The 57671-nt window shown below is 45.5% G+C and carries 60 protein-coding genes and 3 pseudogenes (1 of these 63 running past the window's edge); 26 read left to right on the forward strand and 37 right to left on the reverse strand.

The genetic code is table 11. The features are described from left to right. Positions 1-34: 34 nt before the first annotated feature. Positions 35-406, reverse strand: coding sequence for a MerR family transcriptional regulator (locus QD47_RS06160; RefSeq protein ID WP_044645294.1), 372 nt, complete (start codon positions 404-406; stop codon positions 35-37). A gap of 202 nt (positions 407-608) precedes the next feature. Further along, positions 609-1928, reverse strand: coding sequence for a helix-turn-helix domain-containing protein (locus tag QD47_RS06165; protein WP_044645295.1), 1320 nt, complete (start codon positions 1926-1928; stop codon positions 609-611). Between the two features lie 255 nt (positions 1929-2183). Between QD47_RS06165 and QD47_RS06170 the strand changes: the two genes are divergently transcribed. Next, on the forward strand, positions 2184-2648 hold the full coding sequence (locus QD47_RS06170) for an AbrB/MazE/SpoVT family DNA-binding domain-containing protein (RefSeq protein ID WP_044645296.1): 465 nt from the start codon (positions 2184-2186) through the stop codon (positions 2646-2648). Between the two features lie 357 nt (positions 2649-3005). Here QD47_RS06170 and QD47_RS33880 read toward each other — a convergent pair. The 9 genes and pseudogenes from QD47_RS33880 to QD47_RS06200 all read right to left on the reverse strand — a co-directional run. Then, positions 3006-3098: pseudogene (locus QD47_RS33880) on the reverse strand (aldehyde dehydrogenase family protein); the annotation flags it as partial. Then, positions 3098-3211: pseudogene (locus QD47_RS33885) on the reverse strand (aldehyde dehydrogenase family protein); the annotation flags it as partial. The pseudogenes QD47_RS33880 and QD47_RS33885, both read right to left, overlap by 1 nt. Before the next feature lie 48 nt (positions 3212-3259). Then, positions 3260-3688, reverse strand: a complete 429-nt coding sequence (locus QD47_RS06175) for a universal stress protein (RefSeq protein ID WP_044645297.1) — start codon at positions 3686-3688, stop codon at positions 3260-3262. 27 nt (positions 3689-3715) lie between these two features. Beyond that, positions 3716-4927 (reverse strand): MFS transporter, encoded by a 1212-nt coding sequence (locus QD47_RS06180; RefSeq protein ID WP_044645298.1) that lies wholly within the window; start codon positions 4925-4927, stop codon positions 3716-3718. Between the two features lie 41 nt (positions 4928-4968). Further along, positions 4969-5424 carry a MerR family transcriptional regulator gene (locus QD47_RS06185; protein WP_044645299.1) on the reverse strand — a complete coding sequence of 152 codons (456 nt, stop codon included), beginning with the start codon at positions 5422-5424 and terminating at the stop codon, positions 4969-4971. A gap of 354 nt (positions 5425-5778) precedes the next feature. Further along, positions 5779-5880 (reverse strand): hypothetical protein, encoded by a 102-nt coding sequence (locus QD47_RS32960; protein WP_014599460.1) that lies wholly within the window; start codon positions 5878-5880, stop codon positions 5779-5781. 97 nt (positions 5881-5977) lie between these two features. Next, positions 5978-6577 (reverse strand): TetR/AcrR family transcriptional regulator, encoded by a 600-nt coding sequence (locus QD47_RS06190; protein ID WP_044645300.1) that lies wholly within the window; start codon positions 6575-6577, stop codon positions 5978-5980. A 275-nt stretch (positions 6578-6852) separates the two neighbouring features. Further along, a complete protein-coding gene (locus QD47_RS06195) occupies positions 6853-7458 on the reverse strand; it encodes a pentapeptide repeat-containing protein (protein ID WP_044645301.1) in 606 nt (201 codons plus the stop codon). Then, a complete protein-coding gene (locus QD47_RS06200) occupies positions 7458-8108 on the reverse strand; it encodes a pentapeptide repeat-containing protein (RefSeq protein ID WP_044645302.1) in 651 nt (216 codons plus the stop codon). The genes QD47_RS06195 and QD47_RS06200 overlap by 1 nt, the downstream gene beginning before the upstream one ends. A gap of 270 nt (positions 8109-8378) precedes the next feature. Here QD47_RS06200 and QD47_RS06205 point away from each other — a divergent pair, with 270 nt between their 5' ends. Then, on the forward strand, positions 8379-11678 hold the full coding sequence (locus QD47_RS06205) for a DUF5695 domain-containing protein (protein ID WP_044645303.1): 3300 nt from the start codon (positions 8379-8381) through the stop codon (positions 11676-11678). Between the two features lie 194 nt (positions 11679-11872). Beyond that, positions 11873-13432: an Ig domain-containing protein gene (locus QD47_RS06210; RefSeq protein WP_044645304.1), complete on the forward strand. Its 1560-nt coding sequence runs from the start codon at positions 11873-11875 to the stop codon at positions 13430-13432. Positions 13433-13462: 30 nt separating this feature from the next. On the opposite strand, the gene QD47_RS06215 is transcribed toward QD47_RS06210, so the two are convergent. Further along, positions 13463-14509: a hypothetical protein gene (locus tag QD47_RS06215; protein ID WP_044645305.1), complete on the reverse strand. Its 1047-nt coding sequence runs from the start codon at positions 14507-14509 to the stop codon at positions 13463-13465. A 302-nt stretch (positions 14510-14811) separates the two neighbouring features. Between QD47_RS06215 and QD47_RS06220 the strand changes: the two genes are divergently transcribed. Then, positions 14812-16185 carry a helix-turn-helix domain-containing protein gene (locus QD47_RS06220; protein ID WP_082067111.1) on the forward strand — a complete coding sequence of 458 codons (1374 nt, stop codon included), beginning with the start codon at positions 14812-14814 and terminating at the stop codon, positions 16183-16185. 258 nt (positions 16186-16443) lie between these two features. Next, positions 16444-16623 carry an aspartyl-phosphate phosphatase Spo0E family protein gene (locus tag QD47_RS06225; RefSeq protein ID WP_044645306.1) on the forward strand — a complete coding sequence of 60 codons (180 nt, stop codon included), beginning with the start codon at positions 16444-16446 and terminating at the stop codon, positions 16621-16623. Positions 16624-16744: 121 nt separating this feature from the next. Here the strand turns inward: QD47_RS06225 and QD47_RS33890 are convergent, their stop codons facing one another. Further along, entirely contained in the window at positions 16745-16909 is a 165-nt protein-coding gene (locus QD47_RS33890) for an AbrB/MazE/SpoVT family DNA-binding domain-containing protein (protein WP_327204662.1), read from the reverse strand. 407 nt (positions 16910-17316) lie between these two features. Between QD47_RS33890 and QD47_RS06235 the strand changes: the two genes are divergently transcribed. Continuing rightward, positions 17317-18132: a hypothetical protein gene (locus tag QD47_RS06235; protein ID WP_044645308.1), complete on the forward strand. Its 816-nt coding sequence runs from the start codon at positions 17317-17319 to the stop codon at positions 18130-18132. Between the two features lie 141 nt (positions 18133-18273). Continuing rightward, positions 18274-18462: a hypothetical protein gene (locus QD47_RS06240; RefSeq protein ID WP_044645309.1), complete on the forward strand. Its 189-nt coding sequence runs from the start codon at positions 18274-18276 to the stop codon at positions 18460-18462. 261 nt (positions 18463-18723) lie between these two features. On the opposite strand, the pseudogene QD47_RS06245 reads toward QD47_RS06240, so the two are convergent. After that, a pseudogene (locus tag QD47_RS06245) lies at positions 18724-19396 on the reverse strand (transposase); the annotation flags it as partial. 168 nt (positions 19397-19564) lie between these two features. On the opposite strand from QD47_RS06245, the gene QD47_RS06250 reads away from it, so the two are divergent. Next, positions 19565-19744: an aspartyl-phosphate phosphatase Spo0E family protein gene (locus QD47_RS06250; protein ID WP_044645310.1), complete on the forward strand. Its 180-nt coding sequence runs from the start codon at positions 19565-19567 to the stop codon at positions 19742-19744. A 121-nt stretch (positions 19745-19865) separates the two neighbouring features. On the opposite strand, the gene QD47_RS33895 is transcribed toward QD47_RS06250, so the two are convergent. After that, complete coding sequence (locus tag QD47_RS33895) at positions 19866-20030, reverse strand: AbrB/MazE/SpoVT family DNA-binding domain-containing protein (RefSeq protein ID WP_327204663.1); 165 nt, start codon at positions 20028-20030, stop codon at positions 19866-19868. Between the two features lie 186 nt (positions 20031-20216). On the opposite strand from QD47_RS33895, the gene QD47_RS06255 reads away from it, so the two are divergent. Continuing rightward, positions 20217-20672 carry a hypothetical protein gene (locus QD47_RS06255; RefSeq protein ID WP_044645311.1) on the forward strand — a complete coding sequence of 152 codons (456 nt, stop codon included), beginning with the start codon at positions 20217-20219 and terminating at the stop codon, positions 20670-20672. A gap of 233 nt (positions 20673-20905) precedes the next feature. Next, positions 20906-21118: an aspartyl-phosphate phosphatase Spo0E family protein gene (locus QD47_RS06260; RefSeq protein WP_044645312.1), complete on the forward strand. Its 213-nt coding sequence runs from the start codon at positions 20906-20908 to the stop codon at positions 21116-21118. 9 nt (positions 21119-21127) lie between these two features. Here QD47_RS06260 and QD47_RS06265 read toward each other — a convergent pair whose 3' ends face one another. Beyond that, positions 21128-21571, reverse strand: a complete 444-nt coding sequence (locus tag QD47_RS06265) for an AbrB/MazE/SpoVT family DNA-binding domain-containing protein (RefSeq protein WP_044645313.1) — start codon at positions 21569-21571, stop codon at positions 21128-21130. A gap of 184 nt (positions 21572-21755) precedes the next feature. Here QD47_RS06265 and QD47_RS06270 point away from each other — a divergent pair, with 184 nt between their 5' ends. From QD47_RS06270 to QD47_RS06290, 4 genes are all read left to right on the forward strand, one after another. Further along, entirely contained in the window at positions 21756-22172 is a 417-nt protein-coding gene (locus QD47_RS06270) for a hypothetical protein (protein WP_044645314.1), read from the forward strand. Positions 22173-22191: 19 nt separating this feature from the next. Continuing rightward, positions 22192-22470 (forward strand): hypothetical protein, encoded by a 279-nt coding sequence (locus QD47_RS06275; RefSeq protein ID WP_044645315.1) that lies wholly within the window; start codon positions 22192-22194, stop codon positions 22468-22470. Positions 22471-22695: 225 nt separating this feature from the next. Then, positions 22696-23091 (forward strand): hypothetical protein, encoded by a 396-nt coding sequence (locus QD47_RS06280; protein WP_044645316.1) that lies wholly within the window; start codon positions 22696-22698, stop codon positions 23089-23091. A gap of 703 nt (positions 23092-23794) precedes the next feature. Then, positions 23795-24046: a hypothetical protein gene (locus QD47_RS06290; protein WP_044645318.1), complete on the forward strand. Its 252-nt coding sequence runs from the start codon at positions 23795-23797 to the stop codon at positions 24044-24046. A gap of 43 nt (positions 24047-24089) precedes the next feature. Here the strand turns inward: QD47_RS06290 and QD47_RS06295 are convergent, their stop codons facing one another. From QD47_RS06295 to QD47_RS06320, 6 genes are all read right to left on the reverse strand, one after another. Then, positions 24090-24917, reverse strand: coding sequence for a carbohydrate ABC transporter permease (locus QD47_RS06295; RefSeq protein ID WP_044645319.1), 828 nt, complete (start codon positions 24915-24917; stop codon positions 24090-24092). Beyond that, on the reverse strand, positions 24914-25798 hold the full coding sequence (locus QD47_RS06300; protein ID WP_044645320.1) for a carbohydrate ABC transporter permease: 885 nt from the start codon (positions 25796-25798) through the stop codon (positions 24914-24916). Before QD47_RS06300 ends, QD47_RS06295 begins: the two co-directional genes overlap by 4 nt. Positions 25799-25837: 39 nt before the next feature. Then, positions 25838-27118: an ABC transporter substrate-binding protein gene (locus tag QD47_RS06305; protein WP_044645321.1), complete on the reverse strand. Its 1281-nt coding sequence runs from the start codon at positions 27116-27118 to the stop codon at positions 25838-25840. 241 nt (positions 27119-27359) lie between these two features. Continuing rightward, positions 27360-28427 carry a response regulator transcription factor gene (locus QD47_RS06310; protein WP_044645322.1) on the reverse strand — a complete coding sequence of 356 codons (1068 nt, stop codon included), beginning with the start codon at positions 28425-28427 and terminating at the stop codon, positions 27360-27362. Beyond that, a complete protein-coding gene (locus tag QD47_RS06315; RefSeq protein ID WP_044645323.1) occupies positions 28424-30220 on the reverse strand; it encodes a sensor histidine kinase in 1797 nt (598 codons plus the stop codon). Before QD47_RS06315 ends, QD47_RS06310 begins: the two co-directional genes overlap by 4 nt. 133 nt (positions 30221-30353) lie before the next feature. Further along, positions 30354-32360, reverse strand: a complete 2007-nt coding sequence (locus QD47_RS06320) for a beta-galactosidase (protein ID WP_044645324.1) — start codon at positions 32358-32360, stop codon at positions 30354-30356. Positions 32361-32738: 378 nt separating this feature from the next. On the opposite strand from QD47_RS06320, the gene QD47_RS06325 reads away from it, so the two are divergent. The 3 genes from QD47_RS06325 (at position 32739) to QD47_RS06335 (ending at position 34963) form a co-directional block, all read left to right on the forward strand. Continuing rightward, positions 32739-33647, forward strand: a complete 909-nt coding sequence (locus QD47_RS06325; protein ID WP_044645325.1) for an AraC family transcriptional regulator — start codon at positions 32739-32741, stop codon at positions 33645-33647. A 229-nt stretch (positions 33648-33876) separates the two neighbouring features. Next, on the forward strand, positions 33877-34107 hold the full coding sequence (locus QD47_RS06330) for a hypothetical protein (protein ID WP_044645326.1): 231 nt from the start codon (positions 33877-33879) through the stop codon (positions 34105-34107). A 70-nt stretch (positions 34108-34177) separates the two neighbouring features. Beyond that, a complete protein-coding gene (locus tag QD47_RS06335; RefSeq protein ID WP_044645327.1) occupies positions 34178-34963 on the forward strand; it encodes a hypothetical protein in 786 nt (261 codons plus the stop codon). A gap of 81 nt (positions 34964-35044) precedes the next feature. Here the strand turns inward: QD47_RS06335 and QD47_RS06340 are convergent, their stop codons facing one another. From QD47_RS06340 to QD47_RS06355, 4 genes are all read right to left on the reverse strand, one after another. Beyond that, positions 35045-36133: a site-2 protease family protein gene (locus QD47_RS06340; RefSeq protein ID WP_044645395.1), complete on the reverse strand. Its 1089-nt coding sequence runs from the start codon at positions 36131-36133 to the stop codon at positions 35045-35047. A gap of 74 nt (positions 36134-36207) precedes the next feature. Then, a complete protein-coding gene (locus QD47_RS06345; RefSeq protein WP_025684366.1) occupies positions 36208-36480 on the reverse strand; it encodes a hypothetical protein in 273 nt (90 codons plus the stop codon). A 63-nt stretch (positions 36481-36543) separates the two neighbouring features. Next, on the reverse strand, positions 36544-37821 hold the full coding sequence (locus tag QD47_RS06350; RefSeq protein ID WP_044645328.1) for a lipase family protein: 1278 nt from the start codon (positions 37819-37821) through the stop codon (positions 36544-36546). A 37-nt stretch (positions 37822-37858) separates the two neighbouring features. Further along, on the reverse strand, positions 37859-38137 hold the full coding sequence (locus tag QD47_RS06355) for a hypothetical protein (protein ID WP_044645329.1): 279 nt from the start codon (positions 38135-38137) through the stop codon (positions 37859-37861). 353 nt (positions 38138-38490) lie between these two features. Here QD47_RS06355 and QD47_RS06360 point away from each other — a divergent pair, with 353 nt between their 5' ends. Both QD47_RS06360 and QD47_RS06365 read left to right on the forward strand, forming a co-directional pair. Then, complete coding sequence (locus QD47_RS06360) at positions 38491-41853, forward strand: DEAD/DEAH box helicase (protein WP_044645330.1); 3363 nt, start codon at positions 38491-38493, stop codon at positions 41851-41853. 176 nt (positions 41854-42029) lie between these two features. After that, entirely contained in the window at positions 42030-42485 is a 456-nt protein-coding gene (locus tag QD47_RS06365) for a MarR family winged helix-turn-helix transcriptional regulator (RefSeq protein WP_044645331.1), read from the forward strand. A 130-nt stretch (positions 42486-42615) separates the two neighbouring features. Here the strand turns inward: QD47_RS06365 and QD47_RS06370 are convergent, their stop codons facing one another. From QD47_RS06370 to QD47_RS06380, 3 genes are all read right to left on the reverse strand, one after another. Beyond that, entirely contained in the window at positions 42616-43560 is a 945-nt protein-coding gene (locus tag QD47_RS06370) for a ring-cleaving dioxygenase (protein ID WP_044645332.1), read from the reverse strand. A 41-nt stretch (positions 43561-43601) separates the two neighbouring features. After that, positions 43602-44228, reverse strand: coding sequence for a nitroreductase family protein (locus tag QD47_RS06375; RefSeq protein ID WP_044645333.1), 627 nt, complete (start codon positions 44226-44228; stop codon positions 43602-43604). 346 nt (positions 44229-44574) lie between these two features. Further along, the gene (locus QD47_RS06380; RefSeq protein ID WP_044645334.1) at positions 44575-44946 is read right to left on the reverse strand and encodes an MmcQ/YjbR family DNA-binding protein; all 372 of its coding nucleotides are present in this window, start codon (positions 44944-44946) and stop codon (positions 44575-44577) included. A 141-nt stretch (positions 44947-45087) separates the two neighbouring features. Here QD47_RS06380 and QD47_RS06385 point away from each other — a divergent pair, with 141 nt between their 5' ends. The 3 genes from QD47_RS06385 to QD47_RS06395 all read left to right on the forward strand — a co-directional run bounded on the left by QD47_RS06385 (position 45088) and on the right by QD47_RS06395 (position 48157). Beyond that, positions 45088-45969, forward strand: a complete 882-nt coding sequence (locus tag QD47_RS06385; protein WP_044645335.1) for a metal-dependent hydrolase — start codon at positions 45088-45090, stop codon at positions 45967-45969. Between the two features lie 392 nt (positions 45970-46361). After that, positions 46362-47234, forward strand: coding sequence for a 3-methyl-2-oxobutanoate hydroxymethyltransferase (gene panB / locus QD47_RS06390; protein ID WP_044645336.1), 873 nt, complete (start codon positions 46362-46364; stop codon positions 47232-47234). Further along, positions 47234-48157, forward strand: coding sequence for a ketopantoate reductase family protein (locus QD47_RS06395; protein WP_044645337.1), 924 nt, complete (start codon positions 47234-47236; stop codon positions 48155-48157). The genes panB and QD47_RS06395 overlap by 1 nt, the downstream gene beginning before the upstream one ends. Before the next feature lie 76 nt (positions 48158-48233). Here the strand turns inward: QD47_RS06395 and QD47_RS06400 are convergent, their stop codons facing one another. From QD47_RS06400 to QD47_RS06430, 7 genes are all read right to left on the reverse strand, one after another. After that, on the reverse strand, positions 48234-48788 hold the full coding sequence (locus QD47_RS06400; protein WP_044645338.1) for an NADPH-dependent FMN reductase: 555 nt from the start codon (positions 48786-48788) through the stop codon (positions 48234-48236). A 98-nt stretch (positions 48789-48886) separates the two neighbouring features. Continuing rightward, positions 48887-49894, reverse strand: a complete 1008-nt coding sequence (locus tag QD47_RS06405) for an AI-2E family transporter (RefSeq protein ID WP_044645339.1) — start codon at positions 49892-49894, stop codon at positions 48887-48889. A gap of 56 nt (positions 49895-49950) precedes the next feature. Then, entirely contained in the window at positions 49951-50367 is a 417-nt protein-coding gene (psiE, locus tag QD47_RS06410) for a phosphate-starvation-inducible protein PsiE (RefSeq protein WP_082067114.1), read from the reverse strand. Positions 50368-50575: 208 nt separating this feature from the next. After that, the gene (locus QD47_RS06415; RefSeq protein ID WP_044645340.1) at positions 50576-51070 is read right to left on the reverse strand and encodes a DedA family protein; all 495 of its coding nucleotides are present in this window, start codon (positions 51068-51070) and stop codon (positions 50576-50578) included. Positions 51071-51076: 6 nt separating this feature from the next. Further along, positions 51077-51601 carry a CDP-diacylglycerol--serine O-phosphatidyltransferase gene (gene pssA / locus QD47_RS06420; RefSeq protein WP_044645397.1) on the reverse strand — a complete coding sequence of 175 codons (525 nt, stop codon included), beginning with the start codon at positions 51599-51601 and terminating at the stop codon, positions 51077-51079. A 24-nt stretch (positions 51602-51625) separates the two neighbouring features. After that, positions 51626-53395 carry a sensor histidine kinase gene (locus tag QD47_RS06425; protein WP_044645341.1) on the reverse strand — a complete coding sequence of 590 codons (1770 nt, stop codon included), beginning with the start codon at positions 53393-53395 and terminating at the stop codon, positions 51626-51628. Then, complete coding sequence (locus QD47_RS06430) at positions 53392-54072, reverse strand: response regulator transcription factor (RefSeq protein WP_044645342.1); 681 nt, start codon at positions 54070-54072, stop codon at positions 53392-53394. The genes QD47_RS06425 and QD47_RS06430 overlap by 4 nt, the downstream gene beginning before the upstream one ends. 191 nt (positions 54073-54263) lie before the next feature. Between QD47_RS06430 and QD47_RS06435 the strand changes: the two genes are divergently transcribed. Continuing rightward, positions 54264-55607, forward strand: coding sequence for a glycoside hydrolase family 30 protein (locus QD47_RS06435; protein WP_044645343.1), 1344 nt, complete (start codon positions 54264-54266; stop codon positions 55605-55607). 155 nt (positions 55608-55762) lie between these two features. Next, complete coding sequence (locus tag QD47_RS06440; RefSeq protein WP_014279676.1) at positions 55763-56152, forward strand: winged helix-turn-helix transcriptional regulator; 390 nt, start codon at positions 55763-55765, stop codon at positions 56150-56152. 62 nt (positions 56153-56214) lie between these two features. On the opposite strand, the gene QD47_RS06445 is transcribed toward QD47_RS06440, so the two are convergent. Then, positions 56215-56688: an Lrp/AsnC family transcriptional regulator gene (locus QD47_RS06445; RefSeq protein ID WP_044645344.1), complete on the reverse strand. Its 474-nt coding sequence runs from the start codon at positions 56686-56688 to the stop codon at positions 56215-56217. A 168-nt stretch (positions 56689-56856) separates the two neighbouring features. Between QD47_RS06445 and QD47_RS06450 the strand changes: the two genes are divergently transcribed. Next, the gene (locus tag QD47_RS06450) at positions 56857-57054 is read left to right on the forward strand and encodes a hypothetical protein (protein WP_044645345.1); all 198 of its coding nucleotides are present in this window, start codon (positions 56857-56859) and stop codon (positions 57052-57054) included. After that, on the forward strand, positions 57051-57671 hold the 5' portion of the coding sequence (locus QD47_RS06455) for an MFS transporter (RefSeq protein WP_044645346.1). The gene runs 900 nt beyond the window's last position; only the first 621 of its 1521 coding nucleotides appear in the window; the start codon lies at positions 57051-57053; its stop codon lies off the right edge, out of view. The genes QD47_RS06450 and QD47_RS06455 overlap by 4 nt, the downstream gene beginning before the upstream one ends.

Genomic DNA, 57671 nt, shown 5'->3' on the forward strand with positions numbered 1-57671 from the left:
CTTTGGCTTTTTTACCTTTGCATCAAATGCTTGGTTAAGAGAAGCTTTTTCCCATAACAACTTGATCATAGTAGGCAATCTTCTGAATGATTTTCTCCAAATTGTGTTGTGTTTGGGCCATATGTTCTTCTACCTTTTTCTTATGAGCTACGAGAAGATCTCTTCTTTCATGTACGGTGGCTTCGCCTTTCGCATTAAGCTCAAGGTATGCCTTAATCTCTTCAATCGTCATCCCCGTATCTTTCATAGCCATAACAAACCTTAACCAGTCAATTTGTTTTTCCGTATATACTCTTCTTCCACCCTCATCCCGCCCCACTTCAGGTAATATCCCCTCTTTTTCATAATAACGAAGTGTTGATGCGGGCAATCCACTTTTGATTTGAACTTCTTTGATGGAGTACATGGTCATTCTCCTCCTCGTTTTTGTTGTAGTTCTTAAAGTTAGCTTTAACTATAAGTATAGGTTTTCATAGAAAAGAGTGCAAAGTAATGAGAAACATACTAAAAAAGACCAACTCAGAGAGCTGGTCTTAGAACAAATGACATTGTAATGTTAACTTCTTTGATCACGAGAGCGTTAATCCAAGGCAATGAACTGAGTTCTACTAATAATAAAATAATTTTTCTTTCTGCCCTTCCCTCACTAGACTTTCGAAGTCTAAATAGGTCTGATCATCTGCAAAATCATGAAAACTCTCAAATAATCTTACACACCTGATAAAAAAGGCTTCGTGATTTATCGTAAATGATTTAGACAAAACGTCCAGTAAGTATTTAAAACCATGTTCGTACATGTCCGCAGATGGTTGATGTTGGGTAATAGAATCAATCTCCGTTTCAAATCGTTGAAGTACATCATCTACATCTATTTGATAGCGGTTAGCCGCCATCATAATATTCAAAAGCTCTGTAACCAATTTTTTTTCGGATTTATCCGGAGGAGCACAAATATACTCTACATAATCAGAGAGCACACTTACATCTCCAGATAAAAGCTTGTTTACATAGATATTAACTTGTGCCCAATGCTGGAACAACTTTATCCAATGCTGCGTATCCTCGTCCGTCTCTTTAACCCAGCTTAAATCAGCGTACGCGTAAGTATGTTGTAATGCCTGCTTATAATCCCCCTGTGCTTCACAAACACTTGCGCATAACAAATCAGCGTAAGCGATGTATACAAACATGGGTCGGCTCGCTTTTTTGTGAAGGTCCTTTTTCTTTCGCTTATGCTGACGATGGTCCAGGGAGTATTGAATTTTCGCTTTATTCCGCATTTTTTGGACTGTCTTATCAACCTTCCCCCACTGACGCAAGGAACGATACACATTTGCCAGATCTTTCAGCGCATCAAGCTGGTCTATTTCATCAAGCCGCTCTACGAAGGGATGAAAATGGCATGCTGCCTCGAAATTTTGGTTTTGGTCATCTCCGATGTTAATTGTAAACAAACGATACTGGCAAAGGGCCAGTTGTTCCGAATATTGCTTTCTCTCGCTGATCGCTACACTCTCGTAAAGAATGGCTGCCGCCGCATGTTTGCCGTCTTTGAAGAAGTCTTCCGCCACATTAAACAGCAACACGGAATACACCAGATTGTCCATTAACAAATCGGCCATTTGCTGAATACAGTCCAGCTTGTCCAACTCGGCGCAATTATACAAAAAAGGTCTTACCCTCCGCCAGTTAGGGGTGATATCCGTTAAATATTCCTGTATATATTGCTTGTAAAAATGCCCTCTGGGATGTCCCATAACTGCCGTAATCCGATCCAGTTGATCGACGGAAAACGTACGATTTCCATTTACCAAGGTACTCACCGTACCTGCATTTAGTCCTGCTGTTCGTCCAAGTCGGGTAATGTTCAGTCCGTTTGTCTTCATGTATGTATCAAGCTCTGCTCGAATCGTGGTTGTATGGTTCACAATAAACAACCCCTTTAACGTTCATAGGATAAAGTTACGTTACTGCTCTGTGGCACAAATCCGATTACAATCTGGTATTAGATGCAAGCTGTGCTACAAATGTTGTTTTTTCTACAAAAAAAGTATACCATTTTATAGAATTTTTTTGTATACTTTTCAACAGTTTACTTAATATATGCGATTGATTCTCTAAGCCTATTCTTTTTTCTCCTCTTCATTTAGTATTATAAGGATATAAAAAAAGGAGGTTATCATTTGAAAAGTACAGGTATGACACGTCCTTTAGATTCGTTAGGTCGTATCGTCATTCCCAAAGAGATGCGAATTTCAATGGATTACAAGATGGGTGATCCTGTTGAGATTTTTGCTGATGAGGAAACGGGTATTCTCGCCTTACGAAAATATACCGGGGTGACGTGTAAAATGTGTGGTTCGGCGGAGCAATTGACTTATTTTAGAGACAGCTTTATTTGTGGGGAATGTATTCGTGATTTGAAAAATGGTACGAATTCCAGCCCTATCACCAGGCCGTCCAAATCGACTTTCTCCAACAGGGAAAGGCCATTGAAGCAATCCAAACGTCTGCGTCGATCAACGCAACAGATGATCGAAAGCCTAAAAGAATTGATGCAGAAGCAACCCAATGCAGCACAGCACGAATATGCAAAGATACTTGAGGTTTCCCAAGCCCGTATATCCCAGCTCAAAAAAATGCTATAACTACAGCTTGCTATCCTACATAGGTATACATCACCAATCCCATGCACATTACATTTGAACTGTATTACGAAACATCATAGCTAACCGACAAAAAACAATGGATGACCATGGCGAGAATTTCATACTAGGCATAAAGAACCACCGGATGATATTATTCAGGCGAAAGAGCCCGTATCCGGCGGTTCTTTGTATCTAGTGTTATTTTGTATGCTGTTCGGAAAATTTTTCGCTGATATCACTACTAAAAAAGCCCGGCTGATCTGGGGAGGTATACGCATCATGCGTATCTCCGTCCCTTTTCAGACAGGCTTTTTTCATCATTTAACAGTACATATTACACTGGCCTACATAGTAGCTTTATCTTTTAATAACGATCAGCTTCACTTCCAGCATTTCTTCCATAGCATATTTTACACCTTCGCGTCCGGTGCCGCTTTGCTTCACACCACCTCCAACAGATCAGCCAGCTTCTCCAAGATGGCTGACCGCTGATGCGCAGGCATAGCCCGCATTTCAGCGCGGGCATCAGATGCCGCCTGAATAGCAGCTTTGGCTTCCTCTGCTGCATGCTTATTGTCTCCTTCTCCCTATATTAACGTTTATTCTACCGTTCATTTTACCGTCAGCACAGGGCAAGGTGCATGCTGGATCACATGATGGCTGACGCTGCCCAGTATCATTTCCGAAACGAGCCCTTTGCCTCGTGTTCCCATAATGATCAGATCCGCCTGCTCCTGCTCTGCACTTTGGCAAATGATACTCGCCGGATCACCATGACCCGTTAGCATACGGTACGAAATACCCTCGTCCTTCAAAAAGTCGGATGCTGGCTCCAATATATGACGCCCTTCCTCCTCCATTCGCTCATCCACATCCACCCCAATCGGGGGCTCATTCATGGATAAAGCCGGATTCACATGCAATACGGTCAGATGCGGATCCCCTTGAAGCTGTTTGGACAACGTCTTGGCTGCTTCCAGCGCCTTCATAGCATGTTCCGAGCCATCAATCGCGACCAGAATATGTTTATATTCGCTCATACTCTTTTCCTCCTCAGAAGTTCATTCTTAGTGAGCATCAATCTGTATATCCTGCATATGTCGACGACGTACGATCAGTACCACTACACCCAGCAGTACCATCAATGCGCCAAAATAAAATGGAGTTTCCGCCGTATACCACTCGGACAGCTTCCCTGCAAGCCACGGCGAGATTGCCCCACCCAAAAAGCGCATAAAGCTGTAAGCCGCAGATGCCGTGGAGCGCTCCACCGGAGCTGCCTGCATCACAGCCGTTGTGATCAATGTATTGTTAATCCCCAGAAAAATACCAGCCACGATCACCGCAACAATGACAGTCTTCGGTGATCCTGCGACCGTTCCTATCGCCATAACGCCTAAATCAATGGCAAACAGCGTCAGCATGACACTAATGGAAGATACCACGCTAAAGCGTGCTTGAATCTTCGGTGCTACAAACACCGAGGTAAAGGCCAGCATAATCCCCCAGCCGAAAAAGACATAGCCCAAACCGTGCTCGTCCAAATGCATCACATATGGAGAATACGCCATCAGCGTAAAAAATCCGAAATTATACAACAAAGCCACAATGCCCAGCGTTAGCAAGGCAGGATAAGTGAGCGCTTTGAACGGATCAGCAATCGAACCGCGCTTTTTAGGCTTCGGAATCGAAGGCAGCATAAATGTAATGAACAAAAATCCCACGACCATCAGCGCAGCTACACCGAAGAACGGACCGCGCCAAGAAATGGAGCCTAGCTCACCGCCAAGCAGCGGGCCGACCGAAATCCCTAGACCCAGTGCCGCCTCATACAAAATAATGGCTTTGGCTGTTCCCGAAGTGGACAGACCAACAATGGCGGACAGCGCCGTTGCAATAAACAGGGCGTTCCCCAGACCCCAGCCTGCCCGGTAGCCCACAATCCCGCCAACCGTATCGGCTGTACCTCCCAACCCGGCAAACACAATAATCAACAATATCCCGGTCAGCAGCGTCCATTTGACACCCAATCGGCTGGACACTACGCCCGTAATCAGCATAGCTACGCCTGTCACCAGATTATAGCTGGTGAACAGCAGTGACACCTGACTCTTGGTGGCATGAAGCTGATCGGCGATGGCCGGAAGGATAGGATCGACTAATCCCAGTCCCATAAATGAAATAACGCAGGCAAAAGCAACCGCCCATACCGCCTTGGGCTGAGACAGCAAGCCTGCCTGTTTTTTTAACTCATCAGGTAATGCGTGTTGTGAACTCATAATAGGATGTAACCTCCAAATCTAAATGTAAAATGATTCGCTTATGACGGGTCGCTGCCAAGTTCCTTATCAAGCAGAACTTTTCGCTCACGAACCCTGACCCGCAGCTCCTCCAGCTCGGTCTGGAGCATACGGATGCTGTTGATTTTCCCCTCCATCAACTCTAACTGTTCGTTCAGTGTACCTTCCATATCCTCCAGCATGTCCCTGCGCTCAGCAGGAAGCAGTTTATCTGTTCGCTCACGGTATTCCTCCCGCTGGCCCTTTAGCATTTCCGCTGCGGATATGTAACGCTGAAGCTCTTGCAAGGAAAAGCCAAGCACCTCCTTGGCACTTACTATTTTTTTCAGTAAATCCACATCCTCCTGCGTATACAGCCGCATATTCCCTTCGCTGCGCTGCGGGGAGGGCAACAGACCGATTTCCTCATAATAACGAATGGTTCGCTTGGTCAAACCGCACTGCTTGGCAACCTCGTCAATTTTATACGTAGCCATGACACCCTCCTTATGAAAAAGTTTATATATAAACACTACTCCTATATAACGTTAACGTCAACGTTAACTTTGGAGAAAAAAAAGGAAACCGCTCCTATTGGAGACGGTTCCTGTTCCGGCTTGCATAGCCCTAGGCCCGAAGCACCGGCGCTCAAGCCCATGATTTAGAATTTAGATGAAGATAGTGCGAGTAATGATAACCAGCAAAATGAAGAGTACCAGAATCACACCAGTGGAAGTCCACATGCCGTAGCCACCACCGCAACAACCTCTGTCTACTTCACCCATCTCAACTTCCTCCTCTCTTCGTTGATTACAAACAAATCGCTCGAATGCAGATTGTTTAGCAACGAATTAGATAACGAATGCTTTAGAGATGATAACGAGCAAAATGAAAAGTACGAGAATCGCTCCTGTAGATGTGAAAGCTCCATAACCAGCGCCTACTCCAGACATGCTGATTCCTCCCTTCATGGTTTACAAAGCATCTTATGCGTATGATGCCAGCCATGATAGGTACAGATGCCGCTCCTCCCGCCCAAATGTAGGTCTTTTAAGCTTTGGTTCCGTTTCCATCATGCGTCAGCAAGCCATGATACAGCAGGTTTCGTGTCTGCTTGGCAAGCACGGATGGACTTTCGCGTCCAGTCAGTAATTTGGTTAACGTCAACCGTTCAATCAAGCCAACGACGCATTCCGCCGTCAGCTCCGGGTCCAATTCCTCACGGCAAGAGCCCCATCGCTGTGCAGCAAGCAGATTTTTTTTAATATGACCTGCCATTTCTGCCTTGATACGCACCGAGTCTGCCGCCTGGTAAAATCCGACACGGGTTATCGCCGGATTATTGGATAGCATACGAAAAACGGATTCCAGAAACACTTGTCCCCGGCTCAAAATTTCAGCTTGGCTTTGATCCGGTTCCACCTTCATGCATTGGACCGTCTCATTCACCAACACTCGGAAGCTCTCAACAAGCTCCTCATACATCTGCTCCTTACTCTCAAAATGAATATAAAAATCCGGCTGCGTCAATCCCGCACGCGCCGCGATCGAACTTACCTTGGTCTGATAAAAACCGGTCTGAGCGAACTCCTCAGCCCCTGCCTCCAGTAACAACCGTCGACCTTCCCGACTTCTGACTCCTGCTCTCATCACGGTTTTTGCCCCCTTACTACACAAATCTATCGTATTATAAAGTTCCTTTGCGGTAAGAACAACGGGCTTGAGGATGATATATATCTGTCCTTCAAAAGTCCTAATACAGAAGAAATGAAGGTTTTGAAAATTTAAGGGCATCTCCCTTTAAGGTAGTATTAACCAATTAAACCGTGAGCGAGCATAAATAATGACGCCAGATGACCCGGATGTACAGATCACGTTACGACGTGTTCCAGTGTGAAATGCAGCAGTTGAGTGGAACCTTCGCCTCAATCGACCTTCGCACCATACGAGCGCAAGAACGATAGAGCTTGATCTCGATCCATTCGTGCACCTTTGACAACAAGTGCTTTAAAATCAACTCCATCCATATTAGCACCACGTAAATCGGCTCCCTGTAGCTTGGCATGAGCTAAAATAGCTCTGGTCAGGTCGCAATCTCTGAGGTCTGCCTTCTGCAGATTGGCATCCGAGAGATCCGCTTCATAAAAGCGTACTCCTCTCAAATCCTGCTTTTCCAGCCGGGCCTGCCGCAAATTGGTATAAGACCAATCCCCCTGAACGAGCGTAATGCCGTCTATTTTTGCTTTTGAAAAGTCTGACCCCGTCATTTTACAATTGCTGAATTTGGAGACGAACAGGTTGGCTTCAATAAAGTTACAATTTATAAAAGCCGATTCAGTATGAATGGAACCGTTCAACAGTGCCCCTTGAAAATCACATTCGATAAAACGACATTCGCTGGTCATGATTTCCTCCAACGAACCATTCGTAAAGGTGCAACGCTCAAAGGTACAACGAATAAATTCACCTTCCCTTAAATCTTCCCTACTATAATTAATACCCTCATATTGCTGCTCCTGATACTGCACCATCAGTGGCCCCCTTCTTTAATGACTAGCCCTAACAAACCTACAAAAGACGAAGCTTGATGCGGTGAGATCATGCACCCATCCAGGTCTTCAATATCCACCTGTAGTCCATCGAATTCGCAATCGCTCAAATCAACCCCCTTGAGCTTGGACCCTGACAGCATGGCCTGATCCATATTGCAACGGGTAAAAAAGATTTTTTGTAGCGTCAAATGATAAAGATCGGCACTGATTAATGAACAATCCTCAAAACCAACCTGTTTGAAATTGGCAAAGCGAAACATCGAATAATCTCCTAAGCAATCCAGAAAACGAACATTTTGGAGTCTGCTTCTGGAGAAGTCTGTTCCGAGCAGCTTGCAATTTCTGAATTCTACCCGGTGAATAAAAGAACCGGAAAAGTTAATATTGGACAGGTCGCATTTATCGAAAATAACATCTGTCCATTCACTTTCCGGCAAGGACGATTCCATAATCGTAACATTTTTAAAAACCATCTTCTCCAACGAAACCCTGGCAGCTTCCACATTATCCATGGTCATATCCTCTACAGACCCCGTGCTAAACTCATCCTTGGATCGCAAGGAGTACATTTCATCGGTTAATACAGGTAAGTCTGAAGGAATTTTCGGCAACTCTATCTTAATTTCCATAGCTATCTCCACCTTCTGAATGCTTATTCCGGCATATGTCCAGTTTATATGATGATGCAGCGCAGTAACAATGGCTTTATACACGTACCTGTAAAATGAGAAAAGCCGCGCTACCCAGAGGGTCACCGGATTTCGAATCTGTCATCTATGCACCCTAATATACGAATCTATTTTCTATCAATCTCCACACATAGCGTAGCAAAAGCATGTCTGTCACATATATTAGCGTTGTGAGTATACTCACGAACCTTTTTTAAGGAGGTTGATAGCATGGCAGTACAGCTATCCAATAATGTGTTCTCTATCTCAGTCGGAGATTACGGCGATATCTCTTCCTTACGTCTGGTAGGAGACACATTCAATACGAACTATGTCATGAACAGCTCCAACGCACCCAAACAGAATACGGCGGATCATCAGTGGCTTGGTGAACTCATGTTTACCTACCGTATCGGTAACGGGGCGTGGACTCGGGCATGGACAAGCAATTCTGCGGATGCACGGAAGATCACCTCATCCGGCAGTAGTGTTCAGGTATCGTATCAAAATTCGTCAAACAATCAGGGAATACGTAATTTTACATTAAATGAAACGTATTCGCTGGTTAACGATTACCTGCATTGGCAGATGAAAGTAACGAACACTTCCAATCAAACGCTCGAAATCGGAGATTGGGGGCTTCCGCTGCCGTTTAACGAGTATTGGTCCGGCGGCAATAACGAACAAATCTATGAAACAAGGGTACTTTCCCACTCCTTTGTAGGGCATAACAGTTCTTTTATTACCGCTGGACGGCCTAGCGGCATCGGGCCTTATCTGCTGCTTGTCCCTGATTCCTCTACAGGCGCAGGTCTCGAATATCAGGATCATTGGAGAGTCGAGGAGCACCCGGGCAGCATGTGGGCTATGGAGCAAGGTGGCTGGTCCGAAGGACTAAATGTGTTCTATATCCACTCCAATGTCATCAAGAGCACCAACCGTGGCTATCTTTCCAACACCAGTCTGTCGCTGGCTCCAGGCGAAAGCAAAACGTATGCCTTTAAATTTTACAAGGTAGCGGACGAGCAGGCGGTAAAGGACAGGCTGTACAGCGAGGGACATGTAGATGTGACCGTGGTTCCGGGCATGATTTTCCCGACGAATCTCAAGGCTAAATTCGATCTGCATACCAGCAAATCCATTACCTCTGTCACAGCACAGTATCCATCTGAAACCACCATCAGTTATCTGGAAACAGCCCCCACAAATCATAAAATATATGAGCTTGCACTGGGACGTCTGGGGCACAACAATATTACTGTGAACTATGGCAACGGCGAAAAAACCGTTCTCCAGTTCTATGCCATCGAGCCAGTCGACGCTGCACTTCAGCGCCACTCTACCTTCATGATCAACAGTACCCAGTGGAACTTGCCAGGCGACCTGCGGGACAAGGTGTTTGACGACTGGATGATGCAATATAAGGCCAAGCGCAACAGCTTTGCAGGCTACTGGGGCTGGGGCGACGATTGGGGATTCACTCATGGCCAGTTTCTGGCTGAGAAAAACGTTCAGAAGCCCGTGGCATCCGAGATTAAAGCAGTCGATGATTATCTGGAGGTTGCCGTCTGGACAAATCTGATGGAAGGCCATCATACCGATTATCTGGTTCCCGATTTCCTGATGCCACAGCCCAACACAACACCGACGTACCGGGGCTATGCCTATCCGCATATTTACAACACGTTTTTCAGCATGTATAAGCTCGCCAAGCTGTATCCGAACCTGATTAGCTACCGCAATAGTAAAAACACGTATTTGCTACGTGCTTACCGTATTTTCAAGGCGCTGTATGAAGGTCCTGTTGCCTACAACTGGAACACGGGTCTCATGGGTGAACTGACCACGCCGGATATTATTAAAGCGCTTCAGGAAGAAGGCTTGACCACCGAGGCTAACGATCTGATCGCCAAGATGGCTACCAAGTACAACAATTTCAAAAACACCACCTATCCCTACGGCTCCGAGTATAACTATGACAATACAGGCGAAGAAGCGGTATATACGCTCGCCAAAATGAACAGCAATACGACGATGATGAGTAAAATCAATGCCAAAACACGCGCCGCACGCGGTCATATGCCTGTGTGGTACTACTACGCCGATCCGGTCACGATTACCGGGGAGAATTGGTGGAACTTCCAGTACACCACCTCGCTGGCAGGCTACGCGATGGATGACTGGACACGCCGTTATTCGTCCAAGCCCGAAGTAGATCAACGCTTGTCCTATGCCGCCAAGCTCGCTAACATCGGGGCCATTAACTCGGGACAGATCAGCTCCGATCCAGCCAATATCGGTGCAGTATCGTGGACGTATCAGGCGGGTAAGGGCAATTACGGCGCTCTTGGTCTGGACGGCGGCCCACTCTTCAATGGCTGGCGTGGCATGTCTGGAGAAGCGGATTTGGGGCTGTTCGGAGCGATTAAAATTCTAAGCTCGGATGTTGCTGTCGATCCCATTTTCGGCTTGTATGGCTATGGCTGTGATGTTACAGAAAGCGGTAACAGCTATACGATCACTCCCAAGGACGGTGTGCTCCAGCGGCTGCATCTGATCTCCCAAAAGCTGAGTCTGGAACTGAATCGGGACCAATACACCTCGGCTATCGTGGCCAAATCCAAAAATAACGTCCGGCTGACGCTGAAAAATACAACAACGGGCACAGCCCACTCCACCATCCTGACCTTAACCGGACTGGCCGCAGGTACGTATGACGTGCTCGTAGACGGAACGAAAACCGGCTCCGTCACGGCTGTTAACGGTTCAGTGGCTACGGTCAGACTGAATATCGGTACGGCGGCCTCCTACGATATTCGTATTCAGACAGGCTCAGGTAATCCGACTCCAACTGGAGACGTTGTAGCCCACTATGATTTTAATGAAACAAGCGGGTCTACCGCAGCCGATTTGTCAGGCAATGGGCAGCAGGCCAATGTGAACGGCGGCTCGTGGGGCGTTGGACGGAACGGCAATGCTCTGCTCTTAAACGGAACAGCCGCCTATGCCAGCCTGCCAGCTGGTCTGGTCAGCAGCGTTAACGATTTTACGATTGCGGCCTGGGTACGGGTGAACACCCATAACGGCTGGGCCCGCCTGTTTGATTTTGGAGCAGGCACGGATCGGTATATGTTTTTGGCACCCAAGGCCGAAGGGACAGGTATGCGTTTTGCCATCACCGTCTCGGGCAACGGAGAGGAGCAGCAGTTGAACGCCCCTGAGCTGGCTACAGGGGTCTGGAAGCATGTAGCCGTGACGCTGTCAGGCAATACAGGGGTTATGTATGTAGACGGTGTGGAGGCCACGCGCAACACGAACATGACGTTAAAGCCGTCCAGCCTTGGGCTGACGGACCGGAACTATATTGGAAAATCCCAGTTTGATGATCCTTATCTGAACGGGGCAGTAGATGAGCTGATCATCTACAACAGAGCGCTGACAGCTCAGGAGATTCGCAGCTTGGCCTCGGTAAGCAACGCTGTTGCAGGCCATAAAAAGGTAGCCAGTTCGTATGCCGAAGGGGCAGATTAAACGGATGTAATTATTTTATGCCATTAACTGTTTAAGTTATGAATGATTCGTGCCGTGAATGATTTGTATCGTGAATCATTCACGCTATGAATGTTTTATGCCCTATTCATTTGAGTAAAAAGTCGGGCGGCTCACGTGGAAGCCTTGTTGCTGCCCGGTTTAGAGGCCGTCCGGCTTATGAGGAGGATTCCGCCATGTGTAAAGAACATGCAAGACCACCCCTGTTGGCAAGTGTTGACTGTGATTCATGCGGTACTGCTTCTGCTTCGATAAATGAGGCTCTCCTTGAAACAGAAACCGCACAAGTCTCGGGTTCCGGCGTATCCCCGCAAGCGATTGGCAGCGATGCCGAGGTGATTGACCGCTTCGGACGGATTATTAACTGGTACGGCGTTGAACTGGTGGATTGGCAAGGCTATATCGCCAATCCGTTCATCAATCTGACCGTGAAGCCACCTGCCAGTGCGGCGTATCCGATCAGCATCACGCTTAAGGCGCAGGGAACGTCCCGGCTTATGATGAATCTGCCCAGTACGTTATCTGCCACTGGCGCTACGAAGGTGCTGAATTTTAACAATGCATCCGAGAGGAAGGATTTTAAGCTGGAGGTTGCACCTGACCGCAACGGTGGCCCGGACGAGATTGAGCACTATACGCTGTCCCTCACCATTGCAGACAGCGCGGGGGCCACACGGACCCATACCATTCCGATCCGGGTATGGGATCAGGACGATAATCAGGATACCAAATTCCCATTGGTGTTCGATTATCGCTACGATACGGTCAATCACTATTTTGATGATGCAGGTATCCGCAAAGCAGCCGAGCAGGCGATTAAGGACTGGTTTTACTTCTTCGATGTCGAGCCGTTCGATACCGTTCCCGCCGGAGCTGAACGCAACTATATTCCGAACAACGACTGGAACGGGCATACGATTGGCACGAATAACGCTCCTTATAATGGAGAATGGATTTTCCTGCGTGGTATCGATGGCCCTTATTCGACTGGATGGCCTGGTAACAGTGGTTATTACCACACCAAAAACGGCGTCCGGATTCCGGGTCCCATTCATCGTTCGCTGGGAACCGCACTGGATTTTTATCCAGATGCTCAGGTGTTCACCTCGCTGAATGATGATGACTGGTACAAAACTGATCTGACTCAGGTGACAGACGTATACGGACTCATCATGCATGAGTTCGGCCATGCCGTCGCTTTCAGTGATACATGGTCGGGGATGCAGGCTTATCATAGCAGCGGCGGCGCCGATTCTGTCGTTGAAGCGTACCAAGGCGTCCGGGTTCCGCTGGATGGAAGCTATCACATCCCGGCGGATCGGCAATACTGGGACCGTCTCAGCGGACAAAGCGCAGGCTGGGTGGCAGAATTCCCGGTACGCCGCTGGATGCTGAACAAGCTGACGCTGCTCATAGCCGAGAAAGCAGGCTGGAAGCTGAACCGCAAGCTGACACCTTTCCTCGAACCGGAAATCGTCACAGCCTCCTTGCCCAAAGCCGTCAAAGGACAAAGCTACAGCCAAAAACTGACAGCCAAGGGTGGTGTCCCCTTCTACGATTGGACACTGAAAAGCGGCAATCTGCCGACCGGACTGATACTCGACCGCTATACCGGAACGATCAGCGGCACCGTATCCACCAGCCAGTCGCAGAGCAGCTACACCTTTACGATAGAGCTTCGGGATTATGATGAGTTGGCGAAGCCATTCACACGCAGCTTTACAATTGGTTTGTGAGAAAGCGACTATGATTTCACTTGCGGGGTATTAGCTCTTTTTAATCCGCGTTGTTCTTGGCTGTAAGCGTGCCAATTCCTTGCTGGTGAGTTGCCTTGTATAAGAGCGTGGGGATGATCCTGTATCTACTCTGCGCACCTGGCCTGCCCCGACGGGGCGGGCTACCCGTGTGTTAAACGCCTGCATGAACCACTGTACCGGGAAAGCAATGGACAGACGACCGTCTGCCGTGCCTGCAAAATTGACCGCAGCCGCATAATTATCCGACCGTCTGAGCCAGACAGAGCCGGAATCCCCGGGCAGAGATACAGGGGTGGTACCTCTAATAACGGTCTGATCCTGGAAGGTCAGCAGCCCCAAGCTTCCGCCGTAATTGATTTGCAAATCCGTATAGACAGACTCTACCGTGCCATTCACCACCCCGGTCGTTCGTCCCACCTTTTTGAATTTTTCTCCCACACGATAAGCGGTCACATGCCCGGGAACAACTCCTACCGTAGCGTAACGCGGACTGAGCATGCTGTTGCGGGTCGACAAGGAAAGAGCCGCATCAATGAAATTGGTTCCCTTTGGGTTCAGGCGTATATAACGATACAACCGCCCTATACGATCTCGGGTATCCGTCCCCCCATCTGCTCCGCCTGGCTGAAGCGTGGCCTCCCGATTGTCTGTATTGGAGGGATTGAGTACATGGTTATTGCTGAAAAGATAACGTGTAGCCGGCGCTCCAGTTGGGGCAACGATCAGCCCGGTCGTACCGGAGCCTTCAATCGTCCCGACACTGTAGCCGGCGATGACCGGGCGTATACGCGTCATGTAGTCCGTAGCATGGGCTTTCATCTTTCCAGACTTTACAATCCGGACAGGAACACTCGTTTGCTTGCCTAGTGCTGTGGCCGACAGAAGTCCGGTAGAGGCCGGGGCCAGCCGATCTGTGTACACAATGACAGCGGCCCCCCTTTTGGGACGAGCAGGGTCCCTATACCCTACGCCGATGCCGTGGACACCGGACATTTTTAAGACTTGCTTGGCCATCCGCTTTTTCACTTGAAGGGCGGCCGAGAAGGTAGCCAACATAATCATCCCCTTTGACATTCAGATGAAATATTGTATGGCTGTGGCCGCTCCGCGTTCCATTTGATCTTACGATCGCTGTTGCAGATTCAAATGGACCGCTGCACTACCAAACGCCGTAAGATTAGTTGAATTCGAAAAATCCCAAAAATTATTATGTATATATAAAGTAAACCATTGAAAGGTATACAAAAATATCCCAAAAGATGGTATACTCATTTCCGAAACTGACATTTTACCATTTGATTTTGATGTTCTTATTTTAAAATGATTGATATCCTATTTATTTAAAGGGGTGGTTTATTTTGTCCAATACAACCACGATACTCGCAGAACTGATGAAATACATGAAAGAAAAAAAATTAGGTGTTAGCGATTTTGCCAGGGCATGCAATATGAATCCCGGCACAATTAGCGGCTTCGTCAATGGAAATCGCAAGCTCTCAGTCTACCAATTGGATCGAATCACAGAAACGATGGGATACCCTATTGGTTATTATTATGAGCACTATATTTCTGAGTACTTGGCCGATGCCGACCCTAACTGGCGAAGAATGAGTCCTTTTTTGGAAAGTTGTGCAAAATTGAATAAATTGGATTGTATACAGCAAGTTGTAGATATGTTATTGGATAAGTTGGGCTATGCTACTCCATTATTTGAGCTTGCTGAGAAACTATTTGAAGACGGTTTGTATGAGGCAGCAGCTATACTTTATGAAAATGTGGCACTAAGTGAGAATAAGCAGCACTCGGAGCGCTTGGCTCTATGTCAGTACCGCCTATTTCAGAGCAGGCAAGGGGAGGACCAGGAAAAAAACTATGAAGCAGCCGTGCAGTTTGGAACCTACGTTGTTCGTTTGGACGAACTAGACCAACTAGATGGTTTAAAGGCTTTAGCGAATACATATCGTTCGTTACGCAAATGGGACAAAGTGGAATTTTTCGCTAAAGCTTTGGGAGAAAAGGCTGAGATTCAATACAAATTGAGCAAACAGCAGCATCGTGTGAAAAAAGAAAATTCAAGGCAGCCCAGCTTCCCTTTGTTTGCTTACTGGGCATTCTCACATTTACTTCGCGCACAAGCCTATGACGAGAGGAAAGACTATGAAAAGGGACTTCAGCATATTAAAAAATATGCAAATTTAAGCTGGGTAACGGATACGGATGAAGAAACCTTGAAATGGAAAAAGAATTATGAGGAGTGGGCAGTAGTAAATATGCATGTAAATAAGCTTCTTTCGGGCGACAGGAACGTGCTTCCCGATTATGTAGCTTATATTTCTTCAAGAAAAGATGAGGTTCTCCCCGCGCTTGATAACATCCTTGAGGCTGCCAACCGATATCATTTTGATGTAGATGATATTTTAAAGCAATTCGAAGCAGATATTTCATCTTATCTGGAGCAACAAAAAGTTGAAAGCTTTTATACTCAACGATTCATAACAGAGCGTTTTATACATTTTTCAAAGGAATTATCCGCCTATTATTTGACCAAGGGAAGATTTACTGATGGCTTTAGATTTTTATTAAGTTGTTTGGAAAAATCCACATTAATCAATAATAAATCGTATATAATTAAATGTATGAGCCTGTTTGAGTCTTATCATGATTATGCGTCATCTGATACAAAGACAGCGTACAAAAATATCATTAATGAGGTGAACAAAGATGAAGTGTAAAATACTGTTAACCTTTTTAGTAACCAGCTTTATATTAGTATCCCTTGTAACTGTCCCCTTACAATTTCAAGATAAAGAGCCCAGTTATCAACCGAATCATCACGGCGAAATGTAACCCATTTTAGATAAAGTGAATTAAGGGACGTACTCTTAGAGTACGTCTTTTCTCTTTGGAATATATAGAACGCTTACCAAACATATACTTTTCAATGGTTTCCACATGAATCCCTAAAATAAGAGTACAAAGGGGGAACTGTGATGCAAACCGACAACATTTTGAGTCACCATGTAGAAGCAGCTAGACAAAAACTGCATGATCTCCAAAATAAATATGGCTTTGGTCACTCTAGTGTACTCAAACAATCCATGGTTCTGGACGAACTTATCAATCAATATCAATACACTTATTATAGACATGGAAAAAAACCGACTGTTTGAATGCAGCGGATTTAGGCGAGTAAGCTTTGGGGGCGCTACTCGCCTTTTATATAGCATATAATCTGAGTGAAGACATTACTCCTCAGACTTCTTTTTAAGAAAATGTATATAAGTTACCTACTCAATACATGATGATGGAATCCTCCGTAATGAAAAACTCCATTGGCGTATCCTTGTTAATACCAAGTCGCCTTCTTATTTCTATAGGGATCACAATTCTCCCCAAACTGTCTAAATTTCTTACCATTAACGCGTCACTCAATGTGTTCACTCCTTCAATTTTCATGATCCTTATTTTAATAAATATAGTAATATATGCCTTATGATAGTGAAATTTTATAACCGAAAGGATAAAAGTGGTAATATGATACTTTAGTATCAATTTACATTTTATTCAAAAAAATTATATAAAAGATTCCTTATATATGGTACGTTTGTAAGGTAGTAAAACAAATATAAGGGATGGTGATACGAATGCAGACAAGGTGATATTCTTCTTTTGAATAAAGAAGAAACTAGAAAATTGGTAAATGATAATGTGAAAAACCTGTTAAAGGCTGTTGCAATCTGCGTGTCGTATTTTTCATTTTTTGTCCTACATCGATATGTTGGCCGTTATGCCCAAGCTGTTCCCTGTTACTATAATTTTGAAACATGTAAGAGCTTTCAAAAAAACTCAAGGAGGATTAAACATTGAATAAAAAAAGTGTGTTTTCGGGATTATTGTCGCTATTTATGTTTTTTAGTTTATTAACGTCAGTGGGCGCTCAAGCAAGCAATGAAGTCGATCAGGGGATTATTCCTGCATTATCCGATGCCTCATCTGTTAGCGAGAGTACACTTGATGAGCACTTGCAAGAAATGGGATTTAAAACAACCGAAATTTCTACTTTGCCAATTGAGATGAAAAGAGATATTTCTTCTAAAGACGGCAAAAAGGTAGCTGCTCAAGAATTGGACACTACTGTTACCATTACTGATGAGAAAGGAAATATAGTAACTGACCAAGTTGCTACTAATCAGCTTGCTGCAAGTGCAACTCCTAATATTTCCGGTTATGCTGTGTACTCAGGCACATCTAACAACGGAAGGGAAAGAGTCTATCAAGTTTATGCTACTTATAGATGGCCTAGCAGTCCATTTAATTTTTACACAGATAATTTAGCAATGGCTTGGCAGTCTAATGCTACTCCTACAGGTACCCCAAATGGACAACATACTGTGGATGGGAATACTTATTCGAGTCCAGTTGATAAAGAAGAAGTCAGCGGTACTGCTTGGCTTGTAGATATGAAAGCTGGCGGGAGTACTACAGTTCAAAGTGGCTGGGGACGTCAAGAATTAAGATATGCGACTTCATCCAAAGGGATTAATACAGCTATTGCAGTAGGATATTCACATAGAACCGTGCCTACATTCACTACAGGCATTGCGTTAAGCTATGGAGTTATCTCCTTTAGTGGGTCTGGCCAAACTGACTATTATGGTCGCTTTAATTTTACGATTTAAAAGTTTTTAGAATCATAACGAATAAATCCTTCAATCATTCATAGAATGGTTGGAGGATTTATTATTACGAAACAAACATATCTTCATCCTTTAATTGGGTATATTATATAAGGATAATCATGAATTGAAGGGAGAACAGTTATGATTGCAATCTATATTATTGGCACCTTCGTTGGTGTATGGGTACTGTCTTGGATTTTTGGGGCAATGGGTTTTAATATTTTTGAAGGACCAAACGCTAGTGCACTTTATTTCTATGGATCTATCATAATAGGCATTCTTCTTAATATAAATGATGGATTAGCAGATAACAAAAACAAGCAGGAATAGATAGGAGACAAATGCAACAACTTCAAGCTCTTTCACTTCTTATTTCATCTCGGTTGGAAAGAAGGTCGTGATAATACGATGAAGATATACAAGCAAATAACGAATCGAACCGCTTCCTCAACGTGAGATGGCGGTTTTTCTTCGACCGCGCCGATAGGCGGAATAACTTCTCGGTCAGCTAAAAAAAGGTTTGACGCCGTTGAAAAAAGTGTGCCAGAATTGCTCTTTTAACGATGAATGTTTTCTATTATGAATTTTTCAAATTGTCTCTTTTCGTTTGCGATACAACTGCTTGCCAGATTTACTGAGGCGGTTGTTCCGCACCCATTCCTTGCTGTCCTCCCAAACATGTCGGGTCACCACCTTTCGGTGGTTTTGGGATTGCGTACATTGACCTAGCAAAGGACAGGTCTTGCACTGCTCTGAATTGGAAGCGTATTGCCGGTATCCCTTGCGGTCTGTCGTCCGGTATTTAATTCGTGACTCGCCGGACAAATATAGAGATTACGCTCAGCATCAAAGGTAAACTGCCAATTTGGAAACAATCCTTGCTTGGGATGAAACCTGCGGTGAGCAATGACGGCGAAAATCTTTCGGCTTTGTAATCCTCGGCAAATCGGTGTAGTTAAATAACCCGAATCTAAGGCTACGGCTTCGACCTTAAATTTAAAACGTTCTTGCTGACGGTCCAAACGCGACAAATAAGGCACGGAATCATGGACATTTCCGGGCGTGACATGCACATCGGTAATGAGATTGTATTTGGTATCCACCGTGCGGTGATCCAGATAAAAGAAGCCCTCCGGTTTGCCATCCCGAATCATATATCCGCTGTCTGGATCGGTCTTGCTCACTTTTATTTCTTTCTCCTCGTTCACTTCCTCTCTGGGTTTCAGGGCTTTTTTCCATGCTCTTTCCGGTCTTCAGCTACGGCGGTGTCGTATTAAATAATTTGGACATAAAGAAGGCTGTCGAGACTTTCTCGACAATCTGGACGTACTCTTGGAGTAGGATTTTTCTTTGTGTGATATTTTACCAAACCCATACTTTTCGATGGTTTCCACATGAATCCCTAAAATAAGAGTACAAAGGGGGAACTGTGATGCAAACCGACAACGTTTTGAGTCACCATGTAGAAGCAGCTAGACAAAAACTGCATGATCTCCAAAATAAATATGGCTTTGGTCACTCTAGTGTACTCAAACAATCCATGGTTCTGGACGAACTTATCAATCAATATCAATACACTTATTATAGACGTAAAAAAAATCCGACTGTTTAAATGTAGCAGATTGGGGTGAGTAACCTTTGGTGGTACTACTCACCTTTTATGTAGTGCATAATCTGAGTGAAGACATCACTCCTCCGATTTATTTTTGAGAAAATGTACATAAGTTACCTACTTAATACATTATGATGGAATCCTTCGTAGTGAAAAACTCCATTGGAGTATCCGTGTTAATGCCAAGTCGCCTTCTTATTTCTATAGGGATCACAATTCTCCCCAAACTGTCTAAATTTCTTACCATTAACGCGTCACTTAATGTGTTCACTCCTTCAATTTTCATGATCCTTATTTTAATAAATATAGTAATATAGGCTTTGAATGAGTGGAATTTTATAATATAAAGGATAATATGGTAATATAATGCTTTAGTATCATTTTACATTTTTTTCAGTATAAAAATACAAATGATACCTTATATATGTTAATGTTGTGTGGCAATACAAAAAATAGAAAAGGACGCGTTAGTATGTTAAAATTGAAAAACACAGCAGTAATTCTTACGGGTGTCTTAGCTCTTACGGCAGTAGCTCCACTGGCAGCTTCTGCTGCTCCTACTGCGGGAATCAAAGTATCGAAGGATGGTAGAGGTATAGTTATCCAACAAACTGGCCAAGAGGTACATGAGGTTCTTGGTGGGACAAGTCCGACGATGGACTTAACTGTTAAAAAAGGTTATGGACATGTAAAGATTAAAGTTCGGAATGAAGGAACATCAAATCTCACTTGGAGCTTGCAGGGTAACGGGAAAGAATATATCTATAAAACTGTTGGCAAAGGAGACACATTAACGTGGACTAGTCTTAGTTCATTCCCTAATGGGATGCCTTCAGGGGAATACGTAATTCAATTCAGAGCCAACGGTAACAAAGTTGAAGGCGAAGCTTGGGGTACTACTGGTCAGTACCCGGGAGACATTAACTAACCGTTGGGGGTTCTGAATTGAATAAGAAGAAAGTATGGAAGATTGTAGGGTTCTCTGTTTTGGGAATTGTTTTAATCTACATTTTCTTGGTTATTGTAGGAATTTCTCAGCTTGTTACTAACGTAACACCATAGGACTAGACTTTATGCTTTTTCGTACTTACAGTTGAATTATTGTAGGTCCTATCACAGCGGTCAAACACAAAAGACTTCCTTAATTATAGGAGGTCTTTTGTGTTTGCGGTAGAAGTAGCTAGACAACAACTGTATGATCTCCAAAATAAACATGGCTTTGGTCACGCTAGTGTACTCAAACAATCAATGGTTCTGGACGAACTTATCAATCAATATCAATACACTTATTATAGACATGAAAAAAGCCGATTGCCTAAATGCAACCGACTGGGCGAGAAACTTGTGGTGAGGTCGCTCGCCCATTTATTGTAACACCTAGTCTTACTTAGGGGGATCTAATTCAGTCGTCTTACTTTTAAGGAAAGAGACATAAGTTGGTGAAATCTTCAATAGCTGCGCGTAGGTTTTCATGGAAGCACCGGGATATTGTTTCATGAGGTCTAACAGGAGCTTAACCATTTGTGCATCAGATACATTTTGAATATCTTCTGATGTAGAAGGTAGCTGATTTTCTGGGATTGGGTACCCTTTGAGGCCATTTGCACAGTAGATACATACATAAGATTTTTTGAAGCGAATGAGTTGTTTGTTTTCCCCGCATAGGAGACATGATTCACTTTCTGATCTACGCATAACAATAGCGCTTTCAGTTATGAAAAACTCCATTTCTGTATTCTTGTTGATACCCAATCGATTTCTTATTTCCACTGGGATTACAACTCTCCCTAGGCTATCTAAATTTCTTTTCATTGCCGCGTCATTCAAAGTATACACCCCTCCAAGACATATAATCCTTATTTTCATAAAGATAGAAATATATGCCTTTGATGAGAGAAATTTTATAAACGAAAGGATAAATGTGGTAGTATGGTACCTTAGTATGATTTTACATTTTATTCAAAATAATTATACGAATGATTCCTTATCTATGTTACGGTTGTGTTTAGTAATGAAAGAAGTGGTTAGCGAAAAGGTCTTTGATAACTACTCTAAAGCTGTTGAATCTGTAAATGAACAACTTAAAAATGGGATTCTGCAAACAAAAAATGGGGAACTTGTCACAAACCCTAACTACAAAGAGATTGGTACGAATATGTACGGTAATTGGTACTGGTGGGGTTATGCGCTAACTCTCACGAACGCTGAGACGAAGCACCAAATTGAAGCGATCGAAAACACAAGGGACACCTCTGCATTTGTATTTGCAATTCTTGCCGCAATCCCCGGCTTGCAAGGAACAATCGTACCATCGGTGATACTTACTACTGGAGTTTCGGTGGTGCTAAATCGGTTGAAGGCTAACGATAACGGAAGAGGTGTAACTATTAATTTTCACCCCGGATACTTCGAAGTAACAAGTAACTAAGAACTGAGGATCATAATTTATGAATATATATTTGCTTGTCCTTTTTATTGCAATCATTGCTGGCAACATACTATTTAATATCTTTAAGAAAAGACAAGGAGAAGGTAGTAAAGCGCCTGATGTAGTAACAATTATAGGATTAGTGATCGGACTGGCGTTAGGCATCACTCCTGTCTTTCTCAGTGGCATACAAGAGTGGACTTGGCACTATACAGTCGTTGTGCTTGGTTCTGCTCTTGTTATTGGACGCATCCTGTATGGCTGGAGAAAAGGCAGAGATAATAAAACAAAAAAATAGCTATTACAACAAAAAGTGGCTAACAAAGGGCTCTGGAAGATATAGTTTAGTTATTTTCTTTCAAGGTGTTGGGACAGTATACAGTGAAAGTGTAACTGGCTCTCATTATGTAACAATAAATTAGTTTTTACTGGTGGCTTCTAACACATCTTTAAGGGCCACCAGTATTGTTTGTAGACTTTACTTCATATAATACATAGACAAATAATTTCAAGGAGGTCCTTCATGGAGCATTCTTTTTCATCAATATTGACATACAGCATACAAGCCATTGCGATTTTACTAATTATATTCAATTTTCTAAAGAAAAACGAAAAAAAAGTAGGTTGGGGATCACTTTCACTGCTTTTATCTCTTCTTGGTATGCTTGTTTCTTTTGAATTTGGCAACTACATATTGGGGGATCAGTTGCTTTCCCTTTTAGGATTGCCCGCATGGTCTAACAGTGTTAATAATACTGGGTTTCACTACACCCTTTTTCTATCCATTATTTTCTTTATTCCCAGTTTAATCATTGGATATAAAAATCCTAAAGCATTTGGAGCTGAAATGGGAAAACTGGTTTCTAGTATATATCTAACTCTGATAACAGTTACGCTTTTATTTTTAATTATAAGCTAAAAATATACAGTCCACATCGTCTCTGGTCTTTGCTTTAATGGCGGCAGTGCCTGGATTACAAGGAACGACTTTGCCAGCCGCTATCATCGAAGCCAACAACCAGGGACGAGGTGTAACCCTCAATTTACATGTCGGTTACTACGATATTACAAGTAACTAAGGAGTGATTTAATGAATGTCTATTTATTTGTTGTCCTTGTTTTAATCCTTGCTGGCAGCTTACTGTTTAACATCTTTAAGAGATCTAGAGGAAAGGACAGCAAAGCCCCAGATATAGTAACCATTATAGGACTTGTTTTTGCAGTCGCTTTGGGTATAACTCCTGTATTCCTTAGCGGACTACAGGCGTGGACATGGCATACAACAGTCCTTATTGTTGGATGTGCAGTCGTTATCGTTCGCATCCTGTATAGCTGGAGTAAAAATAGAAGTCACTCAAAAAATGGCTGAGGGATAGTTGACTTTGCTCTATAATCGTACTTACTGTGCATTGAAGGGGGATTTTAAAATGATAGATACTGTGGGAATCGAGTTTTTAGAATCTAACTTGGAAAATGAATAAGAAAACTATTTTAATCATTGTCGGAGCCATTTTAGCAATCTTTATTCTCTGTTTCTTTTTAAACCTATGGGTGGTCAATAACCTACACGTGCCTCCACAATAAAACGTTGAACTATTGTAAGTCCTATAGGAGCTGATATTATGTATAATTCATTCACCTCCATATTTTTTGCCGCATTGGCTGCAATTGCCCTCATAACGCTGCCAAAATTAGAAGCTAGGGTGAGTAAGAGAACAATGTTGAAAGTGAGAATTTCCATAATAACAACAGTCCTGCTGATCGGAGTCGTGTTGTATATCATTGACCCTCAGTGGTGGATCATTGTAGCCTTTGCAATTTTGTTTGTAACCCTTCCTATTTTTTTATTGAAACGTTGGCGCGAAAAAAGCTGAATCAGAAAAAAAGCCTTCCTTGTTGATAGGAAGGCTTTCCATTTTATCCCTTAATTGCTCCCTCCGCGATGCCCTCCATAATGAATTTTTGGAAGAACGAATAGATCAGGATAACCGGGATGGAAGTTAGCACAAGTGCGGCCAGAATGAGCGACCAGTCCTTGTTATACTCCCCGAACAGCATGTTTGTCGAAAGAATCAGGGTGTAGTGGTTCACATCCGTCAGCATCAACAATGGAAGTAAAAAGTCGTTCCAAATCCACAGGAAATCCAAAATCGCAATCGTGACAGTGATCGGCAGCAGCAAAGGAAATATAATCCGGAAGAACGTTTGGAACTCATTACAGCCATCCATCTGTGCCGATTCCTCCAGCTCACGCGGGATGGATTTAACGAATCCGTGATACAAAAAGATCGCCATATTCACACCCAAACCGATATAGATCAGTGCCAAACCATACGTACTGCCTTGGACAGACAAATCCTTTGCCATCCGTGTAAGCGGTATCATAATGGAGTGGAACGGTACCAGCATGGATGCGACAAACAGGAAGAAGATCGCACTGCTCATTTTTCCCCGTGTACGAGAGAGCTTGTAGCCCGCCAGCGCCGAACAGATCACGATACCGCCTATTCCAATAAAAGAAATGATCGTGGAATTGAGGGCGCTGTTCAGCAAATGAGTCTGGTGAAAAGCCTGACTGTAATTTTCAAAATGAAGCTTCGTCGGCAGCGACGTAAAGGATGCGAACATCTCACCCTGCGTTTTAAAGGAATTAATCACCGCCATGTAGATCGGGAAGAAGGACACCACAGCGCCCACGCAAAGGATCAGGGTAATCAGCAAGGAGTTGGCTTTTTTCAGACTCATGCCTCCACCTCCCTCTTCTTCATCACACGTAACTGGATCAGCGTGAAGATCAGCACGATGGCGAACAAAATAACGGATTTGGCGCTTGCATAACCATAACGGAAGTTGTTGGAAAACGCCTCCTCATAAATGTTCATCGTAATTACCTGCGTACTGCGCCCCGGTCCTCCGCCAGTCAGTCCATAGACGACCTCGTAGACCTTGAAGGCCCCGTTCAGCGTCAGGAAGAAACAGATGGTAATCGCATGGGTAATCATCGGCAGCGTCACACTTCTTAACGTCTGGAACGCGTTCGCCCCGTCAATAATAGCGGCCTCCTTCAAGCTTTGCGGTACACCTTGAAGCGCAGCCAGATAAATGATCATCATATAGCCGACACCATTCCAGAGCGATACAATAATGATGGAAAAGAAAGATACCTTCGGATCGCCCAGCCACGATTGGCCCAAAAAGGCGATAGCTGTCTTTTCGGCAATCTGCGGCAGCACGGAGGAAAACACGAACGTCCACATAAATGCGCTAATAATGGTACTGATCATATTGGGCATAAAAAATATCGTCCGAAAAAATCCTTTGGTACGTGTACGTGATTCAATCAGCACCGCCAGAGCTAACGCCAGCACATTTTGCAGTACAATCATGACCAGTACATATTTGAGCGTGAACCAGAGGGAATTGAGAAAATCCGGGTCTTCCTTCAGCGCCTCGACAAAGTTTCCCAAGCCGATAAAGCTGTAATTCGGATTCAATCCGTTCCAGTCTGTAAAGCTGTAGTACATGCCGCTGATCGTCGGAATAAGCAGGAAGATGGCGTAAAAGATCAGCGCCGGGGCGGTAAACGCCAGCAGCATCACGTATTTTTTATAGATTTTAAAGGGCATGGAGTCCCCCCCCTCCTGATGTAATTCTATAGGTTTCCGTTACTTGTTTACTTTGTTATACGATTTCCATGCCTTATCCAGCGCCTTAATCACGTCATCCTGCGAGAGCTGGCCTGCATAATAGGATTGCAGCGATTTGCCTGCCTCATCCTTGACCGCTTGCGGGATGGACGGATCTTGATACGACTTGCCTGCTTTCACATACTCGGTAGCATCATTGACCCAAGGATAGCTTTTGAACGTATGCACTTTAGAGATTGGGTTGAATTTCAATGATTCATAGAACGCGCTGGAATCCTTGTCGTCCAACACATAGTTTACAAAATCGAGTGCAACCTCCTTGTTCTTGCTTGTAGAGGATACAGCCAGCGAAGTCGAAGTGGACAGATTGATCAATGTCGCATTCGGATCATCATTGATTGGCAGTGGGGCTACTCCAAAATCCATCTTCGGATCAGATTTTAAAATCGTTTCCGCAAACCATGGCCCTTGAATCCACATCGCTGCTTTCCCCGCAGCAAAGGCCGCCGATCCGTCATCCCCGCCAATTTCCAGCGCCTTGTCTGTACCGTTGCTGTTCACCAGATCAATAATATCGAACATACTCTTCATTTCGGAAAAAGAGCCTTTGTCCTGATTCATCCGTTCGATAAAATCCTTGTTCTGTGTGTTCATCATCGCACCCGCTGTCAGCGGCACGAATAACTGTGGAATCCAGGATTCCTTGTAGGACAACAGGAACGGCTTCACATTATTCGCTTTGAGCTTCTCGACCACAGCCTTCATTTCGGTCAGCGTTCCCGGTGGCTTCAAGTCCAGGTCCTTAAATATCTTTTTATTGTACAAGTAGCCCCATGAAATCGTTTCCAAAGGAACAGCCACAACCTTGCCGTCTTTCGTCGTCACCGAAGGCTTCACGCTATCCATTAATTTGCTGACAAATGGCTGCCCGGACAAGTCCTCCAAATAGCCCGCTTTATAAAACGGAGGAATTTCATTCACTGCATGCAGAGCGAACACATCCGGCGCATCGTTGGATGCAAGTCTTGTCTTCAAAATTTGTGCGGCATTGTCGGAAGGCGGCATCTCCAATTGGACCGTAACGTCGATATTTTTATCTTTCTTTTCCTTCGCTACGAATGCGTTAATATATTTATCGTAATGCTCCTTCAAACGGGGCTGTGCGATAAACATTTTGAGATTAACCGTTTTACCGTCTCCACCGGAACCGCTGCTGTCACTACCTGAAGAATTCGCTCCACACCCGGCCAACAACGTGCCAACCAGCATTGTGCTCAATACACCTTTCCATAATTTCATGCAAAATGACCTCCCCTATTTTGAAAATAACTGTGACCCACTGGAAATCCGTTGTTACTCAAAGCAGCTATGCTGCCGTCTTTACCTCTGATGACGCTTAAAGCTCCATAGAGGCTAAATTCCTTTGTACTACTTGTTTTGTATACGCTTTCATTATAGGGTGGGAGGTCACTTCTGCCATTGGACACCATTAGCCTGTTGGGTTGGATTTTTTTAAACTACGGCTGTTATCATCTCCACATCATTGCTCCTTTCTCATTTCACCGGGCGCCATGCCAAAGTGCTTTTTAAACACCCGATAGAAATACGATACGTCCTCATATCCCGCCATCTCCGCCACCGCTCTAATCGAAATCTGTTTATCTGCCAGCCACTCGCGCGCTTTTTCCATTCTCCGCTGCACGATATAGTCCGTTACATTTTGACCATACTCCTGCTTGAATACCTTGCTCATATACTCCTTGCTGACAAAAAAGTTTTTCGCCAGTTGCTCCAGTGTAATCGGCTCGGCAAAGTGGCTGTCCATATAGCACCGCACCTCCTCCAGATTCAGCTTGTTCTTATACTTCCGCTGCCGAATGAGCTGCTCCAGCTCCTGCACATAACATGCTGACACGAACTCCAGCGCACGATCCGCAGAGGATAGCGTGTCCTGCGAAAGCGGAAATCCAGCCTTGGCAGTGGGCGTATCCAGCCCGTTGGACGCTGCCAGCTCTTTAAGCTGGGAAAGAAGCTCCTGCACCAGCCTGCCCAGCATATGTGGACCGGGTTCCCCGTAGCTCTCCAGCTCCTGCAAGACCTGCTTACATGTCATTTGTACGCCTTCCCGGTTCAGCTCATTAAAATAAAGCCGCAGCAGTTGCTTATACCGGGACAGCTTGTGGAAGAACTCATAGTCCAGCTCTGCCACTTCCTGCTGCTGTTCCGCTGCCTTGGCCTCCAGATCATCTTTGCATTTAAGCAGCACCGCATTCAGCTCGACGGGATTGACGGGCTTCAGCAAGTAATCGACGGCCTTGTACCGAATGGCATGTTTGGCATATGCGAAGTCGTCATAGCCGCTCACGACAATGATTTTCATATCGGGAAAATGGTTATTCAGCGCTTGCAGCAGCTCCACTCCGTCCGCACCCGGCATACGCATGTCGGTAATCACAATCTGCGGGGATAATTCCCCGGCCAGCCTGAACGCCTCATCCCCGTCCTCAGCCTCGCCAACCACCGACATTCCAAGCCTTTCCCATGCGCCAAATGTCTTTAGAATATCCCGGTTCCACGGCTCATCGTCGACAATTAATACCCGGATCATCCATTTCCCTCCCCTGCTGATGTGAATGGAATGCGGATGGTGACACGTGTACCGATTCCTGGCTCACTGTCTATCGTCACCCCGTAATTCACTCCAAAATTCATCCGTATCCGTGAAGCCACATTGCTTAATCCGATATGGCTACCCTGCGCCCAGATCGGCTCCTCCGATGCATGTTCCAGCCGTGCCCGTACTTCTTCCAGTCTGTCGGGTGCCATGCCGCTACCATTATCGCAGACTGTAATGCATAGGTCTTCTTTCATAATCTCCACCCGGATTCCCACCCGCCATGCTCCCGCCTTACGATCCAGACCGTGCTGAAACGCATTTTCCAGCAACGGCTGAAGCGACAGCTTGGGCAGACGAACATCCAGCGCCTGTTCATCGGTCTCCACCTGAAACACCAGTCGTTGCGGAAACCGCCGCTGTTGGATGCGCATATAGTGGCCTACATGGTCAATTTCCGCGCGTAAAGAGGCCATATCCTGCGGCTCCCGTACCACATAGCGGAACATCTCACTCAGCGACCGAATCACCTCATACGTGTCCTCCGGCTTTTGGGAAAATACCATGCTTCCGATCATTTGCAGCGTATTTTGCAGAAAATGGGGGTGAATCTGCGCCTGGAGCGCTTTTAGCTCAGCCGTCTTTTTTTGCAAATTCATACTGTATTCCGTCTGGATATGCTCGCGGATTCGTCCTGCCATACCATGCAGACTTCTTTCCAGCAACCCAATCTCATCCGGGCGTATACTGGGTTCTCCAGCAGGTCCCTTGATCATATCCAGTTCCTGCACCGAACGCGCCAAATGAACAATCGGACGTGCAGTACGCCAGGCAATAAAAACAGCAATGCAGATCGAAACCAATATGGAGATCCCGCCTATAATAATACCGTACAGCATGGTCGAAAAAGCGCTGTGGTTAATGGAGGAAGTAGGTACGATTTTGACCAGCCGCAGCCCTACCACATCCAAATCATTATAAAATACATAATTACCGGCTGTCTTGATCATTCCCGGACCCGGCCGAACATCACGCAGTGCTGTTAGTACCTCCGCAGGAGGCGACTGGTGGACCTGCGACGGATACATCACCTTTCCATCTGAACCTGTAATAAAAACCTGATGCTGGTCTCCCCGCCCCAGCAACCCCAGCGTCTGATCGAATTGGGACCACAGCACATCCAGCGAAATAGCTCCCGTCTGCTTCTGATCTTCAAAACGCCGAATACTGCGCGTCAGTGTAAATCGTTCCGGGGCAGCGTGGCTTGTGCGAATCGAATAATCCTTATTCGCTTTCCACATCTCGGCATACTGAGGGGGTATACCGTTCACCGTCGTAATGTCATTTTGCATACCATTGAAGGTAAACAGCGTTTGCGGCTGCTTTAAATAGAGCTGGATGCCGATCACATGGCTCCCGGCCGAATAATATACATTCGCCAGCGTATTGAGCATTTTTCGCTGTGCATTAAATTGGCTGGAAAGATTGCCCGGCTCACGCTCATTCAAATAATCACTCAGATCGGGGCTGATCTGAATGCTGTAAATCAGATGGTTCAGACGATCTAACTGGTCACTAACATAGATTCCCGTCCATTTCATATTGGACATATTCGTCTCCACCACTTCGGTTTCCATCGACGCTCTGCTTTTTTCCGCAGCCAGCGCCGTGACGGCAATAACCGGCAGCACAGAAAGGACGATCATTGTCAAAATCAGCTTGAGTTGAATGCTGCGTCGATACGGGGCTGTCAGTGCCCGAAACCAGCGGACTACTCGGGTTGGCATAGCAATGCTCTCCTCTGTTCAGCCATATGCGAAAACGCCCCGCTATACGCAGGGGCGCTCATTTTCCGGGTATTCCCGGCAGGACACATATATGATTTCATTCATATGTCAATTTCAGCTCATTACTCATCATTTACGCTTCTTCGATAATTATAACACTCCAAGGCTCTAATTGAAGCGTTTGTCCTTGAGTAACTGTCTGCTCCCCGATCAGCTCCTTGCCGTCTCCATGCGGATACATAACTGAGCCTGCTTGTTCGGAATAGTTAAAATAATACCGAACCGTCCGTTCCAGCTCATTCGTACCGGATTTAACAATGATCGGATACGACGCTTCTTGATCCGCTCCCCACACTCCCGCCTGCTTCGCGACAGAACGGAACAGCTCACGAATGACCGCCGGGCTTACGACACAGCCGATGTAGGTCGCCGTTCCCTGACCATAGCGGTTTTGCGTAATTGCAGCATATTTGCCCCAATGCGGATGGTCGTAATAGGCCAACACCTCGGCAGTTGTCGGTGTAATCAGCTCCATCCACGTATCCACCTGATTCTCCTCTGCTGCCACTTCAAAAGGATTATCCTTGAGCGTTACATTCTTCGGCTCCACGAACAGGCTGTAATGAATGCCGCAAGCTTCGCTAATCACGCCCGGCTGCCGGGAAGTTCTCACCTGCACATGCTCATCGGTAAACCCGCTTCTGAACGTGTAAACCACATGACCGCCGTTTTCCACATATCGATTCAGCTTTTCCAGTAACGCATTCGGTGCAGAGTAGAGAACGGGTACGATCAAGAGATCATAGTCGTCAAATGACTCTGTACCCGGATGAACGATATCCGTACCGATATTCAGCTTATACAGCTCGTCATACAAGCGACGTACAATGTCATTGTAATTCAGCGGACTATTCATATTGAACTTGAACCAGTCAATCGACGTTAACGCTTCGTTACTGACGAGGATCGCTGTCTTGTTTTTCTTTTTCAGGTTTACCAGATGAGGGGATAATCTTGCAAAATCCTTCCCAATCGTCTGTGCTTCCTCATAGACAGGATTGGGTTCAAAATCATGACTCAGCAGTCCCTTCCAGTAGGTTTCGAAGGAATTATGGATGGAATGCCAATGCCAGTAGGCCACCATATTGGCCCCGGAAGCCAGATGACTGAACGCTTGCAGTCGCAATTGTCCCGGATAAGGAACCCAATGGGTAAAAGCCTGCGCTTCCGTTTCCAGCACCAGATAATTATTATTCTTCGTGGAGCGCGCCACATCACCACCGAAGGAAATTTCAATCCCGGTCAAATCATCCTGTGTTGGATGGTAAATATCCACTCCCGTCACATCGAATGCTTGGGATGCCGCAAAATGATCCACATCCCGCTGAATGCCGAAGGAATGGCCTCTCCACTCAAAATCAAAGTTTTGCGTAACAAACTGATCTTCCCGCTTGTATTCATTCACGAGCGCGACCTGCCAGGCGAGGAAATCCGTGACCAGCTTGCGCTGGAATTGGGAAAATGCTGCGCCCAAGCTTCCATTAATCGTCCCAACCACGGAAGGGAAATCCTCCCAGCTATTGATCCGATTGCTCCAGTAATCAAGTCCGAATTTGCGGTTCAGCTCTTCCAGTGATTCAAACTGCTCACGCAAATGCTTAACGAATCGCAATTGTACATTCGGCCCGCTTGTGTTGTAATGCTTCGTTTCGTTATCCGTCTGAAAACCGATTACCGCCGGATGCTGACTCACCCGCCCAATCAGCTTGCGTATAATTCGCTCGGCATGGAACAGGTACACCGGGTTCGTAATGTCCATAATCTGACGGGCCCCGTATTTCCCCGGTCCCTGAGGAGTTGTCGCCAATACGTCAGGATGCTCCTTGACCAGCCATGTCGGTACGGCATAGGTGGGCGTGCCTACAATGACCTCAATGCCCGCCTTATGCATTGCATCCAGCACCCGATCCACGGAGGTGAAATCAAACACTCCGTTTTGCGGTTCATGCGTACTCCAGGTGGATTCGGCAATTCGAACCACGTTGATGCCCGCATCCTTCATCATTTGAATATCTTGGTCCAGACGGTCATAAGGCATATATTCATCATAATAAGCAACACCATACAGCAGCTTTTTCATCAAGTCGTCCTCCAATATGTTTGTAGTAGAGTGTCATGTGCTATGCGCATTATTTTTAAATGCCGTGGCTTTTATGCGGTTTTGACAGAGATTGAACGGCTATGGGTAATTGCCAGCCATGCGAACCTGTCCGCTCTGCGGTACATTCGGGATATAGCCTGCAAAAGCCAGCGCATACCATATGCGGGTTGATGTTGTTTACATAGCTCTTCCTGATTCCGAAATGGAACCGTTTTCAATCAATCCTTATATAAGCACTCTCTTTTATATAAAAGCTTATATTATAGGATTTGTAAACGCTCTTTTATTATAGTTACATGTTAGGTACAATGAGATTGTCTAAGCCGTGTAAAATTTGCCCTAATCGAAGGTGATCTTATGATATTGAATCCTGAAGTTGATCCAGCTCTATTCGAAAATTGCCATTGGCTTCCTATCATTGACTGGAATGTAAAGTTTTTCGGCGCTCATATTCACCGGGTAAGAGCAAACTGGTGTATGCCGGAAGAGTCACATATCGGTTTTGAAATTGTACTGATTTTGGAGGGTCGTCAGGAGACGATCATGGAAAATAACGTGTATTCGGTTGGTGTCGGCGATATTCTGATCATCCCACCGGGATTCAAGCATGTGAGTCAATGTGCTTCCCCAGACGGGATGTATTATTTCAGCACCCATTTTAATATAGATGATCCGTTGTTCCGTCAGGAGATGATTAAGAGCAATCAGCTTTTTTTTCCAGCCGGTACTGAAACGAACATGAAGCTGCAAAAAGTCGTGCACAGCTGGATTGGCATGATGCAGGAGAACGGAGAATATACGACAGCGGATCGTTTTCGCATGCAAATAGCCTTGTTTGAGCTGTTCGGAATATTCTCGCAAATGATATCTACCGGGATGGAGCCTACGCTTTCGCCCTCATCCGTTCAGTATGCCAAAGCCATTATGGAGGCCATTCAATCCAGATTCAAGCCTTATCGGGATGATGAATCTGCCGAGCCGACGTTCCGTATTGAGGATGTGGCAGCCTCCCTCGGGATCAGTCCCGGATACGCACAGGAGGTATTCCGCAAGGTATACGGCTATTCGCCGCGTCACTACCTGTCTGAGACGAAGCTGCACGAGGCGAAAGTGCTGATCCAGCAACCCAATCTGCCGCTGAACAAGGTGGCCTCCCTGCTCGGATACTCCAGCTTGGCCCATTTCAGCAGACAGTTCAAGCGCTGGACCGGCACCAGTCCGCTCAAATACCGCCAAACGCTGAATCCGGTTACTGAGCAGGATTAACCTAATTACAGTTGGAGTACAAAAGTTTTCTTAAAAGATTTACAGAATAAAATGTTCTAAAAAAATGTCGTAAGCTCTTAATTGTTCAAGAGCTTACGACATTTTTTGTACAGAGAAAACTACTGAATGGGGAATGGCATAAATATGTGTTTCTCACCTGAGCGATTATTAGTCATTAATAAAACTAAACTGCGTATTTGCGAAACAAAAAATAAAGTAGTGAAATATTTTGAAGAAATTGATCAAATCAACCCTTATTTTGGGTTTAATGCTGAATCTATCAGCGTTGACTGCACAGGCTGCCTCAGATCAGAATGAATTAGAAGGGAATTTCAAACCCCCAGTCGAAAGTAATGTAGGAGATCAGTTGTATATGGATGGTGTTCCATATTATTCTTCTGAGGACATTAAAAAATTTGATAAAGAGCAAAAAGAAGATACCCAAACTCTAAACAGATAAAATAATCCGATTACATAACCCTCCTCGATATGAGGAGGGTTTACCAATTACAAAAAGAGGTGACTACATATTGAGACTACGTTTTATTCTAATCATCATGTTGCTGCTGACTAATTCTATTTTTTTATTTGGATGTACAAAGACTAGCCAAGAAAAAGCTATAGATAAATCAGATGAAACTAGAAACACTCAATTGGAATATATACGACAAGTACATGTACGTCAGAATAGTTATTTTATTTTCAATTCTCATGATGATAGTCCTCAAAAAATTAAGATTAGTTTCCCCTATAGAGTAGAAGGTTTAAACATTAAAAAGGCATCTTTATTATTAAATAATGAAGTTGTATTAGATAATGTCAAAATAACTCTGATCAATGAAAAGGAATTGACTGTAAATATCAATTTTCTTCCTGAATTTAATGCCATTGAGGCCCTTCTTGAAGATGGGAAAATTGTACGATTAAATCCTGGTCAATACTATTTCGAAAAATTCAAGGAGGAAGATTTAAATGATTTTGAGAAGCAAATTCTTGAAGTTAAGAATTTTCATTTGAAATTCAAAAACGGACACTTGCTGGCAGATATCATACTTCCTCAAGATAACAACTCCAAAATAGAATATCTGCTTCCGTCTCGCATTAGAAAGTATGCGTCTGATTTAAAGTTCTCTCATCATAAAACAAATGATAACTCCGTTCAGTATACGTTGGAAGCCAATATATCCCACGATATTCTTCTGGAAAACAATGTGGATTCAATCACTTTTGATATTGGAATCATTCAAAATTACAAAAATAACAGGTGGTTCCTAATTAAAGGAAAGGTACCCGTAGCAGCTTCTGATTTTAAATAATAGAAATGTAAGATACTGCTTATTCAATATAATTGCAAAAAGGCGCGGGTTAAAAATAGCAGAATACCGCGCCTTTTTACATCACAGCCTTACATCCCCTATATGCTGATGCACCACATACATCATCCCCATCAAGAACAAGGCCAGTCCCAAATAACCAATCCCGAATTTCCAGCGTGATGACGTGGGTACCTCGTAATATTTATCATTTTCAAACGGAAGGTAGTCAATCTCACACAGCAGTTTAAGCTGATACGCATCCGGTGTCGGGATATGCTCCACACCATTCAGCCTTACATCCTGGACAAGACACTGCTGTGGCAGCAAAAGCGTCTGCTCCACATCCAGACTTTCCATATACACCGTCACATATTGCTGTCCTTCCAGATCCGAGTAGGTATTAAAGGATAGTCTACGGGTATGCTCCGGTCCGGGTAGCGGGTATCCTTGCTCATACAGATGCTGTACGTTAACCAGCGGCTTTTGCAATGAAGATAGGACCTTGACCTCTCCTTTATTGCGTTTAACATATTTTTTATACAAATCGTAGGCGAAGAGCGCCCATATCAGGAAAAATAGAAGAGATTTTAAATACACAATGACGACGATTCCACCCACCAAGCCGACTAGCCACAACCACCGCGTTACTGCCGTGGAAATTCGTCCACCGTCGAGCGGGTGAATTGGCAGCAGATTGAGCAGATTCAGGAAAAAACCGACATACGCCAGTGCATACAATAGCGGACTGTCCGTTGCATAGGCTCCCGCATATACCGCCATAGCCCCAACCGTTCCCAGTAACGGGCCGCCCATCGCCACATACGCCTCTGTTTGCGCATCCAAGGGATACCGTTTCATCGTAATCAGCGCACCCAGAAAAGGGATAAACAACGGTGCCGATACCGGAAGCCCTTTCCGCTTGGCAGCCCATACATGCCCCAGTTCATGCACGAACAGTAGCAGCACAAAACCGACCGCAAATCCCCACGGATACAGCAGCGCATAGAAGCCAATCGTCGTCGCCATAGATATCAGCGCCCCGCCGAATTTACCGAATTTCAATAGAGCCAACAACGACTTCCCTTTCAAAAGAAGCAGCGCCGCCGCACTGCCTAGATACCATTTGGATGAGCCGGATTTGGAATTAGCCTTTTTATCTTCTTTTTGCAACAGCATCCGCCCCCTTTCTCTACACCTCCATTGTATCCTGCTCTGCACAGCTTGTAAAAACTTCCTTGCTTTAATTAGTGTACAGCATCCGTTCGCTTCATTAATTCAACGTACTGAATTAACTCTGCCTTTTGCTGCTCCAAGATACGAATTCTGTTCGCTAACCCGGCAAAAAAAGCTTCGATCTGGTCCCTGATCACATTAGCCGAATGCCCTCTCCATTCATGCAGACGACCATACAACACGCGCGCCGCTTGTTCATCTGTGCGAAGCTGAGCGAGCAGCCATGTCAGCTCTTTTTCCGCAAGTAATAACTCTTCCAGTTCCACCCGTATTTGTCCGTTCAAATTACTGTCCGCCTCCTATGTATCCTACTGACCATAAAATATATAATCATTATCAGTACCTTGTTAAGAGCCGCTGTCAGCTTGGATGAATTGCTCTATCTTGTGCTGAAGGTAATACAGAAATTCATTCGTATGTTGCAAATACCATTGGCTGAATTCTGTCATGGAGGAATCAAGCTGCGTTACAATCGGTTGTAATCGGCGGCTTTGACTGGTATGCATATAGCGGGAAAGTCTTACCCTCACACGCTGAAAATCCGCATCGCATTGTTGCGCGTTTGACTTCCATTTTTCGGCTACAGCAAGTAAATGCTCCGGCATGACCTGAATCGTACCCGCAGAAGCAGATGTAGCTGCCGTTACCAGAGCTGCCTTTTGAAATTGAGTTAGGGTCTGCCCCAATTGATGCAGCCAGCCGTCCACCGTATCCATCAGGTTGAAGTCAGATGGAATACGCGGAGATTCCGTGATTCGTTCGCCTGTTACGGGATCGTACAGCGGATTAGAGATATAACCGTTCTCAAAATCATAATGTTCGAGTTTGTGATAGGCAGGTCCGCTTAAAGTGTTGTCAATTTTCTCTTTAACACCCACTCCGTTATTCGCTGTTTCATAATTAGAATCCACATAGTACGTTGATCCAACGTGAAGATCGTACCCTCCAAAGGCACCACTGGCAATAATATCACCTGGATGCAAAAAGTTCGTAATTTGATGGTCAAAGTCGCCATTTTCGGCTTTATGCCGATATTCCGTTGTTAGACTGGAAATGACAGAAGGAGCGCTAAACGTAACGGCGGTCAAGCCCGTATAAGCAGATACATACTGGGCATTTCCTCCCCCCAGCGAATGTCCTGTTAACGAGAAATTATAGTCTTTGTACTTCTTTTGTAAATCCTTAGCATAGTCTTCGGCTTGATAGAATTGATTTGAGCTACCAAACAAAGCCTTATCTACGCTCTTTTCTTTTTCACTAATCCAGTTATTCAGTGCCGTAAATCCTAAAGTATCATCCATTTCTTTCATCTTCTCGTTGTAGGCATCCGAATGAATATCTAAACTATTGTTAATTTTCCGATTGATTTCAGGAAGAGCTAGGGTGGCATCATTATACAAATCCTGTGGATCATCCGTTTCTGTCCCACGATAAGCAATGACAGCCTGTTTCGTTTCTTCGTTGTAAAATGTAGTGGCCGCTAATCCTGAGTCTTCACGATTAACGGAGTCCATTACCCTCCAGCCGGGAAGTTCTTCCACCTCTTTGCCAGGTTCCCGATCTTTATATGCTATTTCTGACATTATCTTATAAGTTTTATCATTTACACGAGTTGAAATATCCATTTGAAATAACCCTCTCTTTGCTTATTAAAAGATAAGGTTATTCACTCCCTCTAAGCTTTTTGTCTGGTAAAACTTTCTTTAACTCTGGACTAATCAAAAAATTGGAAGTTTTTTGTGTATTGTAATCTACAGAGATATCAAATGTCTGTTCTTTGTGCCCCTTTACATTACCCTCGAAATCAATTTTATCAGCTACATAAGTTGGCATTTTTTTTGCGTAAGTGATTTCTACATCAATACCATAAGTTTCTTTCAAATATTGAACCGCCGTAGCCTTAGCTTTACTAATCAGTTCAGCATCTTCGTCCTTATTCACTTTTTGGCATCCTCCCAGTATTAAAATAAGGGTTATCAACACCATCATTCCTTTTACATATCGGTGACTGATTATCAGCACCCCTTTTCATAAGCATCATATCTTATATCCACAAAATCCCTTTTATAATTGTACCTTTTCTCTACGGAAACAAACAATACGCCTTTAGACATAAGATATCATTAAGTCTTCGGTATCAAAATATTCCAAATAGCGCCCATTTCTAGTTGGTTAGTTTCATTTAACTAATTAAACAATCCATATATTTCAATAACTATCCGCATGTGTCCACGATCACGCCTGTTCTGTTATCATAAAAGAAAACGGAATGACTCAGGAGAGGATTGCAAACCATGAGCTTTGAACTAACCCGGCGGGTCATTAGACAGCTATGCAGTCAAGCCGCTTATGACGACGGGGACGCCTATTATCGGGCCAAAAGAGTGGCCTTCACGCAAATAGATCATGATGATGGTGTGTATGAGGCTACAATCAAAGGAAGTCGCTTCTATGCCGTCGCCGCTATGATCCGCCCTAACGGCAGTATCCGCGCGGAATGCACCTGTAGCACATTTCAGACCACCGGACGGTATTGTAAGCATATTGCCGCTGTTCTTATTAACGTCCATGAAATGCTGAGCGGAAAAAGCCTGTCTGTGCGTTCTTATGCTTCCAAACTCCATTCGGACATGACCTCGGACTCAGTAGAAGGAACCGAAGCAGACGGAATCTATACTGCTACCGATGCTCAGTATGATCACGCCCGGACCGCACGATTCTCTGGCATCACGCAGAGTGACCTCCAGCTGACCGACAGTATGTTAAAGTTGTTCAGCAGCAAGAAGCCACTTCGCAGCACCCCTACCCTGCTGGATACCCGCGCTGTTCTGGATTTTCAGTTTGTGATCCGTCCTTTTGCCTACGGTTACCAGAAGTACATGTTTGGTATAGAGATGAAAGTCGGGCCCAAACGATTGTATATCGTCCAGAAAATCCGTCCATTTCTCGACAGCATTGATCGTGGCGACAGCTACATGTTTACGAGAAACTTTTCATACGAGCCTCAGTTGTACCGATTTCGACTCGAACATGACGCCATTCTTCAGCAGTTGGTTCAAGTTCGCCGTAATGAGCGGATGATCCGGGAAACCTCGGGTACGTATTCGTCCTCTGGCAGCCACATGAGTGGAGAACGGATGCTGCTCATTGCACCTGCGGCCTGGGAAAAGCTGCTCCCCTTGCTGGCAGCAGCACAGGGCGTCCAGTTTGAAATTCACGGAAACACAACCGAGGGTATTCCTCAGTCGGACAACATGCTGCCGCTGCAATTCGAATTCGATAAAGCCGAGGCTGACACCGAGGGTTACCAGCTAAGCATTCAAGGGCTGGATGATCTAACCATTATGGAGGGCTACGGCATCGTCATTGCCGATGGCAAGCTCGTAAAGCAAAAGAATGATCCGCTGCAACGTCTGTCCGAGCTAAAACGGATGGTCGAAGTCCATCACAAGCGGAAGATTCAGATTGCAGCGGAACAGATGGAGTCCTTTATGGACAAGGTTGTTCCCGGGCTGATGAAACTTGGACGTGTCCATATGACCCGTTCCGTATCTGAGCGGGTTACACAGCAGCCATTGAAGGCGAAGCTATATCTGGATCGGGTAAGAGACAAGCTGCTGGCTGGACTGGAGTTCCAATACGGGGAGATCATCGTGAACCCACTGGAAACCGACGAACGGAAGCCTGACAATGACCGTATTCTGATACGGGACGGGGAGCAGGAACAGCAGATTTTGGATCTGATGGAGCATAGCTCCTTCGCCAAAACAGACAGTGGATATTTTATGGAAGATGAGGATGCGGAATATGATTTTCTGTATCATACGGTGCCACAGCTGGAAAAGCTGGTAGAGGTGTATGCCACAGGTGCTGTTAAATCGAAAATAAACAATACTCTGCCTACCCCGAAGGTACGAGTAGAGCTGGACGAACGCACCGATTGGCTTGAATTTAAATTTGATATCGAAGGCATTCCGGAATCCGAAATCCGCCTGCTGCTAAAATCATTAGAGGAAAAGCGAAGATATCACCGCTTGCCGAATGGTGCTTTGCTGCCGCTGGAAACAGAGGAATACAAGGAACTGATCCGGTTCATGAACGAAACGGGAATTCGCAAAAGCGACCTGGATGCCGCACAAATTCGCATACCCGTTACGCAAGGACTGTATTTAATAGATCCCCATGATCAAGGGAAGAATCTGACGCTGGGCAAAACGTTTCGCCAACTGCTGGAGAATATACGCAATCCAGATCATCTCGACTTTCCAGTACCCGACACACTCGCACCGATCCTCAGAGATTATCAGGTTTACGGCTTTCAATGGCTCAAGACGCTGGCGCATTACCGTTTCGGGGGCATTTTGGCAGATGATATGGGACTGGGCAAAACGCTGCAAACTATCACCTTCCTCGTCTCCGTGCTGCCGGAAATCCGTAAGCAGCAGCTTCCAGCCATCATCGTGTCTCCTGCGTCACTGGTGTACAACTGGCGGAATGAGCTGGAGAAGTTTGCACCCCATATCCGCGTTGCCATTGCAGACGGTAACGCGGATGAGCGTAGTCGAATCATTAGGGACGCAGCACGGTATGATGTCATTATCACCTCCTATCCTCTGCTGCGTCGGGATACGGACTTGTACGGCAAGCTATCGTTCCACACGCTGATTTTGGACGAGGCGCAGGCATTCAAGAACCATGCCACCCAAACGGCACAGAGTGTGAAGGATGTGAAAGCCCGTTACCGTTTTGCCCTTACCGGAACACCAGTGGAAAATACACTGGAGGAGCTGTGGTCCATCTTCGATGTTGTATTTCCCGAGCTATTTCCCGGTGGAAAAAGAGCATTTCACAACCTCACCCGGGATGTGATCGCCAAGCGGGTACGTCCATTTCTGCTGCGCCGCCTCAAGAGCGACGTCCTGAAGGAGCTGCCGGAAAAAATCGAATCCGTTCAGGTGTCACGGCTCCTGCCGGATCAGAAGAAGCTGTATACGGCCTATCTGGCCAAGCTCCAGCATGAGACATTAAAGCATCTGAATGAGGAAGGCTTCCAGAAAAACAGGATCAAGATCCTTGCGGGTCTGACCCGGCTTCGCCAGCTCTGTTGTCATCCGGGCTTGTTCATTGAGGGCTACACCGGAAGCTCAGCCAAGTTTGAGCAGCTGCTTGAGATCGTTACGGAATGCCTTAGTTCGGGCAAGCGGATGCTCATCTTTTCACAATTCACGACGATGCTTCAAATGATCGGACGTGAGCTTGCTCAGGAAGGAGTGCCCTACTTTTATCTGGACGGGCAGACTCCCGCTTCGGAACGTGTGGAGCTGTGCAGCCGTTTTAATGAAGGAGAACGCGATCTGTTCCTGATTTCTCTGAAAGCAGGAGGAACCGGCCTGAACCTCACCGGGGCAGATACCGTCATTTTGTATGATCTGTGGTGGAATCCCGCTGTAGAGGAACAGGCTGCCAATCGCGCCCACCGGATGGGCCAGAAAAAAGTCGTGCAGGTGATTCGTCTCGTCACGCAAGGTACGGTAGAGGACAAAATGTATGAATTACAGCAAAAAAAGAAAAATCTCATCGACCAGATCATCCAACCGGGACAAGAAACCCTTTCGGCACTGACCGAGCTGGAGATTCGTGAACTGTTAATGATCTAGAAATGACTGGGATGTTTTTCAATGTTCAAACCATAACCAGAGCCCGTAAAATGGTACATTCCACGGACCTTGCATAGTTGAGTATAGTGGATTAATTTGAATGATGCTGTACATTAACAACGTGGGTTTGTAAATCCAATATTCCGATGAATCACCACATTAAGGAGGAACTTATAATGAACCGTCCTCTTCATGATTCTCACAGGAATAAAGCAGTGGAGCTTATTGAGTATGAGTTAACAACATTTATACGCCGCGCAGTATACATTGATCAGTCTGAGCACAAAATCGGCATTTTGGAGCGCGCCACGTATCTGCTATTGAGGCAGCTCATGGAGTATGGCCCCACTCGTGTAAAAACGCTCGCAGATATGTTTCTGCTCGATATTTCTACCGTCAGCAGACAAACGGCCGCATTGGAAACCAAGGGACTGATTCGCCGTCTATCCGACCCTTCGGACGGGCGCGTCAGCCTGTTTGAAATCTCGGAGCTGGGTAAGAAACTGTTGCTGGAAGACAAGAAAATGAGAGTAGCCCGGTATTGCGAAATGCTGGAGAACTGGACAGATGAGGAACAGGAAAAATTCGGGGAGCTGTTAGTACGGCTGAACAAAACCTACATTGAGGGATAACCCCATACAGATGTCATAAAGCAAGATGTCACTGGAAAAATCCAAAAGCGAAAAGGTCCAAATTGCGGTAGAAGCACCCCGCAATTGGACCTTTTGTTTACTTATCCTGATGTGTCGTGATCTATCCTGATTAATCCTGCTTCAATACTCTAACTTCAATGGGAACCAGATTAGACTCAATCACGGAACGCTGAGGCTCAAACCACTCTGGCAGCATCAGCTTGTGCCCCAATTCGTTCAGCTCCTCATCCACGGTAAAGCCGGGTGGATCGGTCGCAATCTCGAACAAAATACCACCTTGCTCCCGGAAGTATACAGCATTGAAGTATTGCCGATCCACAATGCCGCTTGTCCCAAAGCCATGCTGGCGAACCGTTTCATTCCACACCTGATGTTCCGCATCGTCCTGCGCACGCCAGGCAATATGGTGAACCGTACCCGCGCCGCCGTTACCCCACGGCACATCTTTGACCGGAATGTCGATCAGGTTGCCCAAATCACCAGTCGCCTGATAACGGATGTAACCCACATCTTCACCGATGGGAGTCATACCCAGAACGTTCTCCAGCACACCTTGCGTATGCTTGGAATTAGCACTGAACAGCACTGCGCCGCCGAAGCCCTTGATCGCTTTATCCGCTGGCACGCCGCCTGCCGTCCACGTGTTGGTCGGGCCTTCTTCCCGCTCCACCAGCTCAAGACGCAAGCCTTCATTATCCTGAAACTGAATAAATGATTCGCCGAAACGAGCTGATTTTGTGAAGGATACCTTCAAGCTGTGCAAGCGGTTTTCCCAATAATCCAAAGTACCCGGCGGCACTACATACGTTGTAATTCCTACCTGCCCGCCTCCGAGCTTGCCCTTGCGTGTACCCGGAGCCGGAAAAAAGGTAATGATCGTTCCCGGGCTGCCTTCTTCATTACCAAAATATAGATGATATACTTCAGGAGCATCAAAATTAATCGTCTTTTTAATCAATCTCAACCCAAGCACGCCTGCGTAAAAATCAACATTGCCCTGCGGATCTGCTGCAAAGGACGTGATATGGTGAATTCCTGCTGTTTTCAATGACATTTCCAATCACTCCTTTTGGTAGCATCATATATTTATACATTTCAAAATCCGTTATAGCTGACAAATTGCCCAACTGGCTTACGGTATCCACGTGCACGCTGACCAGATACATCTTCTTTACCCAAGGTAATCAGCATAGCTGGCACAAAGTTTTCAGGAATATTCAATACTTCCTGTACCTTCTCCGGGTCAAAACCGATCATCGGGCAAGTGTCCCAGCCTTTGTCCTTGGCAATCAACATGAATTGCATGGCAGACAGGCTGGCATTGCGGATCGCTTCTTCTCTTTGGAAGACAGGTCCCCGTTCGCGATAGAATTGGGTTACCGATTCCACCGTGCTGTCATATTCCTGCTTGCTCAGGACGCCCAAGTTCAGAAACCCTTCATTGAGGTCAGCTACTTTCGTATACGCCTCGGTATCCCCCAGTACCACAATGGTCGCCGAAGCCGTTAATATTTTATACTGTTTACTTGCCTCATCATGCAGTCTTTGTTTCACATCCGAATCCTGTACCACGATATAGCGCGCATGCTGTAAATTAAAAGCCGATGGAGCAAACTTCACCAGCTGAAATATCTCTTCCAGTTCTTTTTGATCTATTGTTACATCAGGAATGTATTTAGAAGCTGATCTTCTCTCTTGAATAATATTCACCAATTCGCCCATGTTCAGTTCCACTCCTTGATATTATTTTTAAATGAATTATCTTTAAATTAAGAATATATCTTTATGTGTTTTCTGTCAAGTAAAAATCTTAGTAAGAAGTATGTATTTAATTGATCCACGGACTATCTCAAAATTTGACGAGGAATGGAGTTTAAAGCAAAAGAACTCTTCATACTCCAAGGCGGCAAGCCCATTCGAAGATATCCCCACTATATGACTCTTGGAGAATGTCCGTGGCTTTTGGAGTGGTATCCCCAAGGCAGAGTGCTTCAAATCCCAATGAAGGGATTCGCAGCTGACACCATCAGCTTTATACCGTGGATGAAATCATCATATAACATACCTTTCACAGATCGGTTGCCCGTATTCTCATCGTAATGGCTTCACGTTGCGCTTTGGTCAAGCTTTTGAAAACCAGATCGTACGAATGGTCGATCATGCTGTACAAATCCTCCAGCGGGAAAGTAGAATCGACCGTTACCGTGTTCCAATGCTTTTTATTTAAATGATATCCCGGCTTTATCGCCTCGTTTTGCTCACGCAGGTTTTCCGCAATAACCGGATCACATTTCAGAGATACTTGGCAAATGCCGTTCGCTTGCCTCAAGAGAGCAAATACTTTGCCTCCCACCTTCAGCACCAGTGGCTCAGGACCAAAAGGATAATCCTCTATCGCTTCTTTTTTGCTTAGACCATATGCCACAACCTTCTCATACATCAGCCTTCTCTCCTCTGCTCAGTCATCATCCTATGAATCTTATTAAAGTCGTATTTGATCCTAATTATATCACCTCCGCACTCTTCAAATACACCAGGACCATGCTACAATTAGAGTATCTGTGCCAAAAGGAGACTCATTATGGATACTATTACACATACACTGTTCGGCTTGGCCTTATACGGCGCAGTCAAGAAGGCGGACATGACGCGCAAGCAAAAGGGCGCACTACTATTCACCACCGTTATTGGCTCTCAAATCCCTGATATAGATGTGATTTCTACGTTGTGGGATGTGTCAGGGCGATACCAGATGTGGCACAGAGGACTCACCCATTCGCTGTTCCTCGTTCCCGTATGGGCAGCATTTATTGCCTTGCTGGTGCGCTTGTTCTTCCGACAATCCGGCTGGCGGTGGTTTGGAATAGCCCTGCTGGATGTGTTCATTCACGATACGAGCGACCTGTTTAACGCTTGGGGTACGGGGTATTTTGAACCTTTCTCGCAGATGAGAGTGACCTTCGGGACGATTCCGATTGTGGACCTTGTTCTATGGGCGTTGATGCTGGCGGGGTTCCTCTATGTCCGCTTCCGGCGTTCTGCCCGAATTTCCTCGATGGCCGTCTACCGGATCGTATGGGCGCTGATGGCGCTGCATTTCACCGTCCAAACTGCCCAAGGTATGCTCATTCTGCACCAGCAAAAGACACAAGCGCCTTATGAGCAGGCAGCGTTATCTGCCGATTTTGTCCCCGGTATGTTCACTGTGATTAGCAAAAAGGACTCTGTAGTCACCTTGAGTAAAGGCTCCCTATGGACAGGCTTCCATACAGTAGCCGAGCTGCCATCCCAGGATCAGGCTAATCTGGATGCGCTGTTTGCCAGCAATCCAAAGGCACAAACACTTGTGCAATGGTCACCCTTCGTGGTCGTTGTAGACGATGGACAGCGTCTGGGCGTATACGACCCACGTTTCTATCGGGAGGGTCAATCCTTTCTGTACGAATTTATCGACCGTCCGTGAGTTCGTGAGCTCGTGCGGGTCTAAAGATTTAGCTATATTTTATATACTATATCTGCAAGCTGAACAGCCCTTTCACTTTCCATTAGGAAGCTGGAAGGGCTTGTTCTGTTCGTATTGCAGAGAAAGTTATGCAAGAACCCTATATTTTGATATACTTCCGTGAGAGGCTGTATCGACAACTTCGAACGGTACTCCAGTTTAGTGTAATTCAATATGTAGATGTGTGAGCCTATGGAGGTGAACTCGTTGGATTTTGCTCTGATCCGCAAGGACCGAGACAAAAGAACGGTCGCAAATTGACTCTTTTTTTGCCTTTCGGACCTTTTCGGCCATGTGCTGAAAGGTTTTTTTTGTGATCTAAAACATAGATAGAGAAAGGATTGAATGTAACCATGGAAACCTCAAAAGCACTTAATATTTTGCAATTGAATAAAATGAAACGAGAAGGTTTACCTATAAGCATGATTACGGCATATGACTATCCGTCTGCTCGTTTGGCTGAGGAAGCCGGGATCGATATCATCCTTGTCGGTGATTCCGTAGGTAATGTGTTATCTAATTATAACTCCACACTGCCCGTCACTATTGACGATATGGTCTATCATACACGGTCTGTCGTGCGCGGTGCGGAACATACTTTTATTGTCGCGGATATGCCATTTATGACGTACCACGTGAGTAGTGAAGAAGCCCTTACTAATGTGCGCAGGCTCATGCAAGAGGGACATGCCCATGCCGTGAAACTAGAAGGGGGCATGGAAATTTGCGACACCGTGAAGCGAATTGTTCAATCCGGCGTCCCACTGCTGGGGCATATCGGACTTACACCACAGTCTGTGCATCAAATCGGCGGATACTTCATTCAAGGTAAAAACTCACAGGCCGCTGAGCGCCTTCTAAATGATGCCCGGGCCCTGGAGCAAGCGGGAGCTTTTGCCATCGTATTGGAGCTGGTGACAGAGGAAGTGGCGAAGAGCATTACCCGAGAGGTATCTATTCCGGTCATTGGCATCGGTGCGGGGAGATACTGTGATGGCCAGGTTTTGGTGTATCATGACATGTTACAATACTCAGCTCCTTACCGAGAGAAAAAGTTCGTAAAAACCTATTCGGATATAGGTACTCTGATCCGCGACAGCATAGGGCAATATGTCAAGGACGTGAAGGACCGTTCTTTTCCGGGCGAAGAGCATGTTTTTAAGGCAGATGAGAACGTAGTAGAACGGCTGTATGGGAATGCAAAAGTAAAGGGAGGGACCCTATGATGCGATTTTTGATTGTAGGTGCAGGGGCGATAGGAGGCTACTTCGGGGGACGACTTGTTCAAAAAGGAGAAGACGTAACCTTTTTCGTACGTCCTTCCAAAAAGTCTAGTTTGAAAGAAAACGGTCTGATTGTTAAAAGTGTTCATGGGAATTTTCACACGCCAATCCGTGCTATTACATATGGTGAAGCTGTCGAGCCGTTCGACTGCATTATCGTTGCGGTCAAAGCGTATCATCTGCCCCAATTGCAATTCGATCTTGAGCCCTATATCGGTGAACATACCATGATTCTTCCGTTACTTAACGGTTACGAACATTTTGACTCTTTACGCAAGCAATTCGGTCCGGAAAAAGTGCTGGGAGGACTTTGTTATATCGAAACTACGCTAGATCATGATGGTTCTGTCGTTCAGACAAGTCCATTCCACCGTATCGTCTTCGGTGAATGGAACGGCGTGCAATCAGAGCGTACACAAATACTGCTGAATCATCTTGATCATGCAGGCTTCATAGTCACACGAAGTCAGGATATCCAGCGTGAAGTTTGGCAGAAATATATATTTGTTGCCAGCTTGAGCGGAATCACAACACTAATGGATACCTCTGTCGGGACTATACTTGCCACGGCAGAGTCACGTGCTATATACGAAAAGCTGCTGCATGAGATGGTCACACTTGCTCGCAACGCAGGGATGCCGATTGATTCAGAGATGGAAGCTCATACATTGAAAACGATGGAGTCCTTACGACCAGAGATGATGTCATCCATGCAACGTGATATGCATAAAAAGCTTCCGATTGAAGCGAGTCACCTGCATGGTTCACTTCTTGCATTGGCTTCTGGCAGTAATGATGCATATCCGATACTTGAAACGGTATATGCCCGATTAAAGGTATATGAGAGCTTATTGGATACTATCTAACATTTGATTAAGTTAAAAAGCAGATCCTTCCATGATGTGTTCATGAAGGGTCTGCTTTTGTTTTACTCTATACTGTCTATCTTGAGCAAGCTTGCTCAAGCCCTTGAAGTAATGCATGTAACTCCTGCCTGGTTTCAGAATCGGTAATTACGCCTTCCTGATTTAGCTTCAATGTGATATGCGGAATAATGACCTTTCCATTTTCCACAATCTCGGCATTGATCATTTGCAGTGTGAGCAACAGAGAGGCATGGGCCAGATTCCCACCCATAGGAGAAGGTGACGCGCTAATAACTGCTGTAGGTTTATTTACAAATTCGCCCGAAGAAACGATCCAATCCAATGCATTTTTCAAAGTACCTGGAACACCATTCCCATATTCAGGCGTACAGATCAATACCCCATCCGCTTCTTTCAGTTGTTCCCGCAGCTCCTTGACGGAAGCCGGCCCGTCTTCTACATCCAGATCCGGGTTAAAATGAGGAAGCTCACCCAATCCGTTATACATCGTAAATACCATATTCTCTGGCGCTAACCCAATGGTAGCCTTTAATAAGGCTGTATTGGAGGACTTTTGACGAAGGCTCCCCGATATAGCCAGTACCTTGATTTTCTGATCCACCACTATCATCTCGTTTCCTTATTTAACTGGCAACATCTTTTATACTCAGTGTACTACAGATAAACCAGAATTAAAAAATGCCTGCGGCTTCGCAGGCATTCGTCAAATCAGGTATCCTTCTCTTGCTTGCGCTGTACCCCGATCAGATCGAGGAAGAAGACGAACAGCGGGATACCGACAATCAACCCCCAAATCCCAATCAGATGTTCAGAGAAAATCAGGACGACAAAGGTAAAGAAAATCGGTAAATTGGTTTTGGATGACATCAGCTTCGGATTCAGGAAATAGGCTTCAATGGCATGTATCACCACAATCAGAATAACCAGATAAATGACATATTGAATGCCGCCGACACTGAAAGCAATCAGACCGAGCGGCGCCAGCGAGATAAACACACCTGCCACCGGGACCAATCCCAGCACGAATATGATGAGCGCAAGACCCAGCAGATTAGGAAAGCCCATAATCCAGAGCGCAATCGTGGTCAAGATACAGTTAATCAGTGAAATCAGCAGTTGAGCCTCCAGCACCTTCCCGAACGTGTCCAGGAACATACGACCAAAATGGCCCACTTCCTTGAAAAACCAACCCAGCTTGCTATCCACAAACGTTGCTGTAAAGCGTGTAATATAGGATTTTTCCATCAGGAAGAATAAGCTCAAAATAATCGAGACCAGCAGTTGTGTTCCCAATTGACTGACCTTCATCACTGCATTCAAGCCCGGCTCAAATAGTCGCTGGACATTCAACGTATCCATAAACTCAATGATCGTTTCATTCCATTGATTAAGATTAGGGTGCAAATACGCTTGCTGAATCATAAGATACACCTGCTTGACCTGTACGCTGATTAGCGGCACCATTCGGTAAACGCCCCACACCATAATCAGGATTAGCAGCCCATACACCAATAGCAGCACGATCATCGGAGGTATATTGGCGAATCGCTTGATCAGCTTGCTCACTCCGTTATATATACTGCCGATCAGGATCGTAAGCAGCAGCGTTAACAAAATAATATTCATCATGCTTCTTAATAAAAACAACGCCAAAATGATTATCGCAAGGACGGCTACCCGCCTAACACCCGCATGATTCATCCAATTTCTTACCATTCGTCTTTATTCCCTCTCTCCTTCTTGACTGTCAACCTTGTAATCTGTCCTAACGATCAGCTTTCTCTTTTTAACAATTTACTGTTAGCGATCAATAGAGAACCTACCATGACCAGGATGGCAATGGACCACCAAAATGTATTCTTGGCATCATCGTGATCTACAATAATGAGCCTGATGACAGCCGTAATGCCAATATAGATGAAATAACGTAAAGGAAAATGGAAATTGGTTTTAAAGTACTTAACAATTAATGCAATGAATTCAAAATACAAAAAGAATACAAGCAACTCTTCCGTGAATTCGTAGTAATTCTTATCCGACTCTGCAGACAAGAAAACATAGGAAAAGATGGACCATGTTTCTTTTAGCAGCAAGAAGCTTAAAATCAGTCCGACCAGAAACAACGAGATATTCAGGATCATTTGCAGAAAACCAGGTAATTTTTCAACATGCTTCATAAAAGCGTTCACTACAGATCCCCTCACTGGTTGTACAGTTTCTTTATTCAGGATTTTGCAAAATTCGATTCCAGTCGCTCCGAAGTTCAATATATAGACGAACTAGACCATTTCGATCTATATATTGTTCATTGGAAGTCGCTTATTGGATTTTTGCAAAATCCTCTATTATATTATCGGCGGAATACATGAAAAATGCTACATTACTTTTGGTGTAACCTTATTGAAAGTGTATATTTGCACCGGTAATATAACCAATGGAGATAAAAATAAGGGTCCATACGAGAGAGCCTGCGCTTGCCACCAGCATATATTTTCGAACAGGCATTGCGCTAATTCCAGACAAGTAGCTTGTCACATGCCTGACGCCCGGAATGAAATAACCGACCAGAATGGTCCACAGCCCGAAGCGTGCAAACCACCCCTTCACCCTTGCAAACCGTTTCGGTGTCAGCCCGAACCACTTGCCGTGCTTATCCACCAAAGGCTGTCCCAGCTTTTTGCCCAGTGTGTAGCTGATCATCATGCCTGTCATGGCCCCCATAAAGCTGACCAGTACAGACATTGAATAATTCAGTACCATAATAGAGGACAGATAGCCGACAAAGACCATAATAATTTCATCAGGAACTGGAAGGCCGATAATCCCGAGAGCAAGAAGTGCAAAAATAGCAATGTACCCGTATTGTGTTATCATGCTCATAGCCCATTCCATAGGGTGCTACCTCCTGATCGGTTTTTTTTTGAAGGACGGGAACGGAATACGGCTAATCATCAGGAAAGACAGCACTACCATGAGCCCAAGCAATAATTCGGGTCGCAAATGCTCACTCCATAAAAACATAAAGGACAAAATAACACCCGCAGCCGTAATTGGCATGCCTACGAAGCCTGTACTAAAAGCCATCAAGTTGAATCTTGCCAGCCTCACTGCACCGCATATCACAAACAAAACAGCCACAAGCGGCCCCATCCAATGTGTACCTCCCAGTTGGTAGAACAAGGTCAAGAAAGCAGGGGCAACGCCAAATGAGACCACATCCGCCAGCGAATCGAGCTGCTTGCCAAAATCACTGGAGCAATGCAGCAGCCTTGCCAGCAAACCGTCTAGCACATCCCATAAAGCGGCCACCATAATCAGAATAAAAGCGGTCGTATATTGTTCATGAATCGTGTAAAACAGGGATAGTACCCCTGCCCCCAGATTTGCCATCGTGCATAGTGAGGGCAACCAATTCCATTTCATACTGCTTGACTCCTTTGCCATAGCTTAACCTCCGAATATGACGACAAAACGAACGCCATCCCTGGTATTCTCCGCTATATAGCGAAAATCGTGCAAATCCAAAATCCGTTTGACGATCGACAGTCCCAGTCCCGTTCCCCCTGTCTGACGGCTGCGTGAAAGCTCGGCCCGGTAAAACCGTTCCCAAATTTGCTCCAGCTGATCGTCGGGAATCGTTTCCCCTTTATTTTCAATGGAAAAGGTATTGATTTCCCCGGAGCCTTCGATACGGATCGTAATCGAGCTTCCTTCCTCAGCATGCCTTATGGCATTCATGACGAAGTTGAAAATCACCTGCTCCAGCCATCCGGCATCGGCATGAATCGGCAGCTCATTAGCAGGGATAATGACTGCTTCCAGATGCTTTTCCTTTAGCAGATGGAACAGCTTGTCCACGACTTCCTCCACCAGCTCGCTCAGTATAAAGGTCGTTTTGCGAAGCTTGAGGGTGCCGGATTCCAGCTTGGCGAGGTCCAGCATATCCTTGACCAGCCGCTCCATTTTGTCCGCTTCCTCCACAATCACCTTGATATAGTGGTCCTGCTTACCGGCACTAACGCCATCCTGTAGCCCTTCGGCGAAGCCTTTAACAATACTAAGCGGGGTCTTCAGCTCATGAGAGGCGTTGGCAAAAAAGTCCTGCTGCACAGCCTCCATCCTCTGTTTCTGCTCCATATCCTCAACCAGTTGCTGGTTAGCCTCCTGAAGCTCGCGCAAAGCGGTGTCCAGGTTCTGGGACAGGGTATACATGCTGTAGGACAGGCTGCCCAGCTCATCATTTTGCCGAATCGGTGTATGGGCTGTAAAATCGAGCTTAGCCATCCGTTTGGCAGTATTGTTCAAGGCAATGAGCGGACGGGTCACCATTCGGGAATAGAACAAGGACAAAATCAAAATCAGCGCAAAGCCCCCGATGCCCAGGTACAGATAGAACCAGCGCAGAGCTTCATTCGTCTCGCTGATTTCCTGCAACGATGTCACTGTGAACAGCAGGTCGATCTCTCCGGTGCTTTGTCGCACAGGATGGACAATGACCGCATTACGCACACCCGTCCAAGGCTCCGTCCACTCTTCCTCCAGCACTTCAAAATTCTTGAGCTTCTCCAAATGGGTCTGCGACAAAGGAAACCATTCCTCCAGCGCACTAAACAGCAGTCCTTGCCGCTGGCTCCAGGTTTTCAGATCCGGCAGCACAATTTCTGTCACCGTACCGGACAACCTTACACTGTCCTCTGTGCTCGTCTCTTCCGAGGTCGTTCCTATATGTTTGGAGCCAGGCTTCTGAATGCCCGACGGATAAATGAAATTGGCAGAAGAGATGCCGTCGGTTTCCAACACTTCACCTTCAACGGTTAACGTGTCACCCGGCTGAATCCGGGCCGCCCTCAGCTCATCTCCGAACTGGCTCATAAACAGAGACAACGATATTTTAACGATCTGCCCGTCTGCTTTTCGGAGATTGATATGGAACGGGTCATCCAGCTTTACTTTGCCGTCCAGCGTGACAATCGCCAACTGGTTCTTATTCTGAAACATAAAACGGGCTGCTTCTCGTGAAACCCTATCGGAGCCCCAGGCTTCCTTGACATAGCTTTGACCGAAGCTTTGCAAACGGCTTTCCACGCGTCCAATCTTCTGTTGCTGATAAAAATTTTCAAAAAACAGCAATTGACTTAAAATCACCATACCGTAAAAACAAAGAAAAAATGCAACGGTCATAATGAACAACTTAAAGGTAACTCCCCGTTTGTTCATTCTTCCTCCTCAAACCTGTAGCCTGTACCAAAAACGGTCCGGATATGGCGTGATTCACGGCCCAGCTTGCTTCTCAGCTTTTTGATATGCGTATCCACGACCCGCGTGTCTCCTTCAAAGTCGATCCCCCACACCCGGCTAAGTATCGCATCCCGTGAAATGACCATACCTTTGTTATGTATAAGCAGCCGCAGCAGCTCATACTCCTTGGGCGTCAGCTCGACTTCCGCCTGATCTACCTCAAGCCGATGAGCCATCGTATTGAGAATGGCCGTGCCGAACCGCAGGACATGCGACTCAGGCAGCACATGGCCCTCCACCCGTTTCATCAGCGCGTTCGCGCGGGCGATTAGCACCTTGGGGCTAAAAGGCTTGGTAACGTAGTCATCTGCTCCCAGCTCAAAGCCCAATATTTTATCATCATCACCGGATTTGGCGGTCAGCAAAATGATCGGCACCCCGGAACGGCTGCGAACCTGACGGCATACCTCCCAACCATCCAGCTCCGGCATCATAATATCGAGTATAATCAGATCGGGCTGCACCGAATCGAACCAGATTAGTGCATCTTTTCCATTGCCTGCTTCATAGACTTCCCAATTATTCTGTTTAAAATAATCCGCAATGACTTCACGGATACGAATTTCATCCTCCACGAGAAGAACCCTTTTATTCAATCGACTTCCCTCTTTCGGTCATTCTAGGACATCAGCGTACCAAAGACATGTGTTCTTTATGTGTTCTTGGCACTTCTATTAGAATCCAGCTTGGATTAGGGCAAATTTGTCTTGGCTCAGACCATCTCATCTCCTATGATCCTACCCTATAATAAGAAGAGATACAAAAAGCGCTCACAGGAGGGTAATACATGACCAATCAGACCATTCAGTGGTTTTCCACTTCCAAAGCAAAAGCTTGGCATTCCCAATCTCATCATCCTAGCGAAACCCAAGAGCATGCCAACCTGACCATTACGGGCGAATCGTATCAGCTCGTCGAAGGCTTTGGCGGCTGTTTTAATGAACTCGGCTATATAGCCTTGAATCATTTGGAGAACGACGAACGGGAGCAGGTGCTTCACTCTCTCTTCCACCCGGAGGGCGAACACAAATTCACGATTTGCCGACTCCCTATTGGAGCCAGTGACTACGCGCTGGAATGGTACAGCCACAATGAAACGGACGGCGACTTGGAGATGAAGCACTTTTCCATTGAGCGTGATCAGCAGTATCTCATTCCTTTCATTCGGGAAGCATTACAACTTAACCCGGACTTGAAGCTGTTCGCTTCACCCTGGAGCCCGCCGACATGGATGAAATCGCCCAAGGCTTACAATTACGGCACATTGCGCTGGGAAAAGGATATTTTGAAAGCGTATGCATTATACTTCGTCAAATTTGTGCAGGCTTACCGTGAGGCAGGCATTACGATTCATCAGGTCCATGTTCAAAATGAAGTCATTGCCGATCAAAAATTCCCTTCCTGTGTATGGACCGGAGAACAGCTGCGTGAATTTATTCGCGACTATTTAGGCCCTGCCTTCGAGGAACACGGACTAGATACAGAAATTTGGCTGGGTACCATTAACGCCCCCGATCCGTGGGAAGAATTAATGAAGAAGACTTCGACCGGATTCGATGAATATGCCCATACCGTGCTGAGTGACCCGGAAGCCTACAAATATATTAAAGGCGTGGGCTATCAGTGGGCAGGCAAAAACGCCATCCAGCGCACCGTAGCCAGCTATCCCGAGCTTCGTTACATGCAGACAGAAAATGAGTGCGGGAACGGAGAAAATTCGTGGGACTACGCCAAATATGTATATAACCTGTACCAGCACTACTTCACCAATGGCGTGAATGCTTATATTTACTGGAACATGGTTTTGGAGCCGAAAGGCAAGAGCACATGGGGATGGGAGCAAAATTCGATGATCACCGTTGATCCGGCGGATCGTAAGCGTACCCTGAACCCGGAATATTACGTGATGAAGCACTTTTCTCATTTTGTATTGCCAGGTGCGAGACGCATTGGACTTCATGGATCATGGACGGGAAATGCCGTTGCTTTCCGCAATGCTGACGGACAAACGGTAGTGGTCATTGCCAATCCGTTCCACGAATCACGTGTGCTGAATCTGTCCGCTGGAGAGGCTACGCATCATTTCGAGCTGGAGCCGGAATCATTTAATACCATCGTCATTCCTTCTTAACCGTCGTAGCTTTCCCAAGCGTACACATAACTTTACGCGCCGCTGTCCGGTCCATCCGTATCCAAAAGTATGGTTAGTTTCCAAAATGAATGTATCCCCTTTTGCGTATAGTAGCCATAAATAGTATACTTGGAGTAACTACGGACAGGAGGTCGATGAACATCACTACTGTAAAAGACCGGATTGATTTGAAGCTGATTAATTGTGATAAGGAATTGACCCTCGCCGTCATCGGCGGGAAATGGAAGCTGATTATTTTATGGCATCTCGGCTTGGAAGGCACCAAGCGGTTCGGTGAACTGAAAAAGCTGATCCCCCACATTACGCAAAAAATGCTGACCAACCAACTGCGCGAGCTGGAGGAGGATAAGCTCATTCTTCGTAAGGTCTATCCTGTCGTCCCTCCGCATGTGGAATACTCACTGACCGAGCATGGCGAAAGCCTGATTCCGGTACTGAGAGCGATGTACGATTGGGGATCAAACTATCGCGAGAACGTGATTTGGAAAGAAGAAGAAGCGATTCAGGATGTAACACCCGTTTAATCAGCTTAACTATACATTTTCGTGATGAAGACACCCACGGGGATACTCGGGGGTGTCTTCTTTCATTCTAAACCTTTTTCTGAATGAGCAGCTCCACTTGCTTCTTCCAGAGAATGAATGAGAAGTCTATGATCGATCGGTGACGACATGACAATCAGGCTCGTGTAGGTTCCATACTTATCGCACTGGTTACTAAACTCTTCTAGGGTGCGCGTCGAGTTGGTCACTACTTTTAATAAATAACTGTGATCTCCGCTTATACGGTGGCACTCGGCAACATGTGGAGATGTATGGACAAAATCAAGAAATGCATGGCAATCTCTAGTCCGAAACAATATATAGGCTGCCGTATCCTTTCCTATTTTTTCAGGAGAGATGATCGTGCGATACTCCTTGATAACCCCCTTTTCTTCCATTCGTTTAACTCGTTCTGTTACAGCAGGTTGGGACAAACCCACGCATTTTCCTAGCTCCGTCATTGAAATTCTTGCCTGACTTTGAAGATAAAAGAGGATTTGTTTGTCTACATGATCCACTTTGAATGCTCTCCTTTAAATTTAATGTTTTTATGAGAAATTCATTTAATTACTTTGTATAATCATCATAATGGATTGATTGCGTTATGTAAAATGAATGATTTAGATTATATAATAAAACTCACATCGATAAGGTGAAACATGAAAAGATAGAAAGGATGGCTGCCCTTGAGTAAATACGTTTTAAATAAGGTAGGAACAGTAGCAGATTTAGAAGTACCTATTGAAGAGGCTATTGATCGTACAATTGACGAAAAAAGGCTGGTTGGTGCTGGTGTACAAGTTGCGCTTAATGAGGCGCAATATTATAGTTGCGCTGCCGAATGTCCAGACCGTGAACAAAAGTCTGGGGGGACCTCTCAGTGAGCCTATCCTTCTCCCGCAAAAATATAATTGCATTGGCCGCTATATGTTTGTCCGCATTGATGTTCGGCCTCGAAATTTCCAGTGTGCCAGTGATACTGCCAACTCTGGAAAAAGTATTGCATGGCGATCTTAAGGATATGCAATGGATTATGAACGCTTACACCATTGCATGTGCCACAGTTCTGATGGCTGTAGGAACGCTGGCTGACCGGTATGGAAGGAGGCGTATTTTTATTATCAGCCTCGTCTTGTTCGGTATTACATCCTTGATTTGCGGCTTGGCGCAAAGCACATCGGTTCTGATCATCAGCCGGTTTCTTCAAGGGGTAGGTGCTGGTGCGATGCAGATTTGCCAGATAGCAATTCTTTCGCATCGGTTTCAGGAAGGACAAGAACGCAGCAAAGCCTTTGGCATATGGGGGATCGTGTTCGGTATCGGCCTCGGTTTTGGACCTATCATCGGCGGCATGATCGTGGCCGTGCTGAACTGGCATTGGGTTTTCCTGGTCCACGTTCCGTTGACCATCCTCACTTTGATTCTTGTTTTCGGTGGCATAGAGGAGTCCAGAGATCCGCAGGTGAAAAAGCTGGACATTATCGGTATCATCACGCTTTCG

The organism is Paenibacillus terrae (assembly GCF_000943545.1).
GTDB lineage: Bacteria > Bacillota > Bacilli > Paenibacillales > Paenibacillaceae > Paenibacillus > Paenibacillus terrae_A.

Excerpts from the sequence above, each read along its gene's own strand:
- panB (WP_044645336.1), top strand. The coding sequence starts at position 46,362 with ATGGAAACCTCAAAAGCACTTAATATTTTGCAATTGAATAAAATGAAA.
- QD47_RS06270 (WP_044645314.1), top strand. The coding sequence starts at position 21,756 with ATGAAAGAAGTGGTTAGCGAAAAGGTCTTTGATAACTACTCTAAAGCT.
- QD47_RS06385 (WP_044645335.1), top strand. The coding sequence starts at position 45,088 with ATGGATACTATTACACATACACTGTTCGGCTTGGCCTTATACGGCGCA.
- QD47_RS06365 (WP_044645331.1), top strand. The coding sequence starts at position 42,030 with ATGAACCGTCCTCTTCATGATTCTCACAGGAATAAAGCAGTGGAGCTT.
- QD47_RS06380 (WP_044645334.1), bottom strand. The coding sequence starts at position 44,946 with ATGTATGAGAAGGTTGTGGCATATGGTCTAAGCAAAAAAGAAGCGATA.
- QD47_RS06280 (WP_044645316.1), top strand. The coding sequence starts at position 22,696 with ATGGAGCATTCTTTTTCATCAATATTGACATACAGCATACAAGCCATT.
- QD47_RS06295 (WP_044645319.1), bottom strand. The coding sequence starts at position 24,917 with ATGAGTCTGAAAAAAGCCAACTCCTTGCTGATTACCCTGATCCTTTGC.
- QD47_RS06400 (WP_044645338.1), bottom strand. The coding sequence starts at position 48,788 with ATGATAGTGGTGGATCAGAAAATCAAGGTACTGGCTATATCGGGGAGC.
- QD47_RS33890 (WP_327204662.1), bottom strand. The coding sequence starts at position 16,909 with ATGAAAATTGAAGGAGTGAACACATTGAGTGACGCGTTAATGGTAAGA.
- QD47_RS06205 (WP_044645303.1), top strand. The coding sequence starts at position 8,379 with ATGGCAGTACAGCTATCCAATAATGTGTTCTCTATCTCAGTCGGAGAT.
- QD47_RS06310 (WP_044645322.1), bottom strand. The coding sequence starts at position 28,427 with ATGATCCGGGTATTAATTGTCGACGATGAGCCGTGGAACCGGGATATT.
- QD47_RS06405 (WP_044645339.1), bottom strand. The coding sequence starts at position 49,894 with ATGGTAAGAAATTGGATGAATCATGCGGGTGTTAGGCGGGTAGCCGTC.
- QD47_RS06250 (WP_044645310.1), top strand. The coding sequence starts at position 19,565 with ATGCAAACCGACAACGTTTTGAGTCACCATGTAGAAGCAGCTAGACAA.
- QD47_RS06315 (WP_044645323.1), bottom strand. The coding sequence starts at position 30,220 with ATGCCAACCCGAGTAGTCCGCTGGTTTCGGGCACTGACAGCCCCGTAT.
- QD47_RS06180 (WP_044645298.1), bottom strand. The coding sequence starts at position 4,927 with ATGAGTTCACAACACGCATTACCTGATGAGTTAAAAAAACAGGCAGGC.
- QD47_RS06305 (WP_044645321.1), bottom strand. The coding sequence starts at position 27,118 with ATGAAATTATGGAAAGGTGTATTGAGCACAATGCTGGTTGGCACGTTG.
- QD47_RS06320 (WP_044645324.1), bottom strand. The coding sequence starts at position 32,360 with ATGAAAAAGCTGCTGTATGGTGTTGCTTATTATGATGAATATATGCCT.
- QD47_RS06360 (WP_044645330.1), top strand. The coding sequence starts at position 38,491 with ATGAGCTTTGAACTAACCCGGCGGGTCATTAGACAGCTATGCAGTCAA.
- QD47_RS33895 (WP_327204663.1), bottom strand. The coding sequence starts at position 20,030 with ATGAAAATTGAAGGAGTGAACACATTAAGTGACGCGTTAATGGTAAGA.
- QD47_RS06195 (WP_044645301.1), bottom strand. The coding sequence starts at position 7,458 with ATGGTGCAGTATCAGGAGCAGCAATATGAGGGTATTAATTATAGTAGG.
- pssA (WP_044645397.1), bottom strand. The coding sequence starts at position 51,601 with ATGAAATGGAATTGGTTGCCCTCACTATGCACGATGGCAAATCTGGGG.
- QD47_RS06415 (WP_044645340.1), bottom strand. The coding sequence starts at position 51,070 with ATGGAATGGGCTATGAGCATGATAACACAATACGGGTACATTGCTATT.
- QD47_RS06210 (WP_044645304.1), top strand. The coding sequence starts at position 11,873 with ATGTGTAAAGAACATGCAAGACCACCCCTGTTGGCAAGTGTTGACTGT.
- QD47_RS06160 (WP_044645294.1), bottom strand. The coding sequence starts at position 406 with ATGTACTCCATCAAAGAAGTTCAAATCAAAAGTGGATTGCCCGCATCA.
- QD47_RS06300 (WP_044645320.1), bottom strand. The coding sequence starts at position 25,798 with ATGCCCTTTAAAATCTATAAAAAATACGTGATGCTGCTGGCGTTTACC.
- QD47_RS06225 (WP_044645306.1), top strand. The coding sequence starts at position 16,444 with ATGCAAACCGACAACATTTTGAGTCACCATGTAGAAGCAGCTAGACAA.
- QD47_RS06240 (WP_044645309.1), top strand. The coding sequence starts at position 18,274 with ATGATTGCAATCTATATTATTGGCACCTTCGTTGGTGTATGGGTACTG.
- QD47_RS06435 (WP_044645343.1), top strand. The coding sequence starts at position 54,264 with ATGACCAATCAGACCATTCAGTGGTTTTCCACTTCCAAAGCAAAAGCT.
- QD47_RS06290 (WP_044645318.1), top strand. The coding sequence starts at position 23,795 with ATGTATAATTCATTCACCTCCATATTTTTTGCCGCATTGGCTGCAATT.
- QD47_RS06255 (WP_044645311.1), top strand. The coding sequence starts at position 20,217 with ATGTTAAAATTGAAAAACACAGCAGTAATTCTTACGGGTGTCTTAGCT.
- QD47_RS06175 (WP_044645297.1), bottom strand. The coding sequence starts at position 3,688 with ATGAGCGAATATAAACATATTCTGGTCGCGATTGATGGCTCGGAACAT.
- QD47_RS06190 (WP_044645300.1), bottom strand. The coding sequence starts at position 6,577 with ATGAGAGCAGGAGTCAGAAGTCGGGAAGGTCGACGGTTGTTACTGGAG.
- QD47_RS06350 (WP_044645328.1), bottom strand. The coding sequence starts at position 37,821 with ATGGATATTTCAACTCGTGTAAATGATAAAACTTATAAGATAATGTCA.
- QD47_RS06215 (WP_044645305.1), bottom strand. The coding sequence starts at position 14,509 with ATGTTGGCTACCTTCTCGGCCGCCCTTCAAGTGAAAAAGCGGATGGCC.
- QD47_RS06275 (WP_044645315.1), top strand. The coding sequence starts at position 22,192 with ATGAATATATATTTGCTTGTCCTTTTTATTGCAATCATTGCTGGCAAC.
- QD47_RS06200 (WP_044645302.1), bottom strand. The coding sequence starts at position 8,108 with ATGGAAATTAAGATAGAGTTGCCGAAAATTCCTTCAGACTTACCTGTA.
- QD47_RS06370 (WP_044645332.1), bottom strand. The coding sequence starts at position 43,560 with ATGTCATTGAAAACAGCAGGAATTCACCATATCACGTCCTTTGCAGCA.
- QD47_RS06425 (WP_044645341.1), bottom strand. The coding sequence starts at position 53,395 with ATGAACAAACGGGGAGTTACCTTTAAGTTGTTCATTATGACCGTTGCA.
- QD47_RS32960 (WP_014599460.1), bottom strand. The coding sequence starts at position 5,880 with ATGTCTGGAGTAGGCGCTGGTTATGGAGCTTTCACATCTACAGGAGCG.
- QD47_RS06325 (WP_044645325.1), top strand. The coding sequence starts at position 32,739 with ATGATATTGAATCCTGAAGTTGATCCAGCTCTATTCGAAAATTGCCAT.
- QD47_RS06440 (WP_014279676.1), top strand. The coding sequence starts at position 55,763 with ATGAACATCACTACTGTAAAAGACCGGATTGATTTGAAGCTGATTAAT.
- QD47_RS06375 (WP_044645333.1), bottom strand. The coding sequence starts at position 44,228 with ATGGGCGAATTGGTGAATATTATTCAAGAGAGAAGATCAGCTTCTAAA.
- QD47_RS06395 (WP_044645337.1), top strand. The coding sequence starts at position 47,234 with ATGCGATTTTTGATTGTAGGTGCAGGGGCGATAGGAGGCTACTTCGGG.
- QD47_RS06185 (WP_044645299.1), bottom strand. The coding sequence starts at position 5,424 with ATGGCTACGTATAAAATTGACGAGGTTGCCAAGCAGTGCGGTTTGACC.